At 71.0% G+C, this 56,440-nt stretch carries 54 protein-coding genes and 1 tRNA gene (1 of these 55 cut by a window edge); 26 read left to right on the top strand and 29 right to left on the bottom strand.

What is annotated here, in order from left to right:
* Positions 1-806: the end of a dolichyl-phosphate-mannose--protein mannosyltransferase gene (locus ACFV0Q_RS04675; RefSeq protein WP_385000424.1), read on the top strand. 961 nt of this gene lie to the left of the window's left edge; only the last 806 of its 1,767 coding nucleotides appear in the window; its start codon lies beyond the left edge, outside the window; its stop codon occupies positions 804-806.
* A gap of 135 nt (positions 807-941) precedes the next feature.
* Positions 942-2,579, top strand: a complete 1,638-nt coding sequence (locus ACFV0Q_RS04670) for a penicillin-binding transpeptidase domain-containing protein (RefSeq protein WP_385000422.1) — start codon at positions 942-944, stop codon at positions 2,577-2,579.
* 422 nt (positions 2,580-3,001) lie between these two features.
* Here the strand turns inward: ACFV0Q_RS04670 and ACFV0Q_RS04665 are convergent, their stop codons facing one another.
* The 4 genes from ACFV0Q_RS04665 to ACFV0Q_RS04650 are packed head-to-tail and all read right to left on the bottom strand — an operon-like array spanning position 3,002 to position 6,815.
* Positions 3,002-4,165 (bottom strand): serine hydrolase domain-containing protein, encoded by a 1,164-nt coding sequence (locus ACFV0Q_RS04665; protein ID WP_385000442.1) that lies wholly within the window; start codon positions 4,163-4,165, stop codon positions 3,002-3,004.
* Between the two features lie 22 nt (positions 4,166-4,187).
* The gene (locus ACFV0Q_RS04660) at positions 4,188-4,979 is read right to left on the bottom strand and encodes an energy-coupling factor ABC transporter ATP-binding protein (protein WP_385000419.1); all 792 of its coding nucleotides are present in this window, start codon (positions 4,977-4,979) and stop codon (positions 4,188-4,190) included.
* Positions 4,967-5,728 carry a cobalt ECF transporter T component CbiQ gene (gene cbiQ / locus ACFV0Q_RS04655; protein ID WP_385000416.1) on the bottom strand — a complete coding sequence of 254 codons (762 nt, stop codon included), beginning with the start codon at positions 5,726-5,728 and terminating at the stop codon, positions 4,967-4,969. Before cbiQ ends, ACFV0Q_RS04660 begins: the two co-directional genes overlap by 13 nt.
* Before the next feature lies 1 nt (position 5,729).
* Positions 5,730-6,815 carry an energy-coupling factor ABC transporter permease gene (locus tag ACFV0Q_RS04650; protein ID WP_385000413.1) on the bottom strand — a complete coding sequence of 362 codons (1,086 nt, stop codon included), beginning with the start codon at positions 6,813-6,815 and terminating at the stop codon, positions 5,730-5,732.
* A 177-nt stretch (positions 6,816-6,992) separates the two neighbouring features.
* On the opposite strand from ACFV0Q_RS04650, the gene ACFV0Q_RS04645 reads away from it, so the two are divergent.
* Positions 6,993-7,382, top strand: coding sequence for an SsgA family sporulation/cell division regulator (locus tag ACFV0Q_RS04645; RefSeq protein ID WP_385000410.1), 390 nt, complete (start codon positions 6,993-6,995; stop codon positions 7,380-7,382).
* An 82-nt stretch (positions 7,383-7,464) separates the two neighbouring features.
* Here the strand turns inward: ACFV0Q_RS04645 and ACFV0Q_RS04640 are convergent, their stop codons facing one another.
* Together ACFV0Q_RS04640 and ACFV0Q_RS04635 are read right to left on the bottom strand one after the other, a co-directional pair.
* A complete protein-coding gene (locus ACFV0Q_RS04640; protein ID WP_385000439.1) occupies positions 7,465-9,669 on the bottom strand; it encodes an MMPL family transporter in 2,205 nt (734 codons plus the stop codon).
* A 153-nt stretch (positions 9,670-9,822) separates the two neighbouring features.
* Entirely contained in the window at positions 9,823-10,431 is a 609-nt protein-coding gene (locus tag ACFV0Q_RS04635) for a TetR/AcrR family transcriptional regulator (RefSeq protein WP_385000407.1), read from the bottom strand.
* A gap of 154 nt (positions 10,432-10,585) precedes the next feature.
* Here ACFV0Q_RS04635 and ACFV0Q_RS04630 point away from each other — a divergent pair, with 154 nt between their 5' ends.
* Entirely contained in the window at positions 10,586-13,870 is a 3,285-nt protein-coding gene (locus tag ACFV0Q_RS04630) for a S41 family peptidase (RefSeq protein ID WP_385000404.1), read from the top strand.
* Between the two features lie 100 nt (positions 13,871-13,970).
* Here the strand turns inward: ACFV0Q_RS04630 and ACFV0Q_RS04625 are convergent, their stop codons facing one another.
* From ACFV0Q_RS04625 to ACFV0Q_RS04610, 4 genes are all read right to left on the bottom strand, one after another.
* Positions 13,971-14,147 carry a hypothetical protein gene (locus ACFV0Q_RS04625; protein ID WP_385000401.1) on the bottom strand — a complete coding sequence of 59 codons (177 nt, stop codon included), beginning with the start codon at positions 14,145-14,147 and terminating at the stop codon, positions 13,971-13,973.
* A gap of 74 nt (positions 14,148-14,221) precedes the next feature.
* On the bottom strand, positions 14,222-15,106 hold the full coding sequence (locus ACFV0Q_RS04620; RefSeq protein ID WP_385000398.1) for an SDR family oxidoreductase: 885 nt from the start codon (positions 15,104-15,106) through the stop codon (positions 14,222-14,224).
* Complete coding sequence (locus tag ACFV0Q_RS04615; RefSeq protein WP_385000396.1) at positions 15,103-16,095, bottom strand: alpha/beta fold hydrolase; 993 nt, start codon at positions 16,093-16,095, stop codon at positions 15,103-15,105. The genes ACFV0Q_RS04620 and ACFV0Q_RS04615 overlap by 4 nt, the downstream gene beginning before the upstream one ends.
* On the bottom strand, positions 16,092-17,645 hold the full coding sequence (locus ACFV0Q_RS04610; protein WP_385000436.1) for a flavin-containing monooxygenase: 1,554 nt from the start codon (positions 17,643-17,645) through the stop codon (positions 16,092-16,094). The genes ACFV0Q_RS04615 and ACFV0Q_RS04610 overlap by 4 nt, the downstream gene beginning before the upstream one ends.
* Positions 17,646-17,794: 149 nt before the next feature.
* Here ACFV0Q_RS04610 and ACFV0Q_RS04605 point away from each other — a divergent pair, with 149 nt between their 5' ends.
* Positions 17,795-18,493, top strand: a complete 699-nt coding sequence (locus tag ACFV0Q_RS04605; RefSeq protein ID WP_385000392.1) for a MerR family transcriptional regulator — start codon at positions 17,795-17,797, stop codon at positions 18,491-18,493.
* On the opposite strand, the gene ACFV0Q_RS04600 is transcribed toward ACFV0Q_RS04605, so the two are convergent.
* A complete protein-coding gene (locus tag ACFV0Q_RS04600; protein ID WP_385000389.1) occupies positions 18,475-19,278 on the bottom strand; it encodes an exodeoxyribonuclease III in 804 nt (267 codons plus the stop codon). The two genes, ACFV0Q_RS04605 and ACFV0Q_RS04600, sit on opposite strands and share 19 nt — an antisense overlap.
* A 38-nt stretch (positions 19,279-19,316) precedes the next feature.
* On the opposite strand from ACFV0Q_RS04600, the gene ACFV0Q_RS04595 reads away from it, so the two are divergent.
* Positions 19,317-19,811: a GNAT family N-acetyltransferase gene (locus ACFV0Q_RS04595; protein WP_385000386.1), complete on the top strand. Its 495-nt coding sequence runs from the start codon at positions 19,317-19,319 to the stop codon at positions 19,809-19,811.
* Positions 19,812-19,935: 124 nt separating this feature from the next.
* Here the strand turns inward: ACFV0Q_RS04595 and ACFV0Q_RS04590 are convergent, their stop codons facing one another.
* Both ACFV0Q_RS04590 and ACFV0Q_RS04585 read right to left on the bottom strand, forming a co-directional pair.
* Positions 19,936-21,252: a CoA transferase gene (locus ACFV0Q_RS04590; RefSeq protein WP_385000383.1), complete on the bottom strand. Its 1,317-nt coding sequence runs from the start codon at positions 21,250-21,252 to the stop codon at positions 19,936-19,938.
* A gap of 72 nt (positions 21,253-21,324) precedes the next feature.
* Positions 21,325-21,618 carry a hypothetical protein gene (locus tag ACFV0Q_RS04585; protein WP_385000380.1) on the bottom strand — a complete coding sequence of 98 codons (294 nt, stop codon included), beginning with the start codon at positions 21,616-21,618 and terminating at the stop codon, positions 21,325-21,327.
* A 304-nt stretch (positions 21,619-21,922) separates the two neighbouring features.
* Here ACFV0Q_RS04585 and ACFV0Q_RS04580 point away from each other — a divergent pair, with 304 nt between their 5' ends.
* The 13 genes from ACFV0Q_RS04580 (at position 21,923) to ACFV0Q_RS04520 (ending at position 33,187) form a co-directional block, all read left to right on the top strand.
* Positions 21,923-22,063, top strand: a complete 141-nt coding sequence (locus tag ACFV0Q_RS04580) for a hypothetical protein (protein ID WP_385000377.1) — start codon at positions 21,923-21,925, stop codon at positions 22,061-22,063.
* Between the two features lie 156 nt (positions 22,064-22,219).
* Positions 22,220-22,513 carry a hypothetical protein gene (locus ACFV0Q_RS04575; protein WP_385000374.1) on the top strand — a complete coding sequence of 98 codons (294 nt, stop codon included), beginning with the start codon at positions 22,220-22,222 and terminating at the stop codon, positions 22,511-22,513.
* 149 nt (positions 22,514-22,662) lie between these two features.
* A complete protein-coding gene (locus ACFV0Q_RS04570; protein ID WP_385000371.1) occupies positions 22,663-24,039 on the top strand; it encodes a B12-binding domain-containing radical SAM protein in 1,377 nt (458 codons plus the stop codon).
* Positions 24,023-24,907 carry a GNAT family N-acetyltransferase gene (locus ACFV0Q_RS04565; protein WP_385000368.1) on the top strand — a complete coding sequence of 295 codons (885 nt, stop codon included), beginning with the start codon at positions 24,023-24,025 and terminating at the stop codon, positions 24,905-24,907. The genes ACFV0Q_RS04570 and ACFV0Q_RS04565 overlap by 17 nt, the downstream gene beginning before the upstream one ends.
* On the top strand, positions 24,904-26,139 hold the full coding sequence (locus ACFV0Q_RS04560) for a dienelactone hydrolase family protein (RefSeq protein WP_385000365.1): 1,236 nt from the start codon (positions 24,904-24,906) through the stop codon (positions 26,137-26,139). Before ACFV0Q_RS04565 ends, ACFV0Q_RS04560 begins: the two co-directional genes overlap by 4 nt.
* Positions 26,133-27,134, top strand: coding sequence for a radical SAM protein (locus ACFV0Q_RS04555; RefSeq protein WP_385000362.1), 1,002 nt, complete (start codon positions 26,133-26,135; stop codon positions 27,132-27,134). The genes ACFV0Q_RS04560 and ACFV0Q_RS04555 overlap by 7 nt, the downstream gene beginning before the upstream one ends.
* Positions 27,134-28,417, top strand: coding sequence for an MFS transporter (locus tag ACFV0Q_RS04550; RefSeq protein WP_385000359.1), 1,284 nt, complete (start codon positions 27,134-27,136; stop codon positions 28,415-28,417). The genes ACFV0Q_RS04555 and ACFV0Q_RS04550 overlap by 1 nt, the downstream gene beginning before the upstream one ends.
* On the top strand, positions 28,410-29,717 hold the full coding sequence (locus tag ACFV0Q_RS04545) for an AMP-binding protein (protein ID WP_385000356.1): 1,308 nt from the start codon (positions 28,410-28,412) through the stop codon (positions 29,715-29,717). Before ACFV0Q_RS04550 ends, ACFV0Q_RS04545 begins: the two co-directional genes overlap by 8 nt.
* Positions 29,714-30,031: an acyl carrier protein gene (locus tag ACFV0Q_RS04540; RefSeq protein WP_385000354.1), complete on the top strand. Its 318-nt coding sequence runs from the start codon at positions 29,714-29,716 to the stop codon at positions 30,029-30,031. Before ACFV0Q_RS04545 ends, ACFV0Q_RS04540 begins: the two co-directional genes overlap by 4 nt.
* 29 nt (positions 30,032-30,060) lie before the next feature.
* Entirely contained in the window at positions 30,061-30,786 is a 726-nt protein-coding gene (locus tag ACFV0Q_RS04535; protein ID WP_385000351.1) for a 2OG-Fe(II) oxygenase, read from the top strand.
* A gap of 61 nt (positions 30,787-30,847) precedes the next feature.
* Positions 30,848-31,654 carry an aspartyl/asparaginyl beta-hydroxylase domain-containing protein gene (locus tag ACFV0Q_RS04530; protein ID WP_385000348.1) on the top strand — a complete coding sequence of 269 codons (807 nt, stop codon included), beginning with the start codon at positions 30,848-30,850 and terminating at the stop codon, positions 31,652-31,654.
* 14 nt (positions 31,655-31,668) lie between these two features.
* Positions 31,669-32,334: an O-methyltransferase gene (locus ACFV0Q_RS04525; RefSeq protein WP_385000345.1), complete on the top strand. Its 666-nt coding sequence runs from the start codon at positions 31,669-31,671 to the stop codon at positions 32,332-32,334.
* 127 nt (positions 32,335-32,461) lie between these two features.
* Positions 32,462-33,187, top strand: coding sequence for a class I SAM-dependent methyltransferase (locus tag ACFV0Q_RS04520; protein ID WP_385000342.1), 726 nt, complete (start codon positions 32,462-32,464; stop codon positions 33,185-33,187).
* 159 nt (positions 33,188-33,346) lie between these two features.
* Here ACFV0Q_RS04520 and ACFV0Q_RS04515 read toward each other — a convergent pair.
* The 7 genes from ACFV0Q_RS04515 to galU form a co-directional block, all read right to left on the bottom strand.
* Positions 33,347-33,420 (bottom strand) — tRNA-Ala (locus tag ACFV0Q_RS04515).
* A gap of 78 nt (positions 33,421-33,498) precedes the next feature.
* Positions 33,499-34,527, bottom strand: a complete 1,029-nt coding sequence (locus ACFV0Q_RS04510) for a hypothetical protein (RefSeq protein ID WP_385000339.1) — start codon at positions 34,525-34,527, stop codon at positions 33,499-33,501.
* A gap of 155 nt (positions 34,528-34,682) precedes the next feature.
* Positions 34,683-35,300: a GNAT family N-acetyltransferase gene (locus ACFV0Q_RS04505; RefSeq protein WP_385000336.1), complete on the bottom strand. Its 618-nt coding sequence runs from the start codon at positions 35,298-35,300 to the stop codon at positions 34,683-34,685.
* 17 nt (positions 35,301-35,317) lie between these two features.
* Positions 35,318-35,932, bottom strand: a complete 615-nt coding sequence (locus ACFV0Q_RS04500; protein ID WP_385000333.1) for a molybdenum cofactor biosynthesis protein B — start codon at positions 35,930-35,932, stop codon at positions 35,318-35,320.
* Positions 35,929-36,408 (bottom strand): cyclic pyranopterin monophosphate synthase MoaC, encoded by a 480-nt coding sequence (gene moaC / locus ACFV0Q_RS04495; RefSeq protein ID WP_385000330.1) that lies wholly within the window; start codon positions 36,406-36,408, stop codon positions 35,929-35,931. Before moaC ends, ACFV0Q_RS04500 begins: the two co-directional genes overlap by 4 nt.
* Positions 36,409-36,493: 85 nt before the next feature.
* A complete protein-coding gene (glp, locus tag ACFV0Q_RS04490; RefSeq protein WP_385000327.1) occupies positions 36,494-37,834 on the bottom strand; it encodes a gephyrin-like molybdotransferase Glp in 1,341 nt (446 codons plus the stop codon).
* A gap of 4 nt (positions 37,835-37,838) precedes the next feature.
* Positions 37,839-38,741 carry a UTP--glucose-1-phosphate uridylyltransferase GalU gene (gene galU, locus ACFV0Q_RS04485; RefSeq protein ID WP_385000323.1) on the bottom strand — a complete coding sequence of 301 codons (903 nt, stop codon included), beginning with the start codon at positions 38,739-38,741 and terminating at the stop codon, positions 37,839-37,841.
* Positions 38,742-38,834: 93 nt separating this feature from the next.
* Here galU and ACFV0Q_RS04480 point away from each other — a divergent pair, with 93 nt between their 5' ends.
* Positions 38,835-39,455 (top strand): 5-formyltetrahydrofolate cyclo-ligase, encoded by a 621-nt coding sequence (locus tag ACFV0Q_RS04480; protein WP_385000320.1) that lies wholly within the window; start codon positions 38,835-38,837, stop codon positions 39,453-39,455.
* A gap of 33 nt (positions 39,456-39,488) precedes the next feature.
* Here ACFV0Q_RS04480 and ACFV0Q_RS04475 read toward each other — a convergent pair whose 3' ends face one another.
* On the bottom strand, positions 39,489-42,383 hold the full coding sequence (locus ACFV0Q_RS04475; protein ID WP_385000317.1) for a penicillin acylase family protein: 2,895 nt from the start codon (positions 42,381-42,383) through the stop codon (positions 39,489-39,491).
* A gap of 288 nt (positions 42,384-42,671) precedes the next feature.
* On the opposite strand from ACFV0Q_RS04475, the gene ACFV0Q_RS04470 reads away from it, so the two are divergent.
* The 6 genes from ACFV0Q_RS04470 to mscL all read left to right on the top strand — a co-directional run bounded on the left by ACFV0Q_RS04470 (position 42,672) and on the right by mscL (position 48,650).
* Complete coding sequence (locus ACFV0Q_RS04470) at positions 42,672-44,132, top strand: potassium/proton antiporter (protein WP_385000314.1); 1,461 nt, start codon at positions 42,672-42,674, stop codon at positions 44,130-44,132.
* Between the two features lie 457 nt (positions 44,133-44,589).
* Positions 44,590-45,948, top strand: coding sequence for an MFS transporter (locus tag ACFV0Q_RS04465; protein ID WP_385000311.1), 1,359 nt, complete (start codon positions 44,590-44,592; stop codon positions 45,946-45,948).
* Between the two features lie 67 nt (positions 45,949-46,015).
* On the top strand, positions 46,016-46,333 hold the full coding sequence (locus ACFV0Q_RS04460; protein WP_385000308.1) for an FmdB family zinc ribbon protein: 318 nt from the start codon (positions 46,016-46,018) through the stop codon (positions 46,331-46,333).
* Positions 46,334-46,416: 83 nt separating this feature from the next.
* Complete coding sequence (locus ACFV0Q_RS04455; RefSeq protein ID WP_385000305.1) at positions 46,417-47,250, top strand: S-methyl-5'-thioadenosine phosphorylase; 834 nt, start codon at positions 46,417-46,419, stop codon at positions 47,248-47,250.
* A 197-nt stretch (positions 47,251-47,447) separates the two neighbouring features.
* A complete protein-coding gene (locus ACFV0Q_RS04450) occupies positions 47,448-48,029 on the top strand; it encodes a hypothetical protein (RefSeq protein WP_385000303.1) in 582 nt (193 codons plus the stop codon).
* A 120-nt stretch (positions 48,030-48,149) separates the two neighbouring features.
* Entirely contained in the window at positions 48,150-48,650 is a 501-nt protein-coding gene (gene mscL / locus ACFV0Q_RS04445; RefSeq protein WP_385000300.1) for a large conductance mechanosensitive channel protein MscL, read from the top strand.
* A 13-nt stretch (positions 48,651-48,663) separates the two neighbouring features.
* On the opposite strand, the gene ACFV0Q_RS04440 is transcribed toward mscL, so the two are convergent.
* The 8 genes from ACFV0Q_RS04440 to pflA form a co-directional block, all read right to left on the bottom strand.
* A complete protein-coding gene (locus ACFV0Q_RS04440) occupies positions 48,664-48,894 on the bottom strand; it encodes a hypothetical protein (protein ID WP_385000298.1) in 231 nt (76 codons plus the stop codon).
* A 40-nt stretch (positions 48,895-48,934) separates the two neighbouring features.
* Positions 48,935-50,362, bottom strand: a complete 1,428-nt coding sequence (locus ACFV0Q_RS04435) for a NarK family nitrate/nitrite MFS transporter (RefSeq protein ID WP_385000295.1) — start codon at positions 50,360-50,362, stop codon at positions 48,935-48,937.
* Between the two features lie 2 nt (positions 50,363-50,364).
* On the bottom strand, positions 50,365-50,733 hold the full coding sequence (locus tag ACFV0Q_RS04430; protein WP_385000292.1) for a hypothetical protein: 369 nt from the start codon (positions 50,731-50,733) through the stop codon (positions 50,365-50,367).
* Positions 50,730-51,383 (bottom strand): ubiquinol-cytochrome c reductase iron-sulfur subunit, encoded by a 654-nt coding sequence (locus ACFV0Q_RS04425; RefSeq protein WP_385000289.1) that lies wholly within the window; start codon positions 51,381-51,383, stop codon positions 50,730-50,732. Before ACFV0Q_RS04425 ends, ACFV0Q_RS04430 begins: the two co-directional genes overlap by 4 nt.
* A complete protein-coding gene (locus ACFV0Q_RS04420; protein ID WP_385000287.1) occupies positions 51,380-51,979 on the bottom strand; it encodes a 4Fe-4S dicluster domain-containing protein in 600 nt (199 codons plus the stop codon). The genes ACFV0Q_RS04425 and ACFV0Q_RS04420 overlap by 4 nt, the downstream gene beginning before the upstream one ends.
* A 6-nt stretch (positions 51,980-51,985) precedes the next feature.
* A complete protein-coding gene (locus ACFV0Q_RS04415; protein WP_385000285.1) occupies positions 51,986-54,316 on the bottom strand; it encodes a molybdopterin oxidoreductase family protein in 2,331 nt (776 codons plus the stop codon).
* Positions 54,313-55,416: an MFS transporter gene (locus ACFV0Q_RS04410; protein ID WP_385000282.1), complete on the bottom strand. Its 1,104-nt coding sequence runs from the start codon at positions 55,414-55,416 to the stop codon at positions 54,313-54,315. Before ACFV0Q_RS04410 ends, ACFV0Q_RS04415 begins: the two co-directional genes overlap by 4 nt.
* Before the next feature lie 68 nt (positions 55,417-55,484).
* Positions 55,485-56,369 carry a pyruvate formate-lyase-activating protein gene (gene pflA / locus ACFV0Q_RS04405; RefSeq protein WP_385000279.1) on the bottom strand — a complete coding sequence of 295 codons (885 nt, stop codon included), beginning with the start codon at positions 56,367-56,369 and terminating at the stop codon, positions 55,485-55,487.
* Positions 56,370-56,440: the final 71 nt, after the last annotated feature.

Genomic DNA, 56,440 nt, shown 5'->3' with positions numbered 1-56,440 from the left:
CGCGCCGCACCGCCGGCGCGGGCGCCCCGTACGCGGCGATGCTGCGCCGGGACGCGGTGCCGGCCTTCCTGTCGACCGTGCCGGTGGCCATCGCGGTGTACCTGATGTCCTGGCTGGGCTGGATCCTGAGCCCGGACAACGGCAAGGGCGGCTACTTCCGCGACTGGGCCGCCAAGTACGACCGGAACAGCTCGCTGTCCTTCCTCCCCGAGTGGCTGCGCAGCCTGTGGCACTACGAGACCGAGGTCTACAAGTTCCACGTGGGCCTGACCTCGGGCCACACCTACGAGTCGAACCCGTGGAGCTGGCTGGTCCTGGGCCGGCCCGTCTCCTATTTCTACGAGTCCCCCGCGCCCGGCACCGACGGCTGTCCGGCGACCGAGGCGGGCAAGTGCGCCCGCGAGGTGCTGGCCCTGGGCACGCCGCTGCTGTGGTGGGCGGGCTGCTTCGCGCTGCTGTACGTGCTGTGGCGGTGGATCTTCCGCCGCGACTGGCGGGCGGGCGCCATCGCGTGCGCGCTGTGCGCCGGCCTGCTGCCCTGGTTCAACTACCAGGAGCGGACCATCTTCTACTTCTACGCGGTGGTCTTCGTCCCGTACCTGTGCCTGGCGGTGGCGATGATGATCGGCGCCCTGCTGGGCCCGGCGGGTTCCTCGGAACGCCGCAGGGCCCTGGGGGCGATCGGCGCGGGCGTCCTGGTCCTGCTGATCATCTGGAACTTCATCTACTTCTGGCCCGTCTACACCGGCCAGACCCTCCCGATGGACTCCTGGCGCGGCCGCATGTGGCTGGACACCTGGATCTAGCGGTGGTGCGCGTGTGACGCGTATGACATCCCGGTCCGGTAACAACCGCGTGATGACACCCTCGCGCAGCGTAAGGTCCACACCAGACGTTCTTTGAACACGTTCAGAGAACAGGGTTTCCTGGGGAGGGGACGCATGAACGGGGCGGCGAAGGGTGCCATCGTCGGCGGGGTGTTTCTCGCGATGGCCAGCGGGGCCGGGTACGGGGTCTACACGCTGGTCGGGGACGACGGCGGCAGCGGCGGGACGGGGCGGCCGGCCGACAGCGCGGCGGCCGCGCAGAAGACGAGCGGGCCGCTCACCGAGCAGGAGACCGGTGACGCCGCGAAGGCGTTCCTGGCCGCGTGGGCGTCCGGCGACGACCGCGCGGCGGCGGACCTGACGAACAACGCGCAGGCCGCGCAGTCGGCGGTCGCCGACTACAAGGCCGCGGCGTACGTGTCGAAGGCCGTCATCACCCCCGGCACCCCGAACGGCGCCACCGTGCCGTTCAAGGTCGAGGCCGAGATCTCCTACGAGGGCACGTCCAAGCCCCTCGTCTACGACTCCCAGCTGACCGTCGTCCGCGGGATCAGCACCGGAAAGCCCCTCGTCGACTGGCAGCCCTCGGTGATCCACCCGCAGCTCCAGCGCGACGAGAGGCTGCGCGCGGGCACCCCGGCGAGCCCGCCGGTCAAGGCCGTCGACCGCAACGGCAAGGAGCTGACCGCCGAGCGGTACCCGTCGCTGGGGCCGGTGCTGGACGCGCTGCGCAAGACGTACGGGAAGCAGACCGGCGGCACGCCCGGCGTCGAGCTGTGGATCGAGCCCGCCACCGCCGACGCTCCCAAGCGGACCCTGCTGACCCTGGTCGAGGGCAAGCCGGGGCAGATCGAGACCGTCCTGGACGCGGACGTGCAGGCGGCCGCCGAGAAGGCGGTGGCCGCGCACGCCGAGGCCTCGGTCGTCGCGGTCCAGCCGAGCACCGGCAACATCCTGGCGGTCGCCAACCACCGCCGCGACAGCTTCAACGCGGCGATGCAGGGCGGCCGCGCCCCCGGCTCGACGCTGAAGATCGTGACGGCGGCGATGCTGCTGGAGAAGGGCCTCGTGGCGGCGGACCGCCCGGCGGAGTGTCCGCCGAGCGCCTCGTGGGACGGCAAGGTCTTCCGCAACCAGGACGGCTTCTCCTCACACGGGCAGCCCTTCGCGAACAGCTTCGCCAAGTCCTGCAACACCGCCTTCATCAGCCTCATCGACGAGGTGCACGACAACGGCGCGCTGCCGAGGGTGGCCAAGGAGGCCTTCGGCATCGGGCTGGACTGGAAGACGGGCGTGCTCTCCAAGGACGGCTCGATCCCGGAGACCTCGGGCTCCGCGGCGGCCGCGGAGTACATCGGGCAGGGCCCGATCAAGATGAACCCGCTGAACATGGCCTCGATCACGGCCACGGCCCGCACCGGCGTGTTCCGCCAGCCGGTGCTCGTCAAGGCCTCCCTGGACGGACGCCCGCTGGCCACGGCCTCGCGCTCGCTGGCGCCGGGGGTGTCGGCGCAGCTGGTCAAGATGATGCGGCAGACCGCCACGAGCGGTACGGCGGCGGGGGTGATGTCCTCGGTCGGCGGCTCCGACAAGGGTGCGAAGACCGGCTCGGCGGAGGTCGACGGCGCGGCGAGCCCGGACAGCTGGTTCACCGGCTTCAGCGGCGACGTGGCGGCCGCGGCCATGGTCGAAGGCGGCGGCCACGGCGCGGAGGCGGCGGGCCCGATCGTCGCCCAGGTGCTGACCTTCTAACGCGCCGCTCGCACGGCTCGGCGCCGGGGCGCCTCCCCGGCTTCGCGCCGCTGCGCCGGACTCCGTCCGTCGGCCCGGCGGGCGGGGCCGCTGCCCCTGGCTGGGGTCCGGGCGCCGTCCGCTGGCGCGTCGCCGCTGCGCGGAGCCTGCCCCTCCCCGCCCTTCCTCCCCCAGCTACCGCTGGGAGGTGCCCCCGGTTCCCGCCTCAATCGCCGGCACGGCTCAGAACACGGCGCTCCGCGCCCGCGCCTCAAACGCCGGCGGGGCTGGAATTGCCCTGCGGGCAATCCAGCCGCACGGACGGGCGCTGCTCAGCCAAACGGGGTCTGGGGCGGAGCCCCAGGGGCCCTTGGGCGCGGCCCGGAGTTCTTGGCGCGGCCGTGCCGGGCGGGGCTCGGGCCCCGGGTTACCGACCGGCCAGGTCAGAGGCAGGTGCGCAGGGCCCGGAGCAGGGACTGGGCGCGGGGGTCGGCGGTGACCGACTTGGCGTGGGCGTTGGTGACGTAGCCGAAGCCGACGCCGGCCTCCGGGTCCGCGAAGCCCAGCGAGCCGCCCCGCCCCGGGTGCCCGAAGGAGGCCGGGGACAGCAGCGGCGACGCGGCGCCGTGCAGCATGTAGCCCGGCCCGAAGCGGGTGTTCACCACCAGCACCCGGTCGGCGCCCGCCGAGAACTCCGTACCCGCGAGCGCGGTCGTCGCCGGGGTGAAGATCCGGGCGCCGTCCTCCACCACCCCCACGGTGGCGGCGTAGAAGCGGGCCAGCGCCCGGGCCGTGCCGATGCCGGCGGAGCCGGGGAGTTCGGCCGCCTGGTAGACGGGGTCGTTCTCGTCGGGCAGGGGGTCGATGGCGGCGAAGGCGCGGCGGGTGAGGGAGTCCGGGTCGGCGTACGCCTCCGAAACGTTTCGCCTGGGCCGGGTCTTCAGCAGGCCCGCGCTCGCCGGCGGCTCGACCGGGGCCACCCGGCCCACCCGGTGCGCCTCGCCCTCCGGCAGGCCGATCCAGAAGTCCAGGCCCAGCGGCTCGGCGATCTCCTCGGCCAGGATCCCGCCGACGCTGCGCCCGGTGGCCCGCAGGACCAGCTCGGACAGCAGCCAGCTGAAGGTCTGCGCGTGGTAACCGTGCGCGGTGCCGGGCTCCCAGAAGGCCCGCTGCGCGGCCACCGCGCGCGCCCCGGACACGCCGTCCGCGGCCTGCGCCATGGTGAGCCCGCGGTCGAGGGCGGGTACCCCGGCCTGGTGGGCGAGCAGGTGGCGGACCAGGGTCTTGTCCTTGCCGCCCGCCTTGAACTCCGGCCAGTACGAGGCCACGGGCGCGTCCAGGTCCAGCAGTCCGCGCTGGTGCAGCAGCAGCGGCACCGCGGCGGCCACGCCCTTGGTCGCGGAGCGCACGATCTGCGCGGTGTCCTCGGTCCAGGGCCCGGTGCCGTTCGCGTCCTTCGTGCCGGCCCACAGGTCGACGACCTTGCGGCCGTCCCGATACACGGCGACGGCCGCTCCCCGGTCGCCGAGCACCTCGAAGTTGCGCGCGAAGGCGTCCCTGACGGGCTCGTAGCCCACGTTCACCACACCCTGGATGTCCACGTCCAGGCCAACAACCGCTGACCGGCGCTTATGCCGGACGCGGCTCCGCCACGTGGCGCGGGTCGAAGCCGAACGGCAGCTCCAGCCGGTGGGCGCCCATCAGGGCCTCGTCGCACAGCAGGTCCCGGGTGCGGCCGTCCGCGGCGATGACGCCCTCGCTGAGGATCACCGAGCGGGGGCAGAGCTCCAGCGCGTACGGCAGGTCGTGGGTCACCATCAGCACGGTGACGTCCAGCGAGCGCAGGATGTCGGCCAGCTCGCGCCGCGAGGCGGGGTCCAGGTTGGAGGAGGGCTCGTCGAGGACGAGGATCTCGGGCCGCATCGCCAGTACGGTCGCCACCGCGACCCGGCGGCGCTGCCCGAAGGACAGGTGGTGCGGCGGGCGGTCGGCGAAGCCGGCCATGCCGACCTGTTCGAGGGCCTCGCGCACCCGCGTCTCCAGCGCGGCGCCGCGCATCCCGGCGGCGGCCGGGCCGAAGGCCACGTCCTCGCGGACGGTCGGCATGAAGAGCTGGTCGTCGGGGTCCTGGAAGACGATCCCGACCCGGCGGCGGATCTCGGCGAGGTTCTGCTTGTCCACGGGCAGTCCGGCGACGGTCACGGTGCCGACGCCGCCGCCGAGGATGCCGTTGAGGTGCAGGACGAGGGTGGTCTTGCCGGCGCCGTTGGGGCCGAGGAGGGCGACCCGCTCCCCGGCGGCGACGGTGAGGTCGACGCCGAAGAGGGCCTGGTGCCCGTCGGGGTAGGCGTAGGCGACGCCGGACACCTCCAGGGAGGGGGCGGCGGGAACGGGAGCGGGGGAAGCGGTCACAGCGTCCATCCCATCAGACAGACGGCGAGCGCCGTCACCGGGAGCACGGCCGCGTACGCCCACTGGGCGCGGCTGGCCGTGACGTCGTCGATCACCGGCATGGATCCGGCGTAGCCGCGGCTGACCATCGCGAGGTAGACGCGCTCGCCGCGCTCGTAGGAGCGGATGAAGAGGGCTCCGGCGGTCTTGGCGAGGACGCCCCAGTGCCGGACGCCGCGGGCCTCGAACCCGCGCGAGCGGCGGGCGATGGACATCCGGCGCAGCTCGCCGGTGATGACGTCGCCGTAGCGGATCATGAAGGAGGCGATCTGGACGACCAGCGGCGGAAGCTTCAGCCGCTGGAGTCCGAGCAGCAGGGCGCGCAGTTCGGTCGTCGAGGCGAGGAGCACGGAGGCGGCCACGCCGAGGGTGCCCTTGGCCAGTACGTTCCAGGCGCCCCACAGGCCCGACACGCTCAGGGACATGCCGAGGACCTGGACGCGCTCGCCCTCGGCCACGAAGGGCATGAGCACGGCGAAGGCCACGAAGGGGATCTCGATCAGCAGCCGTCGCAGCAGGAAGCCCGCGGGTACCCGGGCCGCCGCCGCGACGGCCGCGATGAGGACGGCGTACAGGCCGAAGGCCCACATCGCCTCGCGCGGGGTGGACACGACGACGACCACGAACGCGAAGGTCGCGGCGATCTTGCAGTGCGGCGGCAGCTCGTGGACGGGCGAGTGCCCGTGCCGGTAGAGCTTGTGCGCGTGGCCGGCTCCCACGTCAGCGGGCCGAGGGGGCGGGCGTGGAGGTGGCGGTCAGGTCCTGGGCGCGGCGGCGGCGCACGGTCCAGAAGATCCCGGTGCCGACGACGACGGTCGCGCCGACGCCGATGATCCCGGCGAGGCCGCCGGAGAGGCGGGCGTCGGTGACGTCCTTGACGCTGTAGTCGGCGAGCGGGGAGCCCGCGGCGGCGTGCTCCTCGGCCTTGGCGTCGATGCCCTGGTCGGCGGCGACCTTCTCCAGGCCGTCGGGGCTGGCGGAGGCGTAGTAGGAGACGAACCCGGCCAGGACGAGGGCGGTGACCAGGCCGGTGATCCAGACGGGCTTCGTGGAACGGGCGGGTGCCGGCGCCGGGGCGGCCGCCGGGGCGTCGACGAGTTCGCCGCCGACGCGCAGCTTCAGCGGGGTGCTCAGCCCGCGCGCGCCGTGGACCAGGTCGGGCCGTACGGCGATGACGGCGCCCACGGTCGCGGCGGTGATGGCGGCCTCGCCGATGCCGATGAGGACGTGCACGCCGACCATCGCGGTGAACACCTTGCCGATCGGGACGTCGGTGGTCCCGCCGAGGGCGTAGATCGCGGTGAAGGCGGTGGCCGCGCCGGGCACCGAGAGCAGGGCTCCGGCGAAGGCGGCGACGGTCACCGACCGGCGGGTGGGGGGCAGCACCTTGAGGAGCCCGCGGAAGACGGCGTAGGCGACGACCACGGTGACGACGCCCATGACGGTGATGTTGACGCCGAGGGCGGTCAGGCCGCCGTCGGCGAAGAGGATGCCCTGCATGAGCAGGACGACGGAGACGCAGAGCACGCCGGTGTAGGGGCCGACGAGTATGGCGGCGAGCGCGCCGCCCAGCAGGTGGCCGCTGGTGCCGGCGGCGACGGGGAAGTTCAGCATCTGCACGGCGAAGATGAAGGCGGCGACCAGCCCGGCCAGCGGGGCGGTGCGCTCTCCCCCGGAGCCCTCGCCCTGGAAGGCGCCCCCCAGCTCGCGGCGGGCGCCGCGCAGGCTGACGGCCACAGCGGTGGCGGCCACTGCTCCAGCGGCCACCGACACGGGTGCGTTGATGAATCCGTCGGGCACATGCATGGAGCGGCTCCGCTTCCTCTTCCTCGCTCAAGTCTTTAACCGTTCAAGAATAGTGCCCAGTTGCAAACGGTTGGCAAGAGCGGTCGCATCACAAATGGCAGCGCGCGCTTTCGTTGGAATGTGCGAGGCTGGACGGACAAACGGACTCATATGTTCCGAATTCGAGGAGTCTGGTCGATGTCTGCCACCGCCGAGAATCCCCCAGCGACCGCGACCGCCGTCGAGGAGCGTGTCCGCGCTCGCGTCATCACCGACGATCCCCTCTACCGGGCGATCCCCGTGGCCCTGCGGTTCACCGCCGCCGAGCCGCTCGCCGTCCGGATCGTCTTCCCGGCGGAGCTGTCCCCCGAGGGCACCGACAACGAGTGGGTCTTCCCCCGCGCGCTCCTGGAGGCGGGCCTGTCGGCCCCGACCGGGACCGGGGACGTACGCGTCTGGCCCTGCGGCCGGGTGCAGGCCGTCGTCGAGTTCCACTCCCCCGAGGGTGTGGCCGTCGTCCAGTTCGACATCGCCGCGCTGCGCCGCTTCCTGCGCCGTACGTACTCCACCGCCACCCGGCCGGCCTAACCCGCCCCGTCGCCGTACGACGCGGCCGGCCCCGCACCTGGGCTTCCAGGTACGGGGCCGGTCGCGTTCAGCGGTGGGCGGGTCAGGCGTTGACCAGCTCGCGGTCCTTGTCCGGACCGTCCGCCGAACCGGAGCCGGAGTCGCCGAGGTGCTTGCGCAGGCTCTCGCCCTCCACGTCCACGTTCGGCAGGATCCGGTCGAGCCACTTCGGCAGCCACCAGGCCTTGTGGCCGAGCAGTGCCAGCACCGCCGGGACGATGGCCATGCGGACCACGAAGGCGTCGAAGAGGACGGCGACGGCCAGGCCGAAGCCGATCATCTTGACCATCGAGTCGCTGGCCCCCAGGAAGCCGGAGAACACGGCGATCATGATGACGGCGGCGGCCACGACGACGCGGGCGCTGTACTGGAAGCCGGTCACCACGGCCTGGCCGGGGCGCTCGCCGTGGACGTACGCCTCCCGCATCCGGGTGACGAGGAAGACCTCGTAGTCCATGGCCAGGCCGAAGACGACGCCCACCATGAAGATCGGCATCATCGACATGATCGGGCCGGTCTGCTCCACGCCGAAGACCGAGCCGAGCCAGCCCCACTGGAAGACCGCGACGACCGCGCCGAGGGCGGCGACGACCGACAGCAGGAAGCCGAGGGCCGCCTTGAGCGGGACCAGGATCGAGCGGAAGACCAGCATCAGCAGCAGGAAGGCGAGGCCGACGACGAGCGCCAGGTAGGGCAGCAGCGCGTCGTTCATCTTCTGCGAGAAGTCGATGTTCATCGCGGTCTGGCCGCTGACGAACACGTCCTTGCCGTTGCCCTCGCGGATCGAGTGGACCAGGTCCTCGGTCTCGACGGAGGACGGCCGGTCCTTCGGGATGACGCTGACGATCGCGGCGTCCTTGGCCTCGTTCTGCATCGGCGGCATCACGGCCGCCACCCCGTCCAGGCCCTTGATCCGCTCGGCGGTCCGGTCGGCGAGCGCCTTGTCGCCGTCGACGACCACCATCAGCGGGCCGTTGAAGCCGGGGCCGAAGCCCTCGGACAGCAGGTCGTACGCCTTGCGCTGGCTGGTGGACGTCGGCTTGGCACCGTCGTCCGGCAGGCCCATCTCCAGCTTGCTCGCCGGGATCGCGATGGCGCCGAGGCCGATGACGCCGGCCAGCAGGACCATGACCGGGCGGCGCAGTACGAAGCGGGCCCAGCGGGTGCCGCCGTTGGGCTTGGACTGGGCGCCGGCCGGCTTGCCCTTGCCGAACAGCTTGCTCTTCGTACCGGCGGGCAGCACCTTCTTGCCCGCGAAGCCGAGGATGGCCGGGACCAGGGTCAGGGCGACGAGCACCGCGATGACCACCGTTCCGGCGGCCGCGACACCCATCTTGGTCAGCATCGGGATGTTGACGACGGCCAGGCCCACCAGGGCGATGACCACGGTCAGACCGGCGAAGACGACGGCGGAGCCGGCGGTTCCGGCGGCCCGGCCGGCGGCCTCGTCGCGTTCACGGCCCTCGGCGAGCTCCGCGCGGTAGCGGGAGACGATGAAGAGGGCGTAGTCGATGCCGACCGCGAGGCCGATCATCATCGCGAGGGTGGAGGTGGTGTTGCCGAGGTCCAGCACGTTGGCGAGCGCGGTGATGGAGGAGACGCCGATGCCCACGCCGATCAGCGCGGTCAGCAGCGGCAGCCCGGCCGCGATCAGCGAGCCGAAGGTGATGACGAGGACGACCGCGGCGATCAGGATGCCGATGACCTCGCCGGAGCCGGTCTCGGGGGCCTCCATCAGCGCGTCGCCGCCGATCTCCACCTGGAGTCCGGCCTTCTGCGCGTCGTGGCCGGAGTCCGTGAGGGCCTCGCGGGCCTCGTCCTTCAGCTCCATCCCGCTGACCTTGTACTTGACGCTGATGTAGGTGGTGGAGCCGTCCTGGCTCACCGCCTGCGTCTTGTACGGGTCGTCGACCGAGGCGACCTGGGCGGCGCCCGGGCCGCTCTTCAGGTCCGAGATGATCTTCTCGACCTCGGACTTGGTGCCGGGGTCGGTGACCTTGGCGCCCGCCGGGGCCTTGACGACGATGCGGGCGGTGGCGCCGTCTGCGGCCATGCCCGGGAACTTCTTGTCCAGCAGGTCGAAGGCCTTCTGGGCCTCCGTGCCGGGTATCGAGAACGAGCCGGAGGTGGGCGCCGAGGCGGTCGCGGCGCCGAAGCCCGCGGCGAACAGCAGCGCCACCCAGAGGAGGGCGACGAGGCCTCGGCGCCTGAAGGCACCTCGGCCGAGCCGGTAGAGGAAGGTGGCCACGTCGTGGTTCTCCCGTTTCATGTCGTGGGATGGATCCGGGACGGATCAGGGCGTGAAAAGCCGGCCCGACGACGAGAGCGGCGTGTCAGGAACAGCAAGCAGGTGTTTCGGGGAGTGGTGGTGCGGGACGGGTGCTGCGGGTGGTGCGGGACCTCAGACGCCGAGGGCGGGGAAGACCACGGCGTCGATGAACTGACCGAGGAAGGCCCGGTCGACGGACCGGTCCTCGATCAGCGGAAGGGCGATGAACGCCCCGATGAGCATGTGCGGTACGAAATCCAGCGCCGGGCAGTCCGGCCGGATCTCGCCTCGCTCCACCGCGCGCCCGAGCATCGTCTGGAGACCGTTGAGCTCGGGGTCCACCAGCAGATCGCGCAGCGCCCTGTGGAGTTCCGGGCTCTCGTGCACGGCATGGGCCAGACCCCGCATCAGCGCGGTGTCCTTGGCCATCTGCGCGTCGTCGGAACGCTCCACCATGAGGGCGAAGTCCCCGCGCAGGGTGCCCGTGTCGATCTCCCTCAGGGAGACCGGCTGGGTACATCGCAGGGCGCGGGCGACCAGCTCCGGCTTGCTCCCCCACTGGCGGTAGAGGGTGGCCTTGCTGGACTTCGTACGGGCGGCGACCGCGTCCATGGTCAGCGCCTCGTAACCGACCTCGCGCAGGAGGTCGAGGACCGCCCCGTGGAGTTCGGCCTCCCGTTCGGGGGTGATCCGGCTGCGCCGGGCCGACATCGCGTCGGTGACCCGGCAGCTTCCCTTCATCACGACCACCCCCATCTCCGAACGAAACCGTTTCGTACTCCACAGACGATACCCGTCCCGCTAGCGAAACGAAACCGTTCCGTTTCGCTAGCGGCAGTGGCATGGATCACCTGTACGAGTTGCCACACCCCCCTGCCGCGGAAAGCATTGGGGGGTGAGTCACGACGTCGCGTACCTCCGGTTCCCGCACCTGCACGACGACCTGCTGTGTTTCGCCACCGAGGACGACCTCTGGGTCGCCCCCCTCGTTCCGGCCGGCCAGAGCCCGGGCCGCGCCTGGCGCATCACCGTCGACCGGACCAGGGTCGGCCATCCGCGCTTCTCCCCGGACGGGCGGCACATCGCCTTCACGACCTGGCGCAGCCTCGACCCCGAGATCCACCTCGCCCCCGTCGACGGCGGCCCCGCCCGCCGCCTGACCTACTGGGGCGCCACCGACACCCGCGTCTGCGGCTGGACCCCGCCCGACGAGGAGGGCCGCAGCGACATCCTGGCCGTGTCCTCGCACGGCCAGCCCTTCTCCTACTTCGCCTGGGCCTACAGCCTGCCCACCGACGGCAGCCCCGGCGGCCGCCTCCCCTGGGGCCCGGTCTCCGACATCGCCGTCCACTCCCCCGAAGGCCCCGGCGGCGAACGCCGCAGCCTGCTGCTGACCGGCAAACCCCCGCACGAACCCGCCGCCTGGAAGCGCTACCGCGGCGGCGCCACCGGCCGGCTCTGGCTGCACGGACAGCGGCTGCTGGAGGACATCGAGGGCCACCTCGACTCCCCCATGTTCGTCGGCGGCCGGATCGCCTTCCTCTCCGACCACGAGGGCATCGGCAACCTCTACTCCTGCCTCCCCGACGGCACCGGCCTGCGCCGCCACACCGACCACGAGGAGTTCTACGCCCGGCACGCCTCCAGCGACGGCACCCGCGTGGTCTACCAGTGCGCGGGCGACCTCTGGCTGGTGGACTCCCTCGACGGTGAGACCCCGCCCCGCAAGCTGGAGGTCCGCCTCGGCGGCCCGCGCGCGGGCCGGCGTACGTACCAGGTGCCGGCCGCCAGCAACGTCGACTCCCTCTCCGTCGACGCCACCGGCCGCGCCAGCGCCGTCGTCGTACGCGGCAGCCTGTACTGGCTCACCCACCGCGACGGCCCGGCCCGCACCATCGCCGACACCCCCGGCGTCCGCGTCCGGCTGCCCGAGATGCTCGGCAGCAGCGGACAGGTCGCCTACGTCACCGACGCCGAGGGCGAGGACGCGATCGAGATCGCCTACCTCCCCCGCGCCTCCGGGGAACGGGAGCCGCGCCGGCTGGCCTCCGGCGAGCTGGGCCGCGTACTGGAACTGCTGTCCGACCCGGACGGCGAGCGCCTCGCCATCGCCTCCAACGACGGACGCCTCCTGCTCCTCGACGCGTCGGAGGAGTCCAACGGGGAGGTCACCGAGCTGATCCAGTCCATCAACGGACCCGTCACCGACCTCGCCTTCTCCCCCGACGGCTGCTGGCTGACCTGGTCCCACCCGGGCATCGGGCGCTCCCTGCGGCAGATCAAGATGGCCAAGATCGCCGGACCCGGCCCGCGCACGATCGTCGACGTCACCAACGGCCGCTTCGAGGACGAGAACCCGGTCTTCACCCGCGACGGCCGCTACCTCGCCTTCCTGTCCTGGCGCGGATTCGACCCCGTCTACGACGTCCACACCGGCGACCTGTCCTTCCCCCTGGGCTGCCGCCCCTACCTGGTGCCGCTCTCCTCGGCCACCCCCTCCCCCTTCGCCCTGCTGCCCGACGGCCGCCCGGCGGCGGGCGGGCTCGACCCCGTCGAAGGGGAGTCCGGCGACGGCGACGGCTCGGTCACCGTGGAGGTCGAGGGCCTGGAGAGCCGGGTCACCCCCTTCCCCGTGTCCGCGTCCAAGTACTCGGCGCTCCACCCCGTCCACGGCGGCGGACTGGTCTGGCTGCGCTGGCCCATCTCGGGCGCACTCGGCGAGACCTTCGCCAACCCGGCCGACACCAGCGGCAAACCGACGCTCGAACACTTCGACATCACCAAGGCCCGTAAGACCGAGCTGGCCTCCGGACTCGACTGGTTCGCGGCCAGCGGCGACGGCACCCGCATCGTCATCAACGACGACGGCGACCTGCGCGCGGTGCCCGCCACCGAATCCGGCGACGGCGACTCCACCGTCTACCTCGACCTGCGGCGCATCCTGCACGAGGTGGACCCGGCCGCCGAATGGCGCCAGGCCTTCGAGGAGGCCGGCCGCATCATCCGCGCCTACTTCTGGGAACCGGGCATGTGCGGGATCGACTGGGACGGGGTGCTGCGCCAGTACCGCTCCCTGGTCGAACGGGTCGCCTCCCCCGACGAGTTCGCCGACCTGCTGCGCGAGGTCCTCGGCGAACTCGGCACCTCCCACGCCTACGTCTCCCCCGCCCGCCGCAACGAGGGCCCGCCCCACTACCAGCGCGCCATCGGACTGCTCGGCGCCAACCTGGTACCCCGCGAAGAGGGCTGGATGGTCAAGCGGATCCTGCCCGGCGAGTCCTCCGACTCCAAGGCCCGCTCCCCGCTCGCCGGTACGGGGATCCGCGAGGGCGCCGTCCTCACCCACGTCGACGGCCGGCCCGTCGACCCGGTCGGCGGCCCCTACCCGCTGCTCGCGGCGGCCGGAGGCACCACCGTGGAGCTGACCTTCCAGCCCGCCGCGGGCGAGGGCCGGGCCCGCCGGGTCGCGGTCGTGCCGCTCATCGACGAACGGCCGCTGCGCTACCAGGACTGGGTCTCCAAGCGCCGCGCGGTGGTCCGCGAGATCAGCGGCGGCCGCTGCGGCTACCTCCACATCCCCGACATGGGCGGCTCCGGCTGGGCCCAGTTCAACCGCGACCTGCGCCTGGAGGTCTCCCGGCCCGCCCTGATCGTCGACGTACGCGGCAACGCCGGCGGGCACATCAGCGAACTGGTCGTCGAGAAGCTCACCCGCTCGATCCTCGGCTGGGACCTGACCCGGGGCGCCCAGCCCGTCTCCTACACCTCCAACGCGCCCCGCGGCCCGATCGTGGCGCTGGCCGACGAGGCGACCTCCTCCGACGGGGACATGATCACCGCCGCGTTCAAACTGCTGGGCCTGGGCCCGGTGGTGGGCCAGCGCACCTGGGGCGGGGTGGTCGGGATGACCGGCCGGCACACCCTCGGCGACGGCACGGTGATCACGGTGCCGATGAACGCGGCGTGGTTCCCGGAGTACGGGTGGTCGGTGGAGAACCACGGCGTGGAACCGGACCTGGCGATACTGCGCACCCCGCTCGACTGGGCGGAGGGACGGCACGCCCAGCTGGACGACGCCGTGCACCTCGCGCTGGAGCTGCTGGAGCAGGACCCGGCCGCCGTGCCGCCCGGCTACACCGACGTACCGGACCGCCGTCGCCCGAAGCTGCCGCCGCGGTAGCGGGTACGCGACAGGGGGCGCGACCCGGAGGTTCCCTCGGGTCGCGCCCCTGACCGCTGCGTTCTTGCGTTCTTGCGTTCTTGCCTGCTTGCCTATTTGTCTACTTGTCGAAGGAATCGTCGAAGGTCTCGCGGACCTTCTGCGTCTTCGGCCGTATGTCCTGCGAGAGTTCCGGCGCGTGCTCCGGGGTCTCACCCCCGGCACCCTGCTCCCCGCTGGCCCTGGCCCGGTCCGCGAGCTGCTTCGCCTTGTCCTGGAACTGGTCCTTGAGACCCATGCTGTTCCCTCCTGAAGGGGTGTCGGGGCGTGGCCCGACCAGCCTGGCACGCGGCGACATAGTGCGCATTTCGACTAAACGTGCCGCTTGCGCTCCTGCTCGTCGGCAGCCCCGCCCGCCCCCACGAGTCCCTTGGAGACGGCGGCCAGCCGCGGCTCGAACCGCTTCATCTCGCGCTGCCCGACGGTCGCGATGATCCCCGGCAGGTAGCCGCGCACGCCCTGCATCCCGCGCAGCCACCACTGCGCGTACACGTGCGGCGAACGCCGTTCGATGCCGGCCACGATCCGGTCGACGGCGGGCCCGAGCGGGTAGGTCCGGTTCGAGGGCCACGGCAGCCGCTGGCGCAGTTCGCGCATGACCTCGTTCTCGTCGGCACCGCGCACCATGTCGGTGTCGGTCCAGGAGAGGTAGCCGACGCCCACCTTGACGCCCTTGTAGCCGACTTCGGCGCGCAGGCAGTGCGCGAAGGCCTCGACCCCGGACTTGGAGGCGCAGTAGGCCGTCATCATCGGCGCCGGGGTGATCGCGGCGAGCGAGGCGATCTGCAGGAAGTAGCCGCGGCTCTCGGTGAGGACGGGCAGGAAGGCGCGGGCGGTGACGGCCCCGCCGATCAGGTTGACCTCGATCACCCGCCGCCAGGCCTCGGGGTCGGAGTCGGCGAAGGGGCCGCCGGCGGCGACGCCCGCGTTGGCGACGACGACGTCGACCTTCCCGAAGCGCTCCTTGACCTCCCGCGCGACCCGGGCCATCGCCTCGTGGTCGGTGACGTCGGCGTGCCAGTGGGCGCTGTCGGTGTGCAGCCGCTCGGAGACCTCCTTGAGGGCCTCGGGTTCCAGGCCGACCAGCGCCACCTTCGCCCCGCGCGCGGACAGCTTGCGGGCGAGCAGCTCGCCGACCCCGCGGGCGGCGCCGGTGACGACGGCGACCTGGCCTTCCAGACTCCTGTGAGCGCTCACGCGGTCTTCTCCTTCTGATCCTTCTCGGCGTCGTCGGCGTTGTCGGCGTGCGTGACCTTTGTGGCTTTGTCGACTTCGTCGGTTCCGAGGTAGCGGGACGTCAGTTCGCGGATGGCGTGCGTGACGGCCTCGGGCGCCTCGACCGGGGTCATGTGGCCCATCCCGGTGAGTTCGGTGAGGCCGACGCAGTGCGGCAGCGCGGCCGCGAGCCCGCGGGCGTGCGCCAGCGGGGTGAGCCGGTCGTCGCGGCCGCCGAGCACGGCGGTGGGTACCGTCAGCCGCCCGAGTTCGGCGTCCAGGTCCAGCCCGGCCAGCACCCGCGACCAGGCGTGGCGGACCGGCGCCGGGCAGCCGTGGACGATCCGGGCGCAGGCCTCGACGCGGTCCGGCGCGGATCCGGGCCCCATGGTCGCGTACCGGAGCACGGCGCGGGCGGCGGGCGTGACCGGCCCGAGAGGGGCGCGCGCACCGAGCACCGCGCGGGTCATACGGGTCCTCGCGCGCCCGGCGCGCAGCGGCAGTACGGTCGCCCGCTCGACCAGCCCCGAACTGCCGGTGCTGCACAGCAGGGCGGCCGCGGCGTGCTCGGCGAACTCGGGACGTCCGGCGGCGGCCATGACGGTCATGCCGCCCATGGAGTGCCCGGCGACGACGGCCCGCTCGCCGGGGGCGAGGGTGGCCTTCAGCACGGCGGCGAGGTCGTCGGCGAGGGCGGTGGTGCTGTAGGCGCGGGGGATGCCGGCCGGGCTGCGGCCGTGGCCGCGCTGGTCGTAGGCGACGACCCGGTGGTCCCGGGCCAGTTCGCGTATCTGCGCGGCCCAGAAGGCGGTGGAGCAGGTCCAGCCGTGGGACAGCACCACGGCCGGGGCCCCTTCGGCGCCGTGCACCTCGACGTGGAGCCGGGCCCCGTCGGCGGAGACGGCGGTCAGCGTGCGCGCCGGGGCGGGGGGTGCGTACCGTCCGGCGGTGACGTGCGCGGGCCCGCTCACGCCGCCCCCTCCGATGCGCCCCGCTCCGCCGGGACGGCGACCCTTTCCCGCTCCCGGACGCGTACGACCTCGTACTCGGCCAGGTCGACGGTCCGCGTCTCCTTGCGGAACTCGCCGGTCGTGCCCGGCCAGACGGTGGTGTTGCGGCCCTGCGCGTCCAGGTACCAGCTCGTGCAGCCGCCGGTGTTCCACACGGTCCGCTCCATCCGGGCCTGGACCTGCCGGTTCCACCGGTTCACGGCGGAAGGCCGGGCGGCGAGCGCGGCCCGCCCACCGAGGACGCCCAGCTGGCGCATGTAGTCGGCCATGTAGTTCAGCTGCGACTCGATCATCAGGATCATCGAACTGTTCCCGAGACCGGTGTTCGGCCCGATGATCGTCATCCAGTTGGGGAAGCCGGCGGCGGTCGCCCCGCGCAGCGCCTGCATCCCGTCCTTCCACGCGTCGGCGAGGGTCTGGCCCGCCGCGCCGACGACCCGGTCGGCGATCGGCATGTCCGTGACGTGGAACCCGGTGCCGAAGATGATCGCGTCCACCTCGGTCTCGGTCCCGTCGGCGGCGACGAGCACCGAGCCCCGGATCTCCTTGAGCCCGGAGGCGACCAGGTCCACATCGGGCCGGGCGAGCGCCGGGTAGTACTCGCTGGAGAGCAGGATCCGCTTGCAGCCGATCCGGTACGAGGGCGTCAGCTTGGCCCGCAGCTGCGGGTCCTTGATCGAGCGCGCCATGTTGGCCTTGGCGAGGGACTCGATGAGCCCGAGCTGGTTCGGCCGCTTGGTGAAGGCGCTGACCTGGAGCTCGCGGATCCCCCACAGCAGCCCGCGCCGCGCCGCCCGGGTGAAGGGCAGCTGGCGGTGGAGCCAGCGTTCGACGGTGCTGATGGCCCGGTCGGTGCGCGGCATGACCCACGGCGGGGTCCGCTGGAACAGCGTGAGCCGCTCCACCTCGGGCGCGATGGCGGGCACGATCTGGATGGCCGACGCACCGGTCCCGATCATGGCGACGCGCTTGCCGCGCAGGTCGTAGTCGTGGTCCCAGCGCGCCGAGTGGAAGACCTTGCCGGGGAACTCCGCGAGCCCGGGGATCTCGGGCATCTTCGGGTCCGACAGCGGTCCGGTGGCGGAGACGACGACGTCGGCGGTGAGGTCCCCGCCGGAGGTCTCGATCTCCCAGCGCAGTTCGTCCGCGTCCCAGCGCATCATCCGGACCTCGTGGTTCAGCCGGATGTGCCGGCGCAGCCCGAAGGTGTCGGCGACGTGCTCCAGGTACTCCCGGATGGCGGGCTGCCCGGAGAAGGTGCGGGGCCAGTCGGGATTGGGCGCGAAGGAGAAGGAGTACAGGTGGGACGGGACGTCGCAGGCGCATCCCGGATAGCTGTTGTCGCGCCAGGTGCCGCCGACCGAATCGGCCCGCTCCAGCACGACGAAGTCGGTGATCCCTTCGCGCCGCAACCGTACGGCCGCGCCGAGCCCCCCGAACCCGGACCCGATCACCGCCACCCGCACGTGCTCGCGCACGCCCTTACCGCCCTTACCGTCGATGCCGCCCATGCCCGCCGCCTTCCGCTTCCGCAGTCCCAGCCACCACACCGCAACACTGCCAGCAATCACTGGCACAATCGGGAGAGTAGAGCAGCCCCGTACCCATGGGTAGGGGTCGCGCCCGGAAAGTTACTGCGGGTACGCCCTAGGCTGCGGGTGTGGCGGAAACACGGACGACGGAGGCCGGAAGCACAGTGCGCGAATACCGGACGGAGGAACTGGCCGAAGCGGCCGGCATACCCGTCCGCACCCTGCGCTTCTACCGCGAGCGCAAACTGCTCCCGCCGCCGCGCCGCGAGGGCCGCATCGCCTGGTACGACGACCAGCACCTGGCCCGGCTGCGCACCATCGCCGCCCTCCTGGAACGCGGCCACACCCTCGGCGGCATCGCGGAGCTGACCGCCGCCTTCGAGCAGGGCCGCGACGTCGGCCAGCTCGGCGAGCTGCTCGGCATCGGCTGGTCGGAGGAGACCCCCGTCCGGCTGTCCCCCGAGGCCCTGGCCGACTACTTCGAGGGCGAGGTCACCCCGGAGAACCTGGCGGCCTCCCTGGACCTCGGCTACCTCGCCACCGACGGCGAGGAGATCGTCCACGTCAGCCGCCGCCTGCTGGACGTCTCCTCGGCACTGGTCCGCGAGGGCGTACCGCTCGCCGCCGTACTGGAGACGGGCCGCCGGGTCCGCGCGCACGCGGACGCCCTGGCGGCCCTGTTCACCGAGCTGCTCTCCACGCACATGGCCGGGGACGAGGAGGCGATCACCCGCCTGCGCCCGCTGGCGAAGAGCGTGGTCGAGGCGGAACTCACCATGGCGATGGACCGCCTGCACCAGAAGCGGCCTCAGACGCCGAGCTCGTAGACGACGGTCACGGGCGCGTGGTCGGACCAGCGCTCGGGGTGCGTCTCGGCCCGCTCGACGAACGCCTTCACGGCCTTGCCGGCCAGCCCCGGGGTCGCGACCTGCAGGTCGATGCGCCACCCGGCGTCGTTGTCGAAGGCCCGGCCCCGGTAGGACCACCAGGAATACGGCCCTTCGGTGTCGGGATGCAGCGCCCGCACGACATCCACGTACCCACCGTCGGAATACACCTTCCCGAGCCACTCCCGCTCCTCGGGCAGGAAGCCGGCGTTCTTCCGGTTGGTCTTCCAGTTCTTGAGGTCGGCCTCCTGGTGGCAGATGTTCCAGTCGCCGCACACCACGACCTCGCGCCCGTCGGCGGCGGCCCGCTCCTTCAGCCCCCGGAGGTACGGCGCGAACTCCGCCATGAACCGGTACTTCTCGTCCTGCTTCTCGGTCCCGGCCTCCCCGGAGGGCAGGTACAGACTCGCGACGGTCACCCCGGGCAGATCAACTTCGACGTACCGCCCACTCGCATCGAACTCATCACTCCCGAACCCGACCCGCACCCGCTCGGGCGCCCGCCGCGTGTACAGCGCGACCCCGGCCCGCCCCTTGGCCGCGGCCGGCGCGAACACGGTGTGCCAGCCCTCGGGCTCCCGGGCCTCCACCGGAATCTGCCCCTCCTCGGCCCGCACCTCCTGCAGGCAGACGACGTCGGCATCGGATCCCTCGAGCCACTCCACGAACCCCTTCTTGGCGGCGGCGCGGATCCCATTCACATTCACGGAGGTCACAGTGAGCATCCCTGCACCATAGCGGGAGGGTTCCGTACGATATTCAAATGTCTCACGGTATAAACCTCCGCGCCGTACCGTACGACCACCCGGACGCGGTCAAGCTCGAGGCCCAGGTCCAGGTGGAGTACCAGACGCGCTACGAGGGCGAGGGCGATGCCACCCACCTCGACCCGGCGATGTTCGTCCCGCCGAACGGTCTCTACCTCCTCGCCTACGACACCTCGGACGCCCCGGTCGCCAGCGGCGCCTGGCGCCGCCAGGACCGCAGCGAGGAGGGCTACGCGGACGGCGACGCCGAGGTGAAGCGCATGTACGTGATCCCGGAAGCCCGGGGCCTCGGCCTGGCCCGCCGCATCCTGGCGGAACTGGAAACCGCAGCCCGCAGCGCGGGCCGCACCCGCATGGTCCTCGAAACGGGCGACCAGCAGCCGGAAGCGATAGCCCTCTACCTCTCCTCGGGCTACACCATGTCGGAAAAGTTCGGCTACTACCGCTTCCACGACTCCAGCCGCTGCATGACGAAGCCACTGCATCCCTGACGCGGGCCAAATCCAGCCCCGCCGGCGCGCACCCTCAGCCCCGCCTGGCAGATCCAGCCCCGCCGGCGTTTGAGGCGCGGGGGTCTGGGGGCGGAGCCCCCAGGAAGCCCGGACCCGGCCCCCCCTACCGGCGGAGCCACACGGCCCGGTCGGCCCCCCACCGAGACGGCCCCCGCCCCCACTCCCCGAAGGGACTCCCGGCGTACCGCAACGCCCCGTACCCCGAATCCCCCACCTCCCGAAGCCACGGCTCCGCCGTGTACCCCGGCACCCCCGCCCCACCCCCCGGCACGTCCCGGACCAGCCAGGACGCCGTCCCCGCGAGGGAGTACCGCAGCACGCACCCACCCCCGCCCGCGAGCCCCCTCAACACCCCGGCCGCCACCAGGTACCCCGTCCCGTGGTCCAGCGCCTGCGCCGGCAGCACCCCCGGCCGGCCGTCCTCACCGCACGCGGCGGCGATCCCGTACCCCGCCTGCACCAGCGAGTCGAACCCGCGCCGCCCCGCCCACGGCCCGCGCCACCCCCACGCGCACAGCTGCGCCACCACCAGCCCCGGCCACCGTTCGAGCAGTTCCCCCGCGCCCAGCCCGAACCGCTCCAGCGCCCCCGGCCGGTACCCGCTCACCACGACGTCGGCCTCGTCGAGCAGCCCCTCCAGCACCGCCCGGCCCTCCGCCCCCGCGAGGTCCAGCAGCGCCGACCGCTTCCCGAAGCCGGTGTCGGCGTACGCGTCGGCCGCCTCCGGCAGACCCGGCGAGTCGATCCGCAGCACGTCCGCGCCCAGCACCCCGAGGGTCCGGGTGGCGACCGGCCCGGCGATGACCCGGGTCAGGTCCAGCACCCGCACCCCGGCCGCGGGCAGCGCCGCGGGCCCCAGCGGCCGCCCCCGCCCTGGTCCCCGTACCGTCTCCACCAGCGGCTGCGGCTCCCCGTACGCCTCGGCCACGGCGACCGCCAGCCCGCCCTCCGCGTAGACCAGCTCCTGCGCCTCCACCGCTCCGAGCCCCGCGAGCGCCTCCCGCACGGCCTCCGGGGTCCCGGGCACGCCGAGCGCCCGTACCAGCGCGGCTTCGTGGTGGGGGTAGTTGGCATGGGTGCGCACCCACCCGTCGGCGGCCCGCCAGAACCCGGACAGCGGCGCGAAGGAAACCGGAGCCCGCCCCTCCACCCGCAGGTGCCGCTCACTGACGAACGCGGTCGCCACGGCCCCCTCGTCGACCACCACCGGCCCGACGTCCCGCATCCCGCCCCCGGCCCGTACGGCACCCAGCTCCGCCGCGGCGAGCGCGCACACCCCGACGGTGGCCCGCGCCAACTCCCGTACGGGCAGCGCCCCCTCCAGCTCACCGGCCCCCCGGTACCCCACCCGCTCCGCGTCCCCGCGCGCCCCACCGAGCGCCGCCCACGCCTGCCCCGTCGCCTCGTCACAGCTCGTCATCCGGCCATTGTGGGCGCCGCTCAGCTCATCGGCCACGACGGCTTTCACCGGCGCATCGGATCCGACCGGGTTTCACGAGACCGCGTCGACCGGCTCCGGATGCTTCGACTCGACCTGCGCCACGGCAGCGGGCATGAACGCCGCGACGGTGTCGGCCTCCGGCCGCGTCAGCGAGAGGACGGTGCTGATGACGACGAGCGAACTCCCCACGCGTACAACGGTCGCGTCAGCGCGTTGCGCGTCACCCGTGGTGCTCGTCGTGACCACCGCCTGGATGACGAGGCTCTCGTCTCCGAGCCGGGGACCTTCGGCGACGGCGAAACCGGCGGTCTCGACGGGCTCCCATGACGCGCGTGGCAGCTCCACGCTCCGGCACCGGCCCACCAGGTTCCGCATGTCCCGCATCGCCTGGTGCGCGCCGTCGCCCGGGAACGAGTAGAGCGTCTCCAGGCCGGGAATGACGCCGCCCTCAGCGGAGTGTCCACCTCTGAAGGTGGCTGTCGCGGACGCGGACGACGCCGTCGTACTCGCATCCACGACAGTCTGCCCGTCGAGAAGTCCCGTGCAGGACGGCGGTGTTGTCGACGCGTCCGAGACTCCCTTCGGCTCCTCGCCCTTGGGATCCGCCACGGAGGTCCAGCCGCCCGGCAAGACGGCGGGCAGGAGGCGGGTGCGCAGCTCAGCGGCCGGCATCGGCTGTTGGAGCTTCGTCGGGCTTCCGCACGCCGTGACCGACGCGAGCAACACCAATCCGGCCGGGATCTCGCCGCTGACCGGCGCCGCCTCGACGCGGCCCGACTCCCAGGCATGAACCGGTCAGAGGCGGAATGTGCCAGGCCTGGTCTCTGGTCCGGCCCTTCTCCGTCGACAAGGATCGAAACATCGAAAGAGACGTCCACCGGTGCCGAACACGGGAACGTCTCGGCTGATATCCGGCTGTTAATGCAGGTCGATAAGGAGCAATGGAATGACGCAGACCGCCGTAACCTCGTTCACTGCCCAGCAGGTCGCCGAAGCCGAGAAGGCGGCGCAGACCCTGGAGGCCCTCGTGGCGCGCCTCGGTTCCGACGAGTCGTTCGCCGCGGCGCTGAAGGACTCGCCCCGCAAGACGCTCGCCGACGCCGGCATCGTCATCGAGAAGGAGTCCATGGAGTCGCTCATGCTCGTCGACGCCGAGCGTTTCGACCGGGCGTGTGAGCTCCTCTTCGACCTGGTCGACTCGGACTTCCTCATCACGATGTCCACGCCGTCTTGCGGCTGAATCAGAAATCCCGGCGCGCTGCGGCTACGTGATTCTCCGTAAGAACTGAGCCGCCACTCGCCCCTCTGGCCGGGGCGCAAGAGCCAACGTCGCCGCCGTCCTTGCGCCCCCGGTCTTCTCTCTGGGTGAAGAGGTTTTGTATGTCACGCGTGCTGCTGGTCAACCTGGCCAGTCTTCCCATGGATGGGAATCAGCCCATATTCCCCATCGGTGTCCGCTGCGTCCAGGACGCCCTGGACCGCGCGGGCCACGTGACGCGACTCATGGATTTCGTTGCGGAGCCGGCCGGTCTGACCGACCTCGATTGGCTCGGTCACGCATGGGATGTCATCGGGTTCACCATCCGGAATATCGACCCCATCGACATCACCTGCAGCACTCACGTCGACGAGTACGTCTCCTTCGCGAAACGCGTGCGAGCCGAGCTCGACCGGCGTGGGCTCGACCCGGTGCTGGTCGGGGGCGGGCCGGGGTTCAGCCTGTTCGGCGACACGCTCGTCGGCAGGCTCGGGCTCGACGTGGGAGTGATCGGCCCAGGTGAGCAGGTCATGCTCGACATCGCGACGAACCCGCGGCCCTTCAAGGGGAGAGGGGGCGTCCTCCAGGGAAGGCGGCACTGCGGATTCCTCACCGACACCCTGCGCCACCCGGCCTCGCTCATGGCGGCGTACACGAACGCGCACCAGGCGATGATCGGCGTGGAGACCCGGCGGAAGACCTGTTACCAGACCTGCGGGTACTGCCCGTACGCGTACATCGAAGGAGACAACGCCGGAGACCTCAAGCCGCTGGAAGTCCTGGCGGACGAGATCCGCGATATTCACCGTGCGGGATTCAGGCGCATCTTCTTCACGGACGGCATCTTCAACAGCGAACTGCGGTTCGCGAAGGAAGTCGTCCAGCTCGTCAAGGATCTCTCCCTGGACGGCTTGACCTGGTCGGCGTACTTCACACCGAAGCCCTTTGACGACGAATTCGGCGAAATGCTCCAGGACAGCGGAGTGGAAGCCGTCGTGGTGTCACCCGACAGCCTCGACGACGCCATGATGCGCAACCTGGGCAAGTCCTTCTCCAGCCGGCACGTGTCTCGGTTCCTGGAGCGCAGCCGCAAGAACGACCTTCCGGTGAAGGTGAACGTCGTATTCGGCGGCCCGGGCGAGAACAGGGAGTCGATCCGAAACAGTGCCCGTTTCATCAACGAGAATCTCCGCGATGACGAACTCGTGATGCACGTCGGCTATCGGGTGTTGCCCGAGACCGCCCTCGCGAGGCAAGTCGGGGCGGATGACGATCAATTGCTCTACCCCGTCTTCTATCCCTTCGATCTCGACGTGTTCACCTGGATCGTCCAGGATCTGGACTCCAGATTCATCACCCCCCAACTCATGATGAACCTGATGGCCGGCCGGGCGGCTGCGCGCAAGATGGCGAGAACAGAAGCAATGCCCACGATCACGCCCCCGGGAACCACCTACCTTGCCCTGGCCTCGGTAGGAGGAGGCGGTGGCAGTGGCTGCGGAAATTGATATCGCGCCCCTCGCGAGCCCGCGTACGGGATCGGGACTGACGGCACGCCGCCTTCATGACGGAGAGGTCGACGCGGCTCTGCGGCTCTGCCCGTTCGAGGATGTCGACGCCAATGTCATCCGCCGGGAACTGGCGGCCGAAGCGGACTACTGCTGGATGGGCCTGTTCACCCCGGACGGAACGCTGGCGGCGGTGCACCGGGCCATGCGATGGCACCGGCACCTGCTGCTGAAGGGCGTCTTCGTCGACGACGGGTTCCGAGGGTCGGGAGCCGCGCTCGGTGTGGCGTTCGCCATCCGGGACTGGGCCCGGGAGGCCGGATACGAGGGTGTCGTCGCCTGGGTGGAGCCGAACAAGCCCGAGGCGCGTCTGGCCACCAGGCTACGGCTGCGTCCTGTCGGCCCGCTCCTGCACCGCTACCTCGTCCAGCTGCCGTACGGCTCCGGCGTGGAGCGTCCGGCCGGGACGTCCCCGCGCACGTCCGGCACGCTCGTCGTTCCGGGCGATGACGAAGCGGCTCCCATGGTCCGGGAACTGCTCGGTCTTCCGCGGAGTCCCTCGGCCGGCACCCGGCTCGCCTGGGTGCTGGACCGCTCACGACTCGTCCTGAGCGGCAACCCGTGCCGTTCGATGGGTGACCTGGACGGGTTCCTGGCCGCTGTCAGGGACACCGCGGTGTCGGCCGGCGCGACCGCCGCCGAGGTGGTGGTCGAGGCGGCGGACATCCCGGCCGCGTTGGCCATGGCCGGCCTGCGGGCGCGGCGGCTGAGCCGTTCCCCGGTCGCTCTGGGCATGGTGTCCTTCGCGGGCACCGAACCCTCGGGTACGTCGGTTCACCCGGCCGCGACGGAGCTGAGGACGCCGTGATCGGAGCGCACGCGGCGCGGCGCGTCTGCCTGGACGAGAGTCCCGAGGCGGCGGCAGAGCTGTTCCGGCGACAAGGACTCGACCCGCGACGCCTTGAGCGACTGCTGTTCTCGACGGCCGACGCGGGTGAAGCCGCCCGGTCGGAGACCGTGAAGCTGCTGGACGCCTGGGGGCGGCCGGCCGAGGCCGAGCTGTACGTGCCGTCGCGTCGGGACGGGCGTCCCCCGGGCCTGATCGTGGGCCTGCACGGCGTCGGGAGCTCCGCGGCGGTGCTCCAGGATCACCTCCGGGCGCTCGCCGACGCCTGCGGCGCGGTCCTGCTGTGCCCGACCGCGCTTCAGCCGTTCGGGACGAGCAGCAACTTCGACGTGGCCGGAATCTTCGGCAGCCGGTTCAGGGAGGCCCGGTGGACGACGGAGCCGGGCGATTTCCCGGTGCGCGCACTGCGCTGGGCCCGTGAACACCTGGCCGTCGACGTGAACCGCTGTGCTCTGGTGGGGGCCTCGATGGGAGGCATCGCGACGTGGGGCATGGCGTCACGTCGCTGGGACGGCCTCGCCATGGCGACGTCCATCAACGGCGCACCCTCGATCTGGGAGATGTTCGGGCCCGACAACACGATGCGTGAGCTGCTGCCCAATGTCTTGGGTGTGCCGCTGACGGTGGTGCACGGAGTCCGGGACCGGCAGATCCCCCTCGTCCTTGCCCGTGATGCCGTGACGCATCTGAGGGGCCGAGGCCATCAGGGTATTTCGTTCGTCGAAGTCCCGGATGGAGAACACAAGCTGAGCACGATGGGGATCGAGCCGGGAAATCCGCAATTCGATGAGGTCGTCCGGTGCTTCGGCTCCGCGAAGAGAATGCCGTGGCCCGGACACGTCCGGCACCGTGCCCGCGAGAGGGCGCACAGCCGGGCCCACTGGGTGGAGATGGACGGTCTCCTCCCCGGGAGCACGGCGACCGTGGACGCCCGTGCGGTGGACCGTACGCACCTGGTCATCCGTGCGTCCGGCTGCTCGCGGCTGCGTCTCTTCCTCAGTGACCGGTTGGTGGATCACGGCCGAGTGCTGGTGACGGTCAACGACACGTCCCGAGAAATAGATTTCCGTCCGTCCCTGGTCGATGCGATATCCACGTACGGCGAGGCGGATGCCGACCCCGGCCGCATGGCGCAGATGGTCGTCGACATGACATTGCCCGAGATTCGTGAGGAAGAAGGTACGTCTTGCTGAGCCGTGATGAAATGCGCCGTCTGCTGTTGGCACGCGGCCCTGAGCAGGAGCAGCTGTTCGCGGAGAGCCGGAAGGCACGGAACGAGCACTTCGGTGCGGCCGTCGTGCTGCGAGGTGTCATCGAGCTGACCAATGTCTGCCGGGTGAACTGCGACTACTGCCCGATGCGTCGTGACAACGTACGCGAGAACGACACCTACTTCCTGGCCGCGGACAAGATCGTCGAGCTGGCCGAACTGATCCGGGACAACGGGATCGACGTCATCCTGCTCCAGGGCGGCGAGACCCCGGCGCTGATGCCGCTCCTGGAGGAGGTGATACCGCGGATCCGGCAGCTGTACGACGGCCGGGTCGAGATCCTGCTGAACGTCGGCAACCTCAAGCGGGCCCAGTACGAACGACTGCGGGCCGTGGGCGCGACGAGCTACATCCTCAAGCACGAGACGAGCGATCCCGAACTCCACCTCCGCCTCCGGCACGAAACCCTGGAGTCGCGCCTGCGGTGCATGCGGGATCTCCAGGAGGTGGGCTTCAAGGTCGGCACGGGGCTGATCTCCAGCCTGCCAGGGCAGTCGCTGGACAGCATCATCGACGACATCGAGCTGGCGGGTGAGCTCGGTGTGGACATGTGCAGCGTGAGTCCCTTCATCCCGGCTCCGAACACGCCGATGAGCATCTCGCCGATCGGTGACAACGAGTTGGCGCTCAACGTCATCGCCGTTCTCCGGCTGCGCTACCCGCAGTTGCTGATCCCGTCGGTCAGCGCGCTGGAGCGGGTGGGCAGTGGGGGTCAGTCACGCGGCCTGGACGCCGGTGCCAATGTGATGACGGTCAACTTCTCCAGCGCCCGCGACCAGAAGCGGTATCTGATCTACGGGAAGAATCGTTTCGTCGTCACTCTCGATCACGTGCGGGGGCTCGTCCGGTCCTCCGGGCTCGAGCTGGGCGGATCGAGGTTCATCGAGCAGCCCCTCATGAGTGAGGTGGCGGCCTGATGAGCGTCGCGGTGTCCGACGCTCCCGTGTCGGAAGTGAGCAACAGCCGGTTCCTGCGGTTCTGGACCGCGCAGACCGTGTCGCAGGCCGGCCAGCGCTTCGGGATGGTGGCCCTGCCCGTGGTCGCGATCGAGACCCTCCACGCCGGGGCGGCGGAGGTCGGATACCTGACCGCCGCACTCACCGTGTGCTATCTGCTGATCGGCCTGCCGGCCGGTGCGTGGGTCGATCGATGGTCGAAGCGGACCACGATGATCAGAGCGGCCGTGGTACGAGCCGTCGTGCTGGCCGGCGTCCCGCTGCTGTGGGCTTTTGACCAGCTCTCGCTCGTGTGGCTGTACGCGGTCGCGGTGATCGTCGGTGTCGCCTCGGTCTTCTTCGACGTCGCGTACCAGTCGTACGTGCCGTTCATCGTCTCCGACAAGGACATCGAACGGGCGAACGCGAGGCTGGAGTCGTCGGCCCAGATCTCCGCGGCCGGCGGGCCGGCCGCGGCGGGACTCCTCCTCAAGGCGGTGAGCGCGCCCGTGGTGATCGCCGTCGACGCGGTGGCCTACGTGGTGTGCGCCGGTTTCCTGGCGACGGTCAAGGACTCCGAACCGTCCCGCCGTGAGAAGGCGGGAGAGGATTCCCGGCTGGCACGGGACATCCTGGCCGGCGTCCGGTTCGTCGTGGGCAACCCGGTGCTGCGGCGGCTGTGCGTCACGGTGGGGGTGTCGAACTTCTTCGCCACCATCACCATGACCCTGACGCCCCTGCTCATCCTGAGGACGCTGGGGCTGGGCTCCACGGTCATGGGGGTCGTCCTCGGCGTCGGCACGCTCGGTGGCCTGCTGGCCTCACTCACCCTCCCGAAGGTCCGTGCCCGATTCGACGCGGGCAAGGTCATGGCGGTCGGACTCCTGCTGGCGGGCGTCTCCATGGTGGCCTTCCCCCTGGCCGGATCCCTGGACGAGTCCGCCTCCGTGATCCCGGTCCTCCTGCTCGTCCTCGGCCAGTTCGGAATGACCTGGGGTGCGGTGACCTTCAACATCGCGCAGGTGAGTGTGCGGCAGCGGGTCTGTCCCAAGAACATGCTGGCCCGGATGACCGCTTCGATCCGTTTCGTGGTGTGGGGAAGCATGCCCGTGGCGGCGATCCTGGCCGGCTGGCTCGGCTCGCGCATCGGCATCGTGCCCTGCCTGTGGATCGGTGTGGCGGGTGCCTTCCTGACGGCTCTTCCCATCATCGGGATGGACCGGCTGATCCGTTCCTCGACACCGGCCGCTGATTCCGGTGTCTGAGGCCCGGCGCGCACTGGCCGAAGCCGTCCTCTCGTCCGGAGGACGGATCGGCGAGGCGCTCCCGGAGGCCACCGCGAGCCGCATCGCGCGGTGCGCCGAGCAGTACGGGAAGGCAGGTGTCACGGACGGCGACCTGCTGCTGTTCTCCGGCCTCGCGTCGGAGACGCTCCTGGCCGCCGTGGTCGCGTGCTGGCACACCGGCGCCGCCGCGTGGGTGACCCCCCGCGAGCCGGAGACGTTCGCGGCGCACGGCGCGTCCTTCACCGTCACTCCCGGGTCCGCCGAGGAGATCACGGTGGCACGGCACGCCACCGCGACCATGCCGGTCCCCGCCGGTCTCGGTCTGCTGCACGAGACGTCCGGATCCACCGGCGAGCCCAAACGCGCGAGGCGCAGTGTCGAGAGCATGCGCGCGGAGCACGTCGGCTACCGCGGAGGCATGGGTCTGGGTGTCGAGGACGTGGTGAGGATCCCCGTACCGGTGGCGCATTCCTTCGGTTCGGGGGTGGCGTTCGCCGCGCTCCTGTCCGGGTGCCGGGTCGACGCCCGTCCGTTCACGACGGCCTCGGGTGTGGCCCGCGACCTGGACCGGGGCAAGAGCACCAAGCTGGCCATCACCCCGGCCCTGTTGCGGCTGCTGACGAAGACCCGGCGCACGGGTGACTCCCGGCCCCGGGCGATCCTCGTCGGTGCCGGCACGGTCTCGGACGAGCTGGATGCCGCCTGCGTGGCCCGCTTCGGAGTCCCGATCACGCGGGGGTACGGGTCGAGCGAGACCGGAGGGATGTTCATCGGATCCCGCGGGCTCGGGCAGCCCATCCCCGCCGTCGGGATCGTCGGTCCGGATCCGGGATCCCGCGGCGAACTGCTCGTGCGCACGGCGACTCCTGTCTGGGGTTACGCACACGAGCCCGTACGCGACTCGCTCCTGTGGCGGACCGGGGACATCGTCGAGCGTGACGCCTCGGGTCAGGTGTGGTTCGCCGAGCGCGAGCACGGAGCCGTGCGCGCCAACGGGAAGTTCGTGGACGTCTCCTCGGTCCGGGCCGCCGTCGGTGAGGTGGAGGGTGTGGAGGAGGTCGAGTTCCTGGTCCTCCCCCGAGCCGGCGACGCGGACTTCGAAGACGTCTACGCGGTGGTGTCCGGACGGCCGCCCTCGCGGGAGACCGTGGAGAACGCGCTGTACGCGAGCGTTCCGCCCGGTGTCGCACCACGGCTGAGGATCTTCGCAGAATTCCCGCGGACCCGTATCGGAAAGCTGGACCGTACTGCGCTCACGGAATGGATCAGGGCGAAATGACTGAACAGCTGGTGTCGGATTCCCGTGACGGGTTGACGGCGGTGATGGACGCGATCGTCTCCGCGGCCGGGAACGCCGGGGTCGACGATGGCGTACTGGCCCGGCTGCGGTGCCTGCACGCGGCGGACCAGGACACGCTGCTGAAATCGCCCGCGGAACTCGGTCTCGACTCCCTGACCTGGCTGGAGGTGCTCACGGTGCTCGAAGAGCGCTTCGACGTCCTCCTTCCCGACGCGGTGGTCGTGACTCCCGAATCGCGCACGGTCCTTGGTCTGGCACGTGCACTCGCGGACTGCCGGCGCGCAGGGCGCTGAGTCGGACAGAGAGAAAGGCTGAGTAATTCATGAACATCGTCGCCAGTGGCGCACGGTACCGGGTCATCGATGACTTCCTGCCGCCGAACGAGCTCGCGGAGATCCGCTCGCTGATGCGGCGCAGACGATTCGAAGAAGTCGCCAGTGTCATCTATCCGGAGACGGACGGGCACGCCTTCCGCTCCCGTGGAGCCGTGCTCCGACAGGACACCGGGGCGCCGACGGCCGAGTCGCGGGAGCAGGACGCGCAGCCCGCCGCTTTCCAGACGATCCTCAGGGAACTCGGCGCGCATCCGGACATGTTCGGCGCGCCCGGGGAGGACTGGTCGGCGGTCGGCTTCAGCTTCTGGCAGTACCCCGCGGGAAGCCGACTGGGCTGGCACAACGATGTGGCGACCGGCCGGCTGGGCGAGTTCGTCTTCTTCCTTCACGAGGAATGGAACGCGTCCTGGGCCGGCGAACTGGTCATCCTGGACGCCGATCCCGAGGCCGTCGACGTCGACACGACCGGCATGTCCGCGATGGAGGCCGTCGAAGCGAAGGCGAGCCTGGCTTCGCACGCTCTGACGGCCATCGTGCCGAAGCCGAACCGACTGGTCCTCGTCCGGGAAGGCACCATCCACTGCATCAACCGGGTGGACCGGACGGCGGGGACGACCTTGCGGCAGACGATGACCGGCTTCGTCGCCGGCGCCGCTCCCGAGCGCGAACAGCGGTCCATGGACCGGCTGACGTCCTTGCTCGGTTCCGACTAGGCCCTCCTGAGCACTCAATGATCGGCGTGCTGGGTTCTCTCGCTGGAATGGAAACAGGAACATGGAAGAACTGTGGATCACCGAAGGCCCCCGGGAGTTCGAACGGTGGCTCGCACAGGGGAAGGTCGACCCCACGCAGGTCGAGCGCATCAGAGAGGGACTGGAGATCACCGCCGAGGGGCGGATCGGCGAGGCGGGCGGTCCGCAGACGCCGGAGATCTACTTCCCCGGTCTCACGGCCCGACCGTGGTGGAGCCGCGATGGCTTCCCCTGGCTCGACGAGCTGGAGGCCGCCGCTCCGGCGATCCTCCAGGAGCTGCAGGCCCTGGGCGCCAACCTCGACAGCGCCGTATCGCATCCCACGGGGCTGGCCGAGGACGGCAAGTGGCGTGCGCTGTACCTGTCGTGCATCGGCCGGCCGTACGCCAAGAACGTCTCCGCGTTCCCGCACACGCTGAAGACGCTCTCGGCCATTCACGGCGCCACCGACAGCGGCATGACGTACTTCTCGACCATCGTGGGAGGTACGCACATCCGCCCGCACTCCGGCTTCAGCAATGCCCACCTGCGGTGCCACCTCTCCCTGGTGGCGACCGAGGGTTCCCGTATCCGGGTCGCCTCGGAGACGCGCGCCTGGCAGGAGGGCAAGGCGTTCGTCTTCGACGACTCCTATGACCACGAGGTGTGGAACGAGGGCGAGGAGCGCCGGACGGTGCTGCTGTTCGACTTCTGGCACCCGGATCTCACCGCGCCGGAGATCGAGGCCCTCACGCACATGATGGGCGTCTGGCGGCGCATGTACGCACGGCACTTCTGGGCGCACCAGATGGACGCCTCGTCCCCCGGCCCGACTTCCCTCGCCGCTTAGGAGAACGTTCTGTCATGGCTGTTGACACCTGGTCCGAGACCGAAGCCTTTCTCAGTGGCGTGCTGTGTGCGCCCGACCCCGACCTCGCCCGCGCGCTGGACCTCAGCGAGCAGGCGGACCTGCCGGTCATCAACGTTTCCGCGCTTCAGGGCAAGCAGATCAGCCTGCTGGCACGGATAGCCGGCGCCCGGCGGATCCTCGAAGTGGGCAGCCTCGGCGGCTACAGCGCCCTGTGGCTGGCCAAGACGCTGCCTCCGGGCGGCCGCATGGTGACCATCGAGAACAATCCGGTGCACGCCATGGTCGCCGCGGACAACCTCAAGGCGGCCGGGCTCGACGACCGGGTCGAGGTCCGGGTGGGCAATGCCGCCGAACAGCTGGCACAGCTCGCGGAGGAGAAGGCCGAGCCCTTCGACTTCTTCTTCATCGACGCCGACCAGCACAACAACGTGACCTACTTCGAGAGCTGCCTGCGACTGGGCCGCTCCGGCAGCGTCATCGTCTTCGACAACGTCGTGAGGTCCGGCGAAGTCCGGAACCTGGAGACGTCGAACGGCGCCGTCCGCGCCACCCAGCGGGTGCTCGAGCTGGTCAGCAGCTCTGACCGGGTCGATGGAGTGGTCTTCCAGACGGTGGGCCACCGAGGGCACGACGGCATGCTCGTCATCCGGATGAGCTGACAGACGGCACGGGGCCTCCGGGTGCCTCCCGACCGGTTCGTCGGGAGGCGCCCCGTGGGCCCGCGATGACGGGGACACCAATGAGTCATGCCGATCGCAGGGCGTGACCGATGAGGAGGAAATTGCAGTGACCCGTGATATCCGCACGGTGGACGACGTCCTGCACATGTTGGATCGGCTGTTCACCGCGGAGACGGACCGCTGGACGGACGGATCCTGCGATTGGTGGGACGAGTTCTACGCCAACCGTTCCCGGGACATCCCGTTCTTCGTCGACAAGCCGGACGAGAACCTGGCCTCGTACCTGGAACGCGGCCTCATCACACCCGGCCGGGCCCTGGACCTGGGCTGCGGGCCCGGGCGCAACGCCGTCTTCCTCGCCGCGCAGGGCTACGAGGTGGACGCGGTCGACCTTTCCCGTACCGCGGTGGCCTGGGGCCAGGAGCGGGCCCGCGAAGCCGGCGTGGACGTGCGCTTCCACTGCGGTGACATCTTCACCGTCGATCTGCCGCCCGGCCGCTACGACCTGATCTACGACTCCGGCTGCCTGCACCACCTGCCGCCGCACCGCCGTGTCAGCTACCTGGCTCTGCTGGAACGGGCGCTCGCCGCCGGCGGCCACTTCGCGCTCGCGTGCTTCGCCTCGGGAGCGACGGGTTCGAAACTGCCCGACGAGGAGTTCTACCGCACGCGCAGCCTGGACGGCGGACTGGCCTACACCCTCGATGACCTGCGCGGCCTCTTCGCCGCCTTCACCGAGATCGAACTGCGTGCCATGAGAAGGCAGTCACGCGACTCCCCGCTCTTCGGTGTGTCGCTCCTGAACACCGGACTCTTCCAGCGCCCGCTGTGACGACGCCCCGGAAACCCCTCAGGGGCCCGATCCGCTCTCGCGGATCAGGCCCCTGACCTGGCCTCGAACACACCCCACAAACGCCGAGATCCCGCCCAGCCTTCCGGCTGAACGGGATCTCGTGACGATTCCTGAGAGCTACTCAAGAACTGTCGTCTGTGGACCTGTGGGGATTTGAACCCCAGACCCCCTCGATGCGAACGAGGTGCGCTACCAGACTGCGCCACAGGCCCTTGCGACGTGTGAAACATTAGCATCCCCGCGCGGGTGCTCCAAAACGGGTTGTCGGGAGCGTACGCGCAGGTCACCGATCACTCGTTCGCGGCGCGGGGGCGGTCCTCGCCCTCGTACTGGTCGAAGAGCGGGGTGCGGCCGCGCCCCTGGCCGCGGGGCCGGGGGGTGGACGGGGTCTTCGCGTCCGGGCCCGGTGCGGGCTTGGGGAGGGCCGGCTGGGCGCGCAGGCGGGGGTCGGTCGGCTCGGCGGTGCTGGAGCGGGTCGCGCTCCAGCCGTCCGGGGCCGCCGGGCCGGTGGCGCGGGGGGCGACCGGGGCCGTCACGTACGTGGGCAGCGGGACCGGTACGGGCTCCCAGCTGTCGCCGCGCGCCGGTCCGCGCTCCCGCTCGCGCTGCTGGTCCACCCACTCGGCGTGGTCCGTCTGCTCGACGAGCGCGCGCCGCCCGGCCTCCTGGGGGGAGACCGGGGGTGCGGGGTCCGGGTCGGCGCCGGCCGCGGCGTCGGGTTCGGGTTCGCGGCGGCGGGTGCGGTTCTCGCGCAGCTGGCGGGCGGCCGCCTCGGCGCGGCGCCGGTCCATCGTGAACTCGTAGCGCCGCCGCTCCTGGACCCGCAGGTGCACGATGTACGTGCTCAGCAGCAGCGCGGGCACGGCGGGCGCCCACAGGTACTGCAGGCCGCCGACCGCCGCGACGATCGCCCCGCCGCTGAACGCGAGGAAGAGCAGCGCGGTGGTGCGGCGGCGGCGCGCGAGGACCTGGAGGCGCTGCTGCCGGCGGGCCCGCTCGGCCTCGCTCGCTCTCGGCTCGGCCCTGGTCGGGGGCACGCCGAGGGCCCGGGCGTCGGCGTCCACGGAATTCACCGTTTCCGTCGCCGCTTCCGGGTCCGCGTGGGGCTGGGGCTCCGCCTGTTCTTCACCGCGCTCACGGAGCCCCTTGGCGTAACGGCGCTCCATTCCCGCCCGGCCGGAAAGAAGCCGGATGGCGGTGGAGAAGCGTTCCGTCGGACGGGCTTCGTTCAGCTCGTCCTGCCTCCGGAGCCACATGGGCACCAAGTAGGCGGCCCAGGCCCCGACAATGACTGCGTAGATGAGGCCGCTGCTGCTCACACCTCACACCGTAGAGGGGCGCGGGCGAGGGGATCAGCCAATTGAGCCGGTGTGTCGCACGATCCGGCTGATATCACGGACTTTTTTTGTGATTCTTCGGATCAGGTTATGGGCGAATCGGCCAGAAATTCGAACGCTTTTGCGATTACCTGATTTCAGGCAGCCGAGGAGGGCGGGCTGTGCGGTTTCCGGGTCCGGTGCCAGCGGCGCACCAGGCCCTCCGGAACCTCCTCCACCGTGAGCGCGAAGACCAGGTGGTCCCGCCACGCCCCGTCGATGTGCAGGTAGCGCGGCCGCATCCCCTCCTCGCGGAAGCCCAGCTTCTCCACGACCCGCCGGCTCGGCACGTTCTCCGGCCTGATGCACACCTCGATGCGGTGCAGCCCGACCTTCCCGAAGCAGTGGTCGACGGCGAGCGCGACCGCCGTCGGCATGACCCCGCGGCCCGCCACGTCCCGGTCCACCCAGTAGCCCACATGGGCGGCGCACATCGAGCCCCAGGTGATCCCGGCGACGGTCAGCTGACCGACCAGCCGGCCCTGGTACTCGATGACGAAGGGCAGCATCCGGCCGGCGTTCGCCTCCGCCCGCAGGTGGCGGACCATCTGCCGGTACGTCGGCCGGTGGATGACCGGCCCCCACGGCGCGGGCGGCGGGATCGTCGCCTCCCAGGGGCGCAGCCAGTCGCGGTTGCGCCGGTTGACCTCGCGCCAGGCCCGCTGGTCGCGCAGCTTTATCGGCCGGAGGGTGACGTCGCCGTCCGCGAGCACCACCGGCCAGGACGGGCCGTTCAGCTCGGGCTCCCGGGGGCGGACTCGGGTCTGGGGTGGTCGCCGCCCCGGATCTGGTCGACGGCGTGCGGCAGGATCCGGGCCAGGACCGCGAGGCCGTCGCGGACCCCGCCGGTCGAGCCGGGCAGGTTGACGATCAGGGTCCGGCCCGCCACGCCCGCCAGGCCCCGCGAAAGGGCGGCGGTCGGCACCTTGTCCAGGGCCTCGGCGCGGATGGCCTGCGGGATCCCCGGGATCTCGTAGTCCAGTACGCGGGCGGTGGCGTCCGGGGTCCGGTCGGTCGGGGAGATGCCCGTGCCGCCGGTGGTCAGGATGACGTCGTACCCGGCGGCGACGCCGTCGCGCAGCGCCCGTTCCACGGGGTCTCCGTCCGGGACGACGCGGGGGCCGTCCACGGTGAAGCCGAGCCGCTCCAGGGCCTCGGCCAGCAGCGGGCCGCCCTTGTCCGCGTACACGCCCTGCGAGGCGCGGTTCGAGGCGGTGACGACCAGGCCGCGGGGCGTGGGGGCCGGGGCGGCGGGACCGGCCGCCTGCGATACCTCGCCGACGGAGTCACCCGCCTGGCCGGCGCCGTGGCTGTGGCTGTGGACCTCGCCGCCGCGCGGGGCGTTCATTCCCGGGTCCAGTCGCCGGACTTGCCGCCGGTCTTCTCCTCCACCCGGACGTCGGTGATGACCGCGCCCTTGTCGACGGCCTTCACCATGTCGATCACGGTGAGCCCGGCGACGGCGACGGCGGTCAGCGCCTCCATCTCGACGCCCGTGCGGTCGGTGGTCTTGACGGTGGCGAGAATCTCCACGGCGTCATCGGTGACCGACAAGTCGACTTTTACGCCGGACACGGCCAGCGGATGGCAGAGCGGGATCAGGTCCGGGGTCCTCTTGGCGCCCATGATCCCGGCGATCCGCGCGGTGGCGAGGGCGTCGCCCTTGGGCACGCCCTCGCCGCGCAGCAGCTCGATGACCCGGGGCGACACGAGGACGCGTCCGCTGGCCCGCGCCGTCCGGGTGGTCACGTCCTTCGCCGAGACGTCGACCATCCGGGCCGCGCCGGCCTCGTCGATGTGCGTCAGCCTGCTCTGCGTACTCATATCTCCGTGCCGCTCCCGCTCCGGGCCCCTGGAGCCGTGGCATGGGGCCTGTGTGGTGCAACACGCTACCCGCCCCGGCGGGTACTCAGCCGAGCAGGATCACTTCCAGCTCGGTCCCGGGCTCCACCGAAGTGACGTCCTCCGGTACGACGATCAGCGAGTCGGCGTGCGCGAGCGCGGCGATCAGGTGCGAGCCCGATCCGCCGACCGGGGTGACCGTTCCGCTCTCGGCGTCGTACGTGCCGCGCAGGAACTGGCGGCGGGCGGCCGGCGAGCCGATCGGCCGGTCCGCCTTGAGCTCGGCGCGCACGCTCGGCCGGCTGACCTCGGACTCCGGCAGGCCCATCAGCGCCCGGATCGCGGGACGCACGAACAGCTCGAAGGAGACGTAGGAGGAGACGGGGTTGCCGGGGAGGGCCAGCAGCGGGGTGTGGTCGGGGCCGACCGTGCCGAAGCCCTGCGGCTTGCCCGGCTGCATCGCGAGCTTGCGGAAGTCGACATTTCCGGCCTCGACGGCCTCGTCGCCGGCCGAGACGGAGGTCAGCGCCTCCTTGACCACGTCGTACGCGCCGACGCTGACCCCGCCGGTGGTGACCAGGAGGTCGGCGCGGATCAGCTGGTCCTCGATGACGGCGCGCAGGGTCTCGGCGTCGTCGGCGACCGCGCCGACCCGGTAGGCGATGGCTCCGGCGTCCCGGGCGGCGGCGGCGAGCGCGAAGCTGTTGGAGTCGTAGATGGTCCCGGCGGTCAGCGCCTCACCCGGCTGGACCAGCTCGCTGCCGGTGGACAGGACGACGACCCGGGGGCGCGGCCGGACCCGGACCGTGCCGCGGCCGATGGCGGCCAGCAGGGCGATCTGCGGCGGGCCGAGGACGGTTCCGGCGGCCAGCGCCAGGTCTCCGGCCTGTACGTCGCTTCCGCGCGAGCGCACGTGCGCCCGGGCCTCGGCGGGGCGGTGCACCCGTACCTCGCCGCCCGCGCCCTCGGGCGCGGCGCTGGCCGGGGTCATCCCGGAGGCGGCGCCGCCGCCCGTGCCGCCGTCGGTCCACTCGACGGGGACGACGGCCTCGGCGCCGGGCGGCAGCGGGGCTCCGGTCATGATGCGGGCGGCCTGGCCGGGGCCGACGGTGGGCAGCTCACCGCTGCCCGCCGCGACGTCGCCGATGACGGCGAGCACCGCGGGGAACTCCTCGCTCGCACCCTGGACGTCGGCCACGCGGACGGCGTACCCGTCCATGGAGCTGTTGTCGAAGGGCGGGAGGGCGACGGGCACGGTGACGTCCTCGACCAGGACGCAGCCCTGGGCGTCGAGCAGCTGGAGCTCGATGGGTTCCAGCGGCCGGACGGCGGCGAGGACGTCCGCGAGGTGCTCGTCCACCGACCACAGGCGGTGCGGTCCGGTGTCCTGCGGTGCGGAACTGCTCAAGGTCCTACATCTCCTCCGTGACGTAACGGTGAAGCCAGGTGCGGAACTCCGGGCCCAGGTCCTCACGTTCGCACGCGAGTCGGACGATGGCCCGCAGGTAGTCCCCGCGGTCCCCGGTGTCGTAGCGGCGGCCGCGGAAGACCACGCCGTGCACCGGGCCGCCCACGCTCTCGTCGGCGGCCAGCTTCTGCAGGGCGTCGGTGAGCTGGATCTCCCCGCCGCGGCCCGGCTCGGTCTCCCGCAGTATGCCGAAGATCGCGGGGTTGAGGACATACCGTCCGATGACCGCGTAATTGCTGGGGGCCTCGGACGCCTCCGGCTTCTCGACGAGTCCGGTGACGCGGACGATGCCGTCCTCGTCGGTCGGCTCGACGGCGGCGCAGCCGTAGAGGTGCACGCTGGACGGGTCGACCTCCATCAGCGCGATGACGGTGCCGCCGGTGCGGGCGTGGACGTCGACCATCTGGCGCAGCAGCGGGTCGCGCGGGTCGATGAGGTCGTCGCCGAGGAGGACGGCGAAGGGCTCGGTGCCGACGTGCGGCTCGGCACAGAGCACGGCGTGGCCGAGGCCCCGCGGGTCGCCCTGGCGGACGTAGTGCATGGTGGCCAGGTCGCTGGACTCCTGGACCTTCTTCAGGCGGTCGTCGTCGCCCTTGGCGATCAGCGCCGACTCCAGCTCGTAGTTCCGGTCGAAATGGTCTTCGAGGGGCCGCTTGTTACGTCCTGTGATCATGAGAACGTCGTCCAGGCCGGCCGATACGGCTTCCTCGACCACGTACTGGATGGCCGGTTTGTCCACGACCGGGAGCATTTCCTTGGGGGTCGCCTTGGTCGCCGGGAGGAACCGAGTGCCGAGGCCCGCGGCCGGGATGACGGCCTTCTTGATCACGGGGTGCGACTGAGTCATGGGCAGAACGATAGTGGGTCGCGCCGAACGCCCGCCCAGATTCCGGTAATTATGTCCGGATATGCACCGATGGGAAAGGTATATGAGTCTGCTGTGAAGGACCATCCGTCCGGGAAATCACCCTTCCCGCCCGAAAAGTTCACCCTGCGTCGGGAGCTCCTCGCCGCCCGTCGCGCCCTGTCACCCGAGTCCCGCACGGCGGCGGCCCGCGCCCTTTCCCGCTCCGCGCTGGCCCTGCCCGAGCTGGCCGGCGCGCGCACGGTGGCCGCGTACGTCTCCGTCGGCGCGGAACCCGGCACCCGCGAACTGCTCGACGCGCTGCGGGCCGCCGGCAAGCGGGTGCTGCTGCCCCTGCTGCTGCCCGACAACGACCTCGACTGGGCGGCGTATGAAGGCCCCGGCAGCCTCGCCGAGACCGCGCACCCCGGGAAGATGCGGCTGCTGGAACCCGCCGGGCCGCCGCTCGGCCCGGACGCGGTCACCGGCGCCGACGCCGTCCTGCTGCCCGGGCTGGCGGTGGACCGGCGCGGCATGCGGCTCGGCCGCGGCGGGGGCTCGTACGACCGGGTGCTGGCCCGGCTGGAGCGCGCCGGGGCGCATCCCGCGCTGGTGGTGCTCCTCTACGACGAAGAGGTGGTCGCGCGGGTCCCGGAGGAACCGCACGACCACCCCGTCCAGGCGGTCGCCACCCCGTCGGGGGTGGTGCGCTTCTGAGCTTCGGCGCGCCTTTCGGCGCCGGCTGCCGCGCTAGGGCTTCAGCGTCAGGGTGTCGACCGTCGACTTGTCGACAGCGTCCTTGCCGAAGGGCCAGTCCAGCAGTTCACCCTTGGCCCACATCGTCGTCTGGTCCGTGTACGTGGAGTCGTACGCGTGGCCCGAGGCGCCGGTCAGGTTGATCCAGCGGGACTTGTCCAGGTCGTTGAGGTTGACGACCATCCGCATCGACGGCACCCAGGTGACCCCGTACCCGCTGGAGGCGTTCCAGCCGGTCGCGTTGACGGTGGCCTCGCCGCCGCCCAGGTTCCACGGGCCGCGGTTGAGGGCCCACCGCATGAAGGCGGGGCCTTCGGTGCCGATCGTCTGGTTCTTCAGGTTCAGCTGGTGCAGCCGGCCCCAGCTCCAGGTCGACTGGTCCTTGCCGAGCTTGGCCGTCAGCTCCCAGCGGGCGTCGTGCATCGCCCGGGCGAAGAGCTGGTCACGGGTGGTCGTCGCCGGCTTGGTGAGGGTCTTGGGTGAGGACCACCACGGCGACTTCTCGTCCTTGACCAGACGGCGGACCACCTCGAACCAGCGGTCACCGCCGTCCGGCTGCGCCGTGTCGGGGCCGCGGGTACCGCACTCGCGGACCGTCTTGGCGAGGTCGTCGTCGGGGCCGCCGCTCTCCTGCACGTTCATGCAGCTGCCCTCGATGCGCAGTTCCTTGGGCATCTTGTCGCCGAAGGACAGCTTGAGGATGTTGCGCCAGACCGCGTTGAAGTACGCGGCCGCCGCCGAGTCGTTCTCCTGGGTGTAGTTCCAGCCCTCCAGCAGCTTCTGCGCCGAGCGCACGTCCGGGTCCGAGACCTGGATCTTGGCCAGCATCGGGGTCAGCAGCGCGGCGATCTCGCTGCTGTTGTCCATCTGCATGGTGCGCATGTCGTCGGTCGAGATCTTGCCGCTGTCCTTGATCTTCGCCTCGATGAGGTCGTTGATCCGCTGGCTGCGGGCGCCGTAGCCCCAGTCCGTGGTCAGCACGTACGGGTACTTGCCGGCGCCGGTCTCGGTGACGGCCTGGTTGGCGGTGACGACGTAGCCGCGGGCCGGGTTGAGCTCCCAGGGCATCTCGTTCTGCGGGACGTATCCCGCGTTGCCGTCCTTGCCGCCCTTCCAGGCGAACTTCGGGTCCCAGCCGGGGGCCGGCATGCGGCCGTCGCCCTGGTTGCGGATCGGGATGCGGCCCGGGGCCTGGTAGCCGATGTTGCCGTTGGGGCCCTTGTTGTCGGCGTAGATCAGGTTCTGGGACGGGACCTCGAAATCGGCCGCGGCCGCCCGGAAGCTGTTGAAGTCCTTGGCGCGGTTGATCTTGAAGACCGCGTCCATCGACTTGCCGGGGTCCAGGGCGGTCCAGCGCAGGGCGACGGCGTAGCCGTTGCCGCGGTCGGGGGCGGAGCTGGGGACGGGGGCGCGTACGCCCACGGTCTCCAGTTCGTCGCTGCGGTCGGAGATCAGCGGTCCGTTGTTGGTGGTGCGGACGGTGATCTTCTTGCTCTTGCCGCCCGCGACCTTGATGACCTCTTCACGGGTGGTGAAGGGGAGCACCTTGTTGTCGTAGACGTAGCCCTCGGGCTTGACCTGCTCCAGGTAGAGGTCGGTCACGTCGGCGCCGAGGTTGGTCATGCCCCAGGCGATGTCGGCGTTGTGGCCGATGACCACGCCGGGCATGCCCGAGAAGCTGTAACCGGCCACGTCGTACTGGCACTGGGGCGAGGCGGCGCGGCAGTGCAGGCCCATCTGGTACCAGACCGACGGCAGCTGCGGGGCGAGGTGCGGGTCGTTCGCGAGGAGCGGCTTGCCGGTCGTCGTGTACTTGCCGGCGATGACCCAGGAGTTCGAGCCGATGCCGCTGCCGTTGGGGCCGAGGATGGCCGGGATCTCGTCCAGGGTCTTGGCGAGGGAGGTGAGCTGCGTGCGCAGGCCCACCGTCGCGCCCTGGGCGGTGGCGTTGCCGGCGAGGCCGGTGCTGCCGCCGTTGGGGGTGGCCTGCGAGCCGGTGCCGGTGCCCGTGCCCGCGCTGGATCCCGTACCCGTACCCGAGCCGGTTCCGGCGCCCGTGCCCGTGCCCGTACCGGTACCCGTACCCGTGCCGGATCCGGTGCCGGCCGAGCCCGCGCCCGGGGTGCCCTGGGGGGCGTACTTGCCGCCCGCGACCGTGCCGCCCTCGACGATCGGCTTGTTCCGGTCGAAGGGGTACGGCGGGTAGAGCTCGTCGATCTGGGCCTGCGAGAGCGTGTTCGCCATCAGCGAGCGGTCGATCTCGTCCTGCATGTTGCCGCGCAGGTCCCAGGCCATGGCCTTGAGCCAGGCCACCGAGTCCACCGGCGTCCACTGCTCCGGCTGGTAGTCGCCGGTCAGCTTCAGAGCGGCGTGCTCGACGGAGAGGTCCTTGCCGGACTTCCCCTTCAGGTACGCGTTGACCCCGTCGGCGTAGGCCTGGAGGTACTTCTTCGTCTCCGGCGAGAGCTTGGTCTCGTACTCGGCCTGCGCGACCTGGCGCCAGCCCAGCGTGCGCAGGAAGGCGTCGGTCTCCACCTGGCCGGAACCGAACATCTCGGAGAGCCGGCCGGAGGTCATGTGACGGCGTACGTCCATCTCCCAGAACCGGTCCTGCGCGTGCACGAAGCCCTGCGCGCGGAAGAGGTCCTCGTCGTTGTCGGCGTAGAGCTGGGGAATCCCGTGCTCGTCGCGCTTCACGTCGACGGTTCCGGTCAGGCCGGGGACCTTGAGGGAGCCGGTGGTCTGCGGGAAGGAGGCGCGCACGGTGTCCACGCTCCAGTACGCGCCGTAGCCGATGACCGCCAAGAGCGCCAGGACCATGACGAGCACGAGCAGGCGTGCGCGTCGTCCCTTCTTCTTGACGGAAGGTCCGGATTCATTGGCGGGCATCGCTGTCCTTAGAGGGGCAGGGTGGTCCTGGGAGTGCTGGGAGCAACCATAGGCGCAGGACCGTCTCCGTTGATCCGCCAGGGGTCGAGGTCATGAGGACAGGGCCGAACAGGCGTTTCACAATGTGACTATCGCGTCAAGGAATCGTCAAAGATTAGGTAAGGTAACGAAATAACTGCCGGACGCGCCTCCGGAAGGAACGATCCGCCGTTCCGTCAGGCGCGCTGAGGAAAGGGCCGCCCGCTGACTGTCCACACGCTCAACGAGCTTCTGCTGGTCTGTTCGCTCGTGCTGCTCGTCGCGGTCGCGGCGGTGCGCATCTCCTCGCGCAGCGGACTCCCCAGCCTGCTCATCTACCTCGGCATAGGCATCGCGATAGGCCAGGACGGCATCGGCAACGTCGTATTCGACAATGCCGAGCTGACGCAGGTCATCGGTTATGCCGCGCTCGTCGTGATCCTCGCCGAGGGCGGTCTGGGCACCAAGTGGAAAGAGATCAAGCCGGCGCTGCCGGCCGCGATCGTGCTGTCGCTGGTCGGCGTGGCAGTGAGCGTGGGCGTGACGGCGGCGGGCGCGCACTACCTGGTCGGACTGGAATGGCGCCAGGCGCTGCTGATCGGCGCGGTCGTCTCCTCGACCGACGCGGCGGCCGTCTTCTCGGTCCTGCGCAAGGTCCCGCTCCCCTCGCGGGTGACGGGTGTGCTGGAGGCCGAGTCCGGCTTCAACGACGCTCCCGTCGTCATCCTGGTCGTGGCCTTCGCGACGGTCGGCCCGGTCGACGACTGGTACGTGCTCCTCGGCAAGATCGCGCTCGAGCTCGCCATCGGCGTCGCGATAGGCCTGACGGTCGGCTTCCTGGGGGCGTACGGGCTGCGGCACGTGGCACTGCCCGCCTCGGGTCTGTACCCGATCGCGGTGATGGCGATAGCCGTGGCGGCGTACGCCGCCGGCGCCATGGCGCACGGATCCGGCTTCCTCGCGGTGTACCTGGCGGCGATGGTCCTCGGGAACGCGAAGCTGCCGCACTGGCCCGCCACCCGCGGTTTCGCGGACGGGCTCGGCTGGATCGCACAGATCGGCATGTTCGTGCTGCTGGGCCTGCTGGTCACCCCGCACGAGCTGGTGCACGACTTCTGGCCCGCCGTGATCATCGGACTGGTGCTGACGATGGTGGCGCGGCCCCTGGAGGTGTTCGTCAGCCTCCTGCCCTTCCGGATCCCCTGGCAGGAGCAGGCCCTGATGTCGTGGGCGGGCCTGCGCGGCGCGGTCCCCATCATCCTGGCGACCATCCCGATGGTGACCGGGATCGAGGGCAGCGACCGGGTCTTCAACATCGTCTTCGTGCTCGTCGTCGTCTATACGCTGGTGCAGGGCCCGACGCTGCCGTGGCTGGCCCGCAAGCTGAACCTGGGCGACACGGACGAGACCGCCGCCGACCTCGGGATCGAGTCGGCGCCGCTGGAGAAGCTGCGCGGGCACCTGCTGTCCTTCTCGATACCGCCCGCCTCGCGCATGCACGGCGTGGAGGTCAGCGAGCTGCGGCTGCCGGCGGGGGCGTCGGTGACCCTGGTGGTCCGGGACGCGAAGAGCTTCGTACCGGCGCCGTCGACGGTGCTACGCCGCGGGGACGAACTGCTGGTGGTGGCCACCGATCCGGTGCGCGACGCCGCGGAGGCCCGGCTGCGGGCGGTGGCGCGCGGCGGCAAGCTGGCGGGATGGCTGGGCACGGACGGCGCCGCGTCGCTGTGACGGGTCTCCGCCAATGTGGCGGGTCGCCGACCGTCGCCGCCGGTTGCGGAGGGTGACAAAGGGGCGGCTGAGATGGGCGTTTCGATTTAGAGCAACGTTCTAATTCGGCCAATTTCAGTGGCGTGTGACCTTCTTTGCGCCCATTTCGGGGGAGCCGGAATGCGAAGCTCCAGTTAATCGCAGGTGAAGACATGTCTTGTCACCGTAATCACAGGGCGTGGTAGTGGATTCCCCTGTACGATGAAGGCACACCAGATCGAACCAACTCTGCCTGACGCAGAGCTGGCGCGACCGCAAAGCGGCCGTGGCACCCTCCCGCAGTGGGCGCCCAGGTATCACTCGGTTCTGCGCAAGAGGACAGCTCTCGGGGCTCCCACATGTACGGGTGCGGTCGCTCACAAGGCGGCGCACCGTCCGCAGACGGGGACGCTCTACCAGGCAGCGGAAAGGCCAGGCCGTGACATCCGCGGTCACGACCGACAAGTCCGCCACGTCCACCACCCGGCCCGGGTACGGGCAGCTCCTGCGCACGCCCGGCGCCCTCGGCTTCGTCCTCCCGGGCTTCGCCGCCCGTCTGCCGTTCGGCATGCTGACCATCAGCATCCTGCTGCTCGTCCAGCACGCCACCGGCTCCTACGGCGCCGCCGGCATCGTCGCCGCCGTCACCGGCGTCTCCATGGCCCTCTCCGCCCCGGTCATGGGCAAGTTCACCGACCGCCGCGGCCAGAGCGCCGTCCTCGTACCGGTCGTCCTCGTCCACGCCGCCGCGGTCTCCGCTCTGACCGCGCTGGCGCTCCTCGGTGCCCCGCTGTGGGCGCTCGCGCTGGCCGCCGTCCCGGCCGGCGCATCCGTTCCGCAGGTCGGGCCCATGGTCCGGTCCCGCTGGGCGGCCAAGCTGGAGGGCTCCCCGCTGCTGCCGACCGCGGCCGCGTTCGAGTCCGTCACCGACGAGTTCACCTTCGTCATCGGCCCCGTGCTCGCCACCGCCCTGTGCACCGGCATCCACCCGGCGGCCGGTCTGGCCACCGAGGCGGCCCTGACCCTGCTCGGCGGCCTCTTCTTCGCCGCACAGCGCTCCACCGAGCCGAAGGCGGCCCCGGTCCTGGCCGGCGGCGAGAAGCACGCCTCCGCGCTGTCCTTCCCGGGCCTGCGCGTCCTGATCGTGGCGTTCATCGGCATCGGCGCCGTCTTCGGCGGCATGCAGGTATCGCTCGCCGCCTTCTCCAACGAGATCGGCAACCCGGGTGCCAACGGCCTGCTCTACGGCGTCTTCGCGGCCGGCAACATGACCGCGGGCATCGCCATGGGCGCCATCGCCTGGAAGATCGGCCCCCGCCGCCGCCTGATCACGGGCTACGTCGGCCTCACCGCCGCCGCGTCCGTCCTGTGGGCCGCCCACTCGGTGATCCTGCTGGGCGCGCTCGGCCTGGTCGTCGGCCTGTGCATCGCCCCCGCGCTGATCACCGGCTACACGATGATCGAGCAGCTGATCCCCGCCGCTTCGCGCACCGAGGCCTTCACCTGGCTGACCGGCGCGGTCGCCTTCGGGCAGGCCGGCGCCGTGACGCTGGCCGGCCGGCTGACCGACGCGCACGGGTCCTCGTACGGCTTCCTGGTGCCCCTGGCGGCCACGGCGCTCGCCCTGGTCACCCTGCTGGCCCTGCGGTCGAAGCTGGCCCCGCCGGCGTCGAGCCGGATCGTGAACGCGTCCGCCCCCGCGGCCGCTGCGGCGCCCACCCCGGCCCCCGCTTCGGCCACCCGAAACCGGGTGAACGAGCGTGGCATCGGTCACCGCCAGCCTGTGACGGTGGACTGATCCGCCGGAATACGTCACCATGGAGCGTCGTTAGCACTCATTGAGTCAGAGTGCCAGGAGGAAATTCGTGCCGACCTACCAGTACCAGTGCACCGAGTGCGGTGAGGGCCTTGAGGCCGTGCAGAAGTTCACCGATGACGCACTGACCGTGTGCCCGAACTGCGACGGACGCCTGAAGAAGGTGTTCTCCGCCGTCGGCATCGTCTTCAAGGGATCCGGTTTCTACCGGAACGACAGCCGTGGCGCTTCGTCGAGCAGCACCCCTGCCTCGAAGCCGTCGTCGTCCTCGACGTCGACCGCCGCCGCGCCTGCCGCCGCGTCCTCCTCGACGTCGTCGTCCGGCACGGGCAGCAGCGCGGGCTCCAGCTCGACGTCCGCCGCCTGACCCGTACGCTTTCCTTTTTCCGTAAGGCCCCGCACGCCCTCCTGGGCGGCGGGGCCTTACGCGTACCCGGTTAGGGTGGCGCCATGGCGAACGCAGAGATCGGTGTCATCGGCGGCTCGGGCTTCTACTCCTTCCTGGAGGACGTCTCCGAAGTCCAGGTGGGGACCCCGTACGGACCCCCGAGCGACTCCCTGTACATGGGCGAGCTGGCCGGGCGCCAGGTCGCCTTCCTGCCGCGGCACGGGCGCAGCCACACCGTGCCGCCGCACAAGATCAATTACCGGGCGAACCTGTGGGCGCTGCGCTCGGTCGGTGTCCGCCAGGTGCTGGGCCCGTGCGCGGTGGGCGGCCTGCGGACCGAGTACGGGCCGGGCACGCTGCTGGTCCCGGACCAGCTGGTCGACCGTACGAAGTCCCGTGCGCAGACCTATTTCGACGGGGAGCCGCTGCCGGACGGCACCGTTCCGAACGTCGTGCACACCACCTTCGCCGACCCGTACTGCCCCGTCGGGCGCACGGTGGCGCTCGAGGCGGCGCGGGGGCGCGACTGGGAACCGGTGGACGGCGGCACGATGGTCGTCATCGAGGGACCGCGCTTCTCCACGCGGGCGGAGTCGCGCTGGCACGCGGCGGCGGGCTGGTCGGTGGTCGGCATGACCGGGCACCCGGAGGCGGTCCTCGCTCGCGAGCTGGGGCTCTGCTACACCTCGATGGCCCTGGTCACCGACCTGGACGCGGGTGCCGAGACGGGTGAGGGCGTCTCCCACACGGAGGTGCTGAAGGTGTTCGGCGAGAACGTCGGCCGGCTCCGCGAGGTCCTCTTCGACGCGGTCGCGGCCCTTCCGCCCACCGAATCGCGCGCTTGCCTGTGCACCCACGCCCACGACGGCTGGGACCTCGGCATCGAGCTGCCGTAACCGGGGCGGGGCCGGGCGGGGCGGGCTCTGCGTGGCCCGCAGGCACACCGAGGGGTCCCTCGTGTGGGTGACGGCGTTGTCCACAACCTGGGGATCGTCCACAGGTTCGAGCACGATCCGGCGGGGCGGCGGATGGTGAAGGATGTCCGGGCGCTGGGTCCGGACTCCGGAACTCGACCAGTTCGGCGGTGCCCACCATGTCCAGGACCTCCTCCTGCTCCCCCTGTTCGCCTTCCTCTCCCGCTTCTTCGCCGGCTTCTTCGCCGGCTTCTTCGCCCGCGTCCTCCTCCGCTTCCTCCTCTACGTGTCCTCCCGCGCACACCGTCCCGTCGTTCCCCCCGCTGCGCGTGGGCGGGCGGGCCGGGGAGCGGATGCGCCGTGCGGTGCGCCGCCGGAGGCGGGCCACCGCGGCCGGGCTGGCCGTGGTGGCGGCCGCCCTGGCGGTGGGCGGGACGGAGGCCCGCGCCTCCCGGGTCGCGGCCCCGCCCGTGGTGAAGCCGCCGCCGGCGGTGGTGCGCCTGGTGTCGGCCCCTGTACGCATCGCGGACGCGGCCACGGTGCGGCTGCTGCGCCCGGGGGACCGGGTGGACGTGGTCGCGGCGGAACGCACCGGGCCGCCCCGAGTGGTCGCGGAGGGCGCCCGGGTCGCCGAAGTGCCCGAGCCGGAGAAGGGTGTTGGGGACGGCGGGGCACTGGTGGTGCTGTCCGTTCCCCGGGACACCGCGCGGGCCCTCGTGGGGGCGGGTGCGGCGGCACGACTGGCGGTGACGTTGTGCTGATTCGCACGTACGCCCAGTCAAATCACCTTGAGGTTGGCCTCGATTGGACACGCCGGGCCCGGACTGCCGTAGTTTTCGGAACCGTTGGCTCCGTAAATGGCAGTTCCGAAGAAAGGCTCAGTGGTGAGCAAGAAGAACGAGAGCGTCCTGGCGGGCTTCAAGGCCTTCCTGATGCGCGGCAACGTGGTCGACCTGGCGGTGGCCGTGGTCATCGGCGCCGCGTTCACGAACATCGTGAACTCGATCGTGAAGGGGATCATCAGCCCGCTCGTGGGCGCCATCGGCACCAAAAGCCTGGATGTCTACACCTCGTGCCTGAAGGATCCCTGTGGCATCGACGCGAAGGGCGAGCCGACCGGCGTCAACATCCTCTGGGGGTCGGTCCTCAACGCCACGCTGACCTTCCTGATCACCGCGGCGGTCGTCTACTTCCTGATGGTCCTGCCGATGGCGAAGTACCTCGCCAAGCAGGAGGCGCGCCGCAAGGCCAAGGAGGGCGTGCAGGAGACCATGGAGATCACCGAGCTGGAGGTCCTCAAGGAGATCCGCGACACCCTGGTGGCGCAGCGGGGCTCGAACGGCGGCAACGGCGGGGCTCCGGGGTCGCGCGACGTGTTCTAGCCGGTCCGGCGGATCAGATGTGGTGCGGGGGCTTCTCGTCGAGGAAGCGGGCCAGGTCGGCCGTGCTTCCGCCGGCGGGCGGCCGCTCGCCCCAGCCCCGGTCGGTGTCGTCCGAGGACTGCCGGTCCAGCGGGTCGTCGAAGACCAGCTTCGGCCTCGGCTTGGGCTTGGGCTTGGGTTCGGACTTGGGCTCCGGCTTCGCGACGGGTTCGGGCTGCGGGTCGGGGGCGGCGGAGGTGCTCATGCCTCCAGGGTACGGCCGCCCCCACCGCCGCCCGTCCCGCTCAGCTGGGGGCTTCGGCGCCCTTGCGCGCGTAGAACCACCAGCACACCGCGAGGCAGGTCGCGTAGAAGCCGATGAAGATCCACAGCGCGTTGGTGACGGCCATGGCCGCGAACATCGCGGGGATGAAGAAGAAGCCGTAGGCGGCGATGGCGGAGGAGAAGCCGGTGACGGCGCCCGCCTCCATCTCCGACTGCTTCAGCGCGGCCGCCTGCGCCTCGGGGCCCTGGCCCTCGGCCTGGCGCATGTGTTGGTCCCGGAAGATCACGGGGATCTGGCGGAAGGTCGAGCCGTTGCCCAGTCCGGAGAAGGCGAAGGCCGCCAGGAAGCCGATGAAGAAGGCCCAGAAGCTGCCCTGGTCGCTGCCCGACGGCAGCGCGAAGATCACGACCACCAGGGCCGCCGCCATGCCGACGAAGGACAGCATGGTCACCCTGGCGCCGCCCATCTTGTCGGAGAGCCAGCCGCCCGCCCAGCGCATGAGGGCGCCGACGAAGGGGCCGATCCAGGCGTAGGTGGTGGCCTGGTATCCCTGCGACTCGAAGTTGTTCTTGATCAGGAGGGGCAAGCCGGCGGCGAACCCGATGAAGGACCCGAAGGTGCCGACGTAGAGCCAGGTCATCAGCCAGTTGTGCTTGCGCTTGAAGATGATTTTCTGCTGGCTGAAGGGGGCGGATGCCACCTTGAGGTCGTTCATCAGAAACCAGGCGAGCAGCGCCATGATGACCAGCAGCGGCACCCAGAGGAAGGCGCCGTTCTGGAGCCAGATGTCCGTGTTCTTCTTCGCGTCGTGCTGCGGGCCGCCCGCGGGGGCGCCGAGAACGGCGGCGGTGACCACCAGCGGAGCGACCAGCTGGACCACGCTCACGCCCAGGTTGCCGAGGCCGCCGTTGAGGCCGTTGGCGCTGCCCTTCTCCCGCTTGGGGAAGAAGAAGCCGATGTTGGCCATGGAGGAGGCGAAGTTCGCGCCGCCGATCCCGCAGACGGCCGCGATGAGCACCAGCTCCCAGTAGGGCGTGCTGTTGTCCTGGAGCGCGAAGCCCAGCCACAGCATGGGGCCGACCAGGATGATCGTGCTGAAGGCGGTGAACTTCCGCTCGCCGAAGATAGGGCCGATGAAGGTGTACAGGATCCGGAAGGTGCCGCCGGTGATGCCGGGGATGGCGGTCAGCCAGAACAGCTGCGACTTGGAGAAGGCGAAGCCGACGTCGTTGAGCTTGACCACGGTGACCGACCAGACCTGCCAGACCACGAAGCCGAGCATCAGCGCCGGGATGGAGACCCAGAGGTTGCGCTGGGCGACCCGGTGGCCGGTGGACTGCCAGAAGCCGTCGTCCTCGGGGCGCCAGTCCCCGATGGTGGCGCCGGGCTTGTAGGTCTCGGCGCGGTGCGAGCGCACCGTGGAGCCGCTGTTGGTGCGTATGGACATGGTCATCGGTCCTTCGGGTCGAGGAGCCACAGGCCGATCACGACGAGGAAGGACAGGATCAGGAATCCCGCCCCCCACCAGGCCGTGGCGGTGTTGCCCTTCATCCACTCGTTGACGGTCACGGTCAGCGCCCAGAGCTGTCCGATCACGACGGTGAGGGCCAGGGCCAGCCGGGCGTTGAGTTTCGAGGAGCGTTCCGGCTCCTGTTCGGTGCCGGCCCCCGGGCCGGGGCCGGTGTGCCGGATCCGGGGGTCTCCGTAGCCGCTGGTGGAGCGGATCTGCGGATACCGCTCGCGCACCGGCCGGTTCAGCCGGGGTTCGGCGCTCCCCGGGTGGTAGTCGGGGCGGGGAGGCAGCTGGGATCCGCTCATGTCCGCCTGCTTTCGGTGGTGCGGGCGGCTCCGGGGCAGCCCAGTTGCCGGGAGGCCGCGGGGTGGGAGTCGCCGAACTCCCGGCACAGGGCGTCCTTGAGCGGCTCTCCCGACCGGGCGGTGGCGGTGGCCCAGACGCTGCCGTCGGCCAGCTCGGTCAGGAAGATCCTGGGGAGCGGGCGGGGCGGGGGCCCCGCCGCCACCTCGCCGGTGCGGACGTTGAAGACGCCCTCGTGGCAGGGGCAGTACAACTCCCCGTCGGGGCCGCGGTCCTCGCGCCACAGCACGCCGCAGGCCAGGTGGGTGCAGACGGCCGAGTAGCCGACGAGGCCGCCGTCGGCGAGCCGGACCGCGAGGGCCCGGTCCTCGTCCCCGGGGAACCGGAAGGCGATGGACTGGCCCGGCGCGAGCCGGTCGGTGACCTTCTTGGCCTCGGGCAGCGTCTCGCTGTCGCCGTGCCGGTGCAGGATGCCGGCGGCCACGCCGACTCCGCCGATGGCCAGGCCGCCGGAGACGGTGGCGATGATCCGCAGGTAGTCGCGGCGGGTGGTGAGGGAGTCGGCGCTGATCCGGTCACGCAGCTGGTCCGCGGCGGCGTCTGCGCCGGGATCCTGTCCCGGCGCGGGAGCGGGCTGTTCGGTGACGCTCATCGGACGTCCACTCCGTTCACCTCGACGATGGGCAGGCCGCCGGGCACGGGCCACTGGACCTTGTCGGCCGGGACGACCATCGCCACTCCGGTGCTGACCATCACGTCGCCGAAGGCGAAGGAGTCGGCGACCTGCACGCCGGGACGCTCGGCCTGGAGTTCTTCGAGGGTTCCGTAGAAGAGGGCCCCGGTTGGGCAGACGGTGGCGCACATGGGGGCCAGGCCGTAGGCGGTGCGGTCGTAGCAGAGGTTGCACTTCATCTGGAGCTTCGCCTGGAGGTCGATCTTCGGGACGCCGAAGGGGCAGGCGTTGACGCAGTTGGCGCAGCCGATGCAGCGGGTGGTGTCGGCCTGCTGGACCACCCCGTCGGCGGTCACCAGGATCGCGTCGGCGGGGCAGACCTCGGCGCAGGGAGCGACCGGGTCCTCACAGTGCATGCAGACGGTCGGCATGGAGGCGACGGACCGGCCGGGGTCGGTGTAGTCCAGGTGGATCATCGACTTGCCTCGGTGCGAGTCGCATTCGCGGCAGGCGGAGACGCAGGCCTGGCAGCCGATGCACCGGCCGGGGTCGATGAAGATCGTGCGGCCCATCATGGCGCGTCAGCTCCTCTCCGCCGTGCCACGGCCTTGCGGGGACGTGGGGGGCAGGGGGTCGGTGCGGGAGACCTGGGTCTCCGGATAGGCCTGCCGGCCGGGCGCCACGGGCGGGGCGGGTACCTCGTCGACCTGCGGGGCGGCCTCGATCCGGGCGGCGCAGACCTTGAACTCGGGGATCTTCGATCGCGGGTCGAGGGCGTCGATGGTCAGAGCGTTCGCGGCGGTCGGGAAGGGCCAGTGGTACGGGATGAAGACGGTGTCGGGCCGGATGGCCTCGGTGACCAGGGCCGGGAACACCTCGCTGCCGCGGCGGGTGACGACCCGTACGGGGTCGCCGTCGCGGAACCCGTGCGAGGGGTGGACCTCCACCCAGGGGCGTGGGGTCTGCTCGACGAGGGCGCCCAGGCGGCGCGTCTGGTTCCCGGAGAGGAAGTGCGCGACGGTGCGGCCGGTGGTCAGGGAGAGCGGGTACTCCTCGGTGTACGGGTCCATCGGCGCGTGCCACTCGACGACCTGGAGGTGGATCTTCCCGTCGGGGTGGTAGGTCTTCCCGCCCTCGAACAGCCGGGGGGTGCCCGGGTGGTCGGTGGAGGGGCAGGGCCACATGATGCCGCCGGTCTCCTCCAGGCGCTCGTACGTGATCCCGTAGTAGTCGTTGACGGTGCCGGCGGAGGCGATCCGCAGTTCCTCGAACACCTCCCGGGATCCGGGGAAGTCGAATTTGTCTCCGGCGCCGAGGCGGCGGGCGAGTTCGCACATCACCCACGTGTCGGTGCGGACCCCGGCGGGCGGTTCTTGCGCCTTGTTGTGCTTGACGACGCGCGCCTCGGTGTTGGCCATGACGCCCTCGTCCTCGGCCCAGACCGTGACGGGGAAGACCACGTGCGCGTTGGTGGCGGTTTCGGAGAGGAAGAAGTCGAACTGGGCGTGGAATTCGAGCGCGTCGTACCCCTCCTTGACCACCTTGTAGTTGGGCAGGGAGACGAAGGGGTTGTTGCAGATGCCAATGAGGCCGCGGATCTCCTGGCGCTGCATCTGCCAGACCATCTCCATCATGGAGGTGCCGGCGGGCGGGAGTTCGGACTCCTCGATGCCCCAGATGCCGCAGATCTGGCGGCGGTGTTCCTCGTTCGTGATGGACCGGCCGCCGGGCAGCAGGTCGGACTTCTGACCGTGTTCGCGGCCGCCCTGGCCGTTGCCCTGACCGGTGATGGTGCCGTAGCCGGCTCCGGGCTTGCCGAGGTTTCCGGTGGCCACGCACAGGTTGATGATCGAGAGGCAGTTCTCGACGCCCTGCGAGTGGTGCTCGACGCCGCGGGCGTGGAAGGCCATGGCCCGGCCGGCGCGGCCGAACATGCGGGCCACCTGGACGATCTGCTCCTCGGGGACTCCGCAGATCTCGGCGGCCCGGGCGGGCGGGTAGTCCTGGACGCTCTGGCGGACCTCTTCCCAGCCGGTGGTGTGCGCGGCGAGGTAGCCCTCGTCGGTGAGGCCTTCGGCGACGACCACGTGGAGGACGGCGTTGAAGAAGGCCGAGTCGGTGCCGGGTTTGAGGGCGACGTGTACGTCGGCGGTGCGGGCGACGGCGGTCTCGCGCGGGTCGATCACGATGAGGGAGGCGCCTCGGTCGCGGGCGCCCCAGAGGTACTGGGTCATGACCGGGAAGCATTCGCCGACGTTCGACCCGGCGATCAGCAGGCAGTCGGTGAGGAGGATGTCGGAGAAGGGGTTGGCGGCCCGGTCGATGCCGAAGGCCAGTTTGTTGGCGCCGGCGGCGCTGACCATGCACAGCCGCCCGTTGTAGTCGACGTGCCGGGTCTTCAGGGCGACCCGGGCGAACTTGCCGACGAGGTAGGTCTTCTCGGAGTACAGGCTGGCGCCGCCGAGCAGGCCGAAGGCGTCGTTGCCGTGGGCTTCCTGGATGCGGCGGACCTCGGAGACGGTGAAGTCGAGGGCCTCGTCCCAGGAGACCTCCTTGAACTCCTCGCCGCGCGATCGGCGCATCAGCGGGGCCGTCAGCCGGTCGGGGTGGTTGACCTGCTGGTAGGCGTTGATGCCCTTGGGGCACAGGCGCATCCGGTTGATGTCGTGGTTGCGGGGTTCGACACCGAAGACCTTGCCGCCTTTGTCGACACGCAGGTACATGCCGCACTGCACGCCGCAGAAGCAGCAGTGAGTGGGGACGAGGGTCTCGCCGTTCTGGTCGGCGTGCCACTGGTCGGCGGGGATGCCGCCGGCGTCGCGGAAGTTGCGGGTGCCGGGCGGGGCGATGGCCGGGTCGAGGGGCAGAGTCCGGGGCAGGGGCGCCGGCTTGGCCGGGTCCGTGGCGGTCACTTGAAGCCCTTCTTGACGTGGGTCAGGTAGGCATTGCCGCGCAGGACCCGCTTGCAGCGCGGGCAGTACTCGGCCCAGGCGTCGAAGCCGAGGTCGAGGTCGAGGTCCTTCATCGTGCCGCGCAGGTTCTCGACGTAGGGGGCGGTGTCGATGGGTTCGCCGCAGCGCTTGCAGGCGAAGATCTGGTCGTCCTGGCGGGCGGTGTACTTGAAGAGCTGCATGCCGACGGCGGCCGGGCGCTGGACGATGTGGAAGAACTTCCCGAAGGGGATGTAGACCAGCGTGAACACCACGGACACCATGTGCAGGATCGCGAGGAACTCGTATCCGCCGCCGTGCAGGAAGATCGAGGAGAAGGTCAGCAGCAGCCCCGTCACCGAGATCACGATGAGGCAGATCAGCGGGAGCATGTCGTAGGCGAAGCGCTGGCCGGTGATGGCCCCGCGGTCCTTCATCCGGCGCCACAGGAAGTAGCAGGCTCCGGGGATGACGAGGACGGCGGCGATGTCCAGGCCGTGGAACATCAGCCAGCCGACGATGTTGAGGGAGTCGAAGCCGATGATTTTGAAGCCCCAGATCCGCATCTCGTAGCCGGGTCCCGAGCCGCTGTCGGAGGTGAAGGTGAACCAGCCCCAGGTGAGGGGGAAGGTGATCGCGGCGGCCAGCAGGCAGCCCCAGAAGATGAGCTGGTGGGCGGCCCAGCGGGCGCGGGAGCGGGCGCCGAGGAACTTCTGGAATCCGAGGTAGGTGGCGATCATCTTCGGGACGGCGGTGGGTGCCTTCTTGAAGTTCGCCGCGGAGAAGAAGCTGCCGAACCCCTTCTTGAAGAGGCGACGGGCCCCGGGCGCGGAGACCCACACCGTGTAGCGGTAGGCCACACCGAAGGCCAGGAAGACCGTGGCGACGGCGTACGGCAGCAGGGCCGAGTCGAAGTCCCGCAGCAGGCGGCTGCCCAGCACGATCGCCGCGATGAGCAGGAGCGAGACGAGGGTGCCGGCCAGGGTGGCCCGTGCGGTGACGGACCGCCGGGCCGGCGGCGTGGTCCCGGGGGCCCCGGGTGGTGGTGGGGCTGCGGCGAGGACTTCTGTGGGCTCGGACACAGCACCACGCTAGGTGGTCTGTACCGTTTCAGCCCGTTATATGAACCTTACGATTACTCCGAACGGGATCAGACGGCCTTCAGTCCGTGGGCGGCGAAGACCGACTTGGCCTCGGCGACCTGACCGGCGGTCGGCGACGGGGTGTCGTGCAGGGTGAAGGGCATGTCCAGGGCCTGCCACTTGCTCTCGCCCAGCGTGTGGAAGGGCAGTACGTCGACCCGCGAGACGTTGCCGAGGGTGGCCGCGAAGGAGGCGACGCCCTCGACGTTCTCGCGCGCGTCGGTGAGCCCGGGTACCAGCACGAACCGCAGGTGCACCTCCTTGCCCTGGTCCGCGAGGCGGCGGGCGAAGTCCAGGGTGGGCTCCAGCGGCCGGCCGGTGACCTTCTTGTACGTCTCGCGGTCCCAGGACTTGATGTCGAGCAGGACCAGGTCGACGTCGCGGAGCAGGGCGTCGGTGGCCCGGGCGCCGAGGAAGCCGGAGGTGTCGAGGGCGGTGTGCAGGCCGAGGTCGTTCTTCATCCGGTGCAGCAGCTCCCCCGCGAAGACGGGCTGGAGCAGCGGTTCGCCGCCGGAGATGGTGGCGCCGCCGCCCGAGGCGGAGATGAACCGCGTGTACTTGCGGGCCTCGGCGATGACGGCGTCGGCGGAGGTGCGCTTGCCGTTGCGCATCCGCATGGTGTCGGGGTTGTGGCAGTACAGGCAGGTCAGCGGACATCCGGAGAGGAAGGTCACGAAGCGGGTGCCGGGGCCGTCGACGCCGGTGGAGAGGTCCCAGGAGTGCACCGAGCCCTCGCTCGGCCGCCGGGTCGCGGCGGCGGCCGGGGTCTGGCCGGCTCTGGCGCTCGTACGGGAGTCGCCGGTGCTGGTGTCGGTGCCCGCGCCGGGGCCGGGGCCGGTGGCGACGGCGTTGGCCTGGCCGACGGGGATGCTCGTACCGAAGAGGACGGTCATGGCAGGTGCTCCAGAGGTGATCTGGTGTCCGTGGGATGCGCGCGGCCCCGGGGCCGGGTGAGGGCCCGGCC

The sequence above is a fragment of the Streptomyces sp. NPDC059564 genome (assembly GCF_042735575.1).
GTDB lineage: Bacteria > Actinomycetota > Actinomycetes > Streptomycetales > Streptomycetaceae > Streptomyces.
The sequence above is the reverse complement of the archived record's forward strand: the minus strand, read 5'-3'. Positions and strand labels throughout refer to the sequence as shown.

Coding starts and splice junctions, on each gene's coding strand:
- ACFV0Q_RS04645 (WP_385000410.1), top strand. CDS start 6,993: ATGTCTGCCACCGCCGAGAATCCCCCAGCGACCGCGACCGCCGTCGAG.
- ACFV0Q_RS04425 (WP_385000289.1), bottom strand. CDS start 51,383: ATGAGCGTCACCGAACAGCCCGCTCCCGCGCCGGGACAGGATCCCGGC.
- ACFV0Q_RS04625 (WP_385000401.1), bottom strand. CDS start 14,147: ATGGGTCTCAAGGACCAGTTCCAGGACAAGGCGAAGCAGCTCGCGGAC.
- galU (WP_385000323.1), bottom strand. CDS start 38,741: ATGACTCAGTCGCACCCCGTGATCAAGAAGGCCGTCATCCCGGCCGCG.
- ACFV0Q_RS04670 (WP_385000422.1), top strand. CDS start 942: ATGAACGGGGCGGCGAAGGGTGCCATCGTCGGCGGGGTGTTTCTCGCG.
- ACFV0Q_RS04430 (WP_385000292.1), bottom strand. CDS start 50,733: ATGAGCGGATCCCAGCTGCCTCCCCGCCCCGACTACCACCCGGGGAGC.
- ACFV0Q_RS04450 (WP_385000303.1), top strand. CDS start 47,448: ATGTCCAGGACCTCCTCCTGCTCCCCCTGTTCGCCTTCCTCTCCCGCT.
- moaC (WP_385000330.1), bottom strand. CDS start 36,408: ATGAGTACGCAGAGCAGGCTGACGCACATCGACGAGGCCGGCGCGGCC.
- ACFV0Q_RS04540 (WP_385000354.1), top strand. CDS start 29,714: ATGACTGAACAGCTGGTGTCGGATTCCCGTGACGGGTTGACGGCGGTG.
- ACFV0Q_RS04635 (WP_385000407.1), bottom strand. CDS start 10,431: ATGAAGGGAAGCTGCCGGGTCACCGACGCGATGTCGGCCCGGCGCAGC.
- ACFV0Q_RS04550 (WP_385000359.1), top strand. CDS start 27,134: ATGAGCGTCGCGGTGTCCGACGCTCCCGTGTCGGAAGTGAGCAACAGC.
- ACFV0Q_RS04610 (WP_385000436.1), bottom strand. CDS start 17,645: ATGGGCGGCATCGACGGTAAGGGCGGTAAGGGCGTGCGCGAGCACGTG.
- ACFV0Q_RS04420 (WP_385000287.1), bottom strand. CDS start 51,979: ATGATGGGCCGCACGATCTTCATCGACCCCGGCCGGTGCATCGGCTGC.
- ACFV0Q_RS04575 (WP_385000374.1), top strand. CDS start 22,220: ATGACGCAGACCGCCGTAACCTCGTTCACTGCCCAGCAGGTCGCCGAA.
- ACFV0Q_RS04455 (WP_385000305.1), top strand. CDS start 46,417: ATGGCGAACGCAGAGATCGGTGTCATCGGCGGCTCGGGCTTCTACTCC.
- ACFV0Q_RS04595 (WP_385000386.1), top strand. CDS start 19,317: ATGTCTCACGGTATAAACCTCCGCGCCGTACCGTACGACCACCCGGAC.
- ACFV0Q_RS04530 (WP_385000348.1), top strand. CDS start 30,848: ATGGAAGAACTGTGGATCACCGAAGGCCCCCGGGAGTTCGAACGGTGG.
- ACFV0Q_RS04500 (WP_385000333.1), bottom strand. CDS start 35,932: ATGAACGCCCCGCGCGGCGGCGAGGTCCACAGCCACAGCCACGGCGCC.
- ACFV0Q_RS04525 (WP_385000345.1), top strand. CDS start 31,669: ATGGCTGTTGACACCTGGTCCGAGACCGAAGCCTTTCTCAGTGGCGTG.
- ACFV0Q_RS04440 (WP_385000298.1), bottom strand. CDS start 48,894: ATGAGCACCTCCGCCGCCCCCGACCCGCAGCCCGAACCCGTCGCGAAG.
- ACFV0Q_RS04475 (WP_385000317.1), bottom strand. CDS start 42,383: ATGCCCGCCAATGAATCCGGACCTTCCGTCAAGAAGAAGGGACGACGC.
- ACFV0Q_RS04435 (WP_385000295.1), bottom strand. CDS start 50,362: ATGTCCATACGCACCAACAGCGGCTCCACGGTGCGCTCGCACCGCGCC.
- ACFV0Q_RS04650 (WP_385000413.1), bottom strand. CDS start 6,815: ATGCATGTGCCCGACGGATTCATCAACGCACCCGTGTCGGTGGCCGCT.
- ACFV0Q_RS04660 (WP_385000419.1), bottom strand. CDS start 4,979: ATGGACGCTGTGACCGCTTCCCCCGCTCCCGTTCCCGCCGCCCCCTCC.
- ACFV0Q_RS04590 (WP_385000383.1), bottom strand. CDS start 21,252: ATGACGAGCTGTGACGAGGCGACGGGGCAGGCGTGGGCGGCGCTCGGT.
- pflA (WP_385000279.1), bottom strand. CDS start 56,369: ATGACCGTCCTCTTCGGTACGAGCATCCCCGTCGGCCAGGCCAACGCC.
- ACFV0Q_RS04600 (WP_385000389.1), bottom strand. CDS start 19,278: ATGCTCACTGTGACCTCCGTGAATGTGAATGGGATCCGCGCCGCCGCC.
- ACFV0Q_RS04535 (WP_385000351.1), top strand. CDS start 30,061: ATGAACATCGTCGCCAGTGGCGCACGGTACCGGGTCATCGATGACTTC.